At 38.8% G+C, this 57,671-nt stretch carries 50 protein-coding genes, 4 pseudogenes and 1 other annotated feature (1 of these 55 running past the window's edge); of the genes and pseudogenes, 37 read left to right on the top strand and 17 right to left on the bottom strand.

Annotated features, from left to right (window positions below):
* Positions 1–979 carry the 5' portion of a type IA DNA topoisomerase gene (locus AWV70_RS02175; RefSeq protein ID WP_060203899.1) on the bottom strand. 833 nt of this gene lie to the left of the window's left edge, so the window shows 979 of its 1,812 coding nt (coding positions 1–979); it begins with the start codon at positions 977–979; the stop codon falls past the left edge of the window.
* Positions 980–1,184: 205 nt separating this feature from the next.
* On the opposite strand from AWV70_RS02175, the gene AWV70_RS02170 reads away from it, so the two are divergent.
* From AWV70_RS02170 to AWV70_RS02150, 4 genes are all read left to right on the top strand, one after another.
* A complete protein-coding gene (locus AWV70_RS02170) occupies positions 1,185–2,408 on the top strand; it encodes a tyrosine-type recombinase/integrase (RefSeq protein WP_235588519.1) in 1,224 nt (407 codons plus the stop codon).
* A gap of 2 nt (positions 2,409–2,410) precedes the next feature.
* Complete coding sequence (locus tag AWV70_RS02165) at positions 2,411–4,948, top strand: helix-turn-helix domain-containing protein (protein WP_060203894.1); 2,538 nt, start codon at positions 2,411–2,413, stop codon at positions 4,946–4,948.
* 360 nt (positions 4,949–5,308) lie between these two features.
* Positions 5,309–6,949 (top strand): tyrosine-type recombinase/integrase, encoded by a 1,641-nt coding sequence (locus tag AWV70_RS02155; RefSeq protein ID WP_060203890.1) that lies wholly within the window; start codon positions 5,309–5,311, stop codon positions 6,947–6,949.
* Positions 6,933–7,637 carry a hypothetical protein gene (locus tag AWV70_RS02150; protein ID WP_060203888.1) on the top strand — a complete coding sequence of 235 codons (705 nt, stop codon included), beginning with the start codon at positions 6,933–6,935 and terminating at the stop codon, positions 7,635–7,637. The genes AWV70_RS02155 and AWV70_RS02150 overlap by 17 nt, the downstream gene beginning before the upstream one ends.
* Positions 7,638–7,702: 65 nt before the next feature.
* Here AWV70_RS02150 and AWV70_RS02145 read toward each other — a convergent pair whose 3' ends face one another.
* Positions 7,703–8,224: a hypothetical protein gene (locus AWV70_RS02145; RefSeq protein WP_153009877.1), complete on the bottom strand. Its 522-nt coding sequence runs from the start codon at positions 8,222–8,224 to the stop codon at positions 7,703–7,705.
* A gap of 143 nt (positions 8,225–8,367) precedes the next feature.
* Between AWV70_RS02145 and AWV70_RS02140 the strand changes: the two genes are divergently transcribed.
* From AWV70_RS02140 to AWV70_RS02110, 7 genes are all read left to right on the top strand, one after another.
* The gene (locus tag AWV70_RS02140; RefSeq protein WP_060203884.1) at positions 8,368–8,595 is read left to right on the top strand and encodes a helix-turn-helix domain-containing protein; all 228 of its coding nucleotides are present in this window, start codon (positions 8,368–8,370) and stop codon (positions 8,593–8,595) included.
* A gap of 29 nt (positions 8,596–8,624) precedes the next feature.
* Entirely contained in the window at positions 8,625–9,431 is an 807-nt protein-coding gene (locus AWV70_RS02135) for an HNH endonuclease (protein WP_060203882.1), read from the top strand.
* A 66-nt stretch (positions 9,432–9,497) separates the two neighbouring features.
* Positions 9,498–11,015 (top strand): hypothetical protein, encoded by a 1,518-nt coding sequence (locus tag AWV70_RS02130; RefSeq protein WP_060203880.1) that lies wholly within the window; start codon positions 9,498–9,500, stop codon positions 11,013–11,015.
* Between the two features lie 953 nt (positions 11,016–11,968).
* Complete coding sequence (locus AWV70_RS02125) at positions 11,969–12,607, top strand: hypothetical protein (protein WP_235588518.1); 639 nt, start codon at positions 11,969–11,971, stop codon at positions 12,605–12,607.
* A gap of 466 nt (positions 12,608–13,073) precedes the next feature.
* Positions 13,074–13,592, top strand: a complete 519-nt coding sequence (locus tag AWV70_RS02120) for a hypothetical protein (protein ID WP_060203878.1) — start codon at positions 13,074–13,076, stop codon at positions 13,590–13,592.
* Between the two features lie 30 nt (positions 13,593–13,622).
* Positions 13,623–14,198, top strand: a complete 576-nt coding sequence (locus AWV70_RS02115; RefSeq protein WP_060203876.1) for a hypothetical protein — start codon at positions 13,623–13,625, stop codon at positions 14,196–14,198.
* A 1,013-nt stretch (positions 14,199–15,211) separates the two neighbouring features.
* Entirely contained in the window at positions 15,212–15,673 is a 462-nt protein-coding gene (locus AWV70_RS02110; RefSeq protein WP_060203875.1) for a hypothetical protein, read from the top strand.
* 176 nt (positions 15,674–15,849) lie between these two features.
* Here AWV70_RS02110 and topB read toward each other — a convergent pair whose 3' ends face one another.
* Positions 15,850–18,003 (bottom strand): type IA DNA topoisomerase, encoded by a 2,154-nt coding sequence (topB, locus tag AWV70_RS02105; protein WP_060203930.1) that lies wholly within the window; start codon positions 18,001–18,003, stop codon positions 15,850–15,852.
* A gap of 230 nt (positions 18,004–18,233) precedes the next feature.
* Here topB and AWV70_RS02100 point away from each other — a divergent pair, with 230 nt between their 5' ends.
* Positions 18,234–20,141, top strand: a complete 1,908-nt coding sequence (locus AWV70_RS02100) for an ATP-dependent nuclease (protein ID WP_082713423.1) — start codon at positions 18,234–18,236, stop codon at positions 20,139–20,141.
* Positions 20,104–21,927 carry an ATP-dependent helicase gene (locus AWV70_RS02095; RefSeq protein ID WP_060203873.1) on the top strand — a complete coding sequence of 608 codons (1,824 nt, stop codon included), beginning with the start codon at positions 20,104–20,106 and terminating at the stop codon, positions 21,925–21,927. Before AWV70_RS02100 ends, AWV70_RS02095 begins: the two co-directional genes overlap by 38 nt.
* A gap of 170 nt (positions 21,928–22,097) precedes the next feature.
* On the opposite strand, the gene AWV70_RS02090 is transcribed toward AWV70_RS02095, so the two are convergent.
* Positions 22,098–22,439 carry a toprim domain-containing protein gene (locus AWV70_RS02090; RefSeq protein WP_060203871.1) on the bottom strand — a complete coding sequence of 114 codons (342 nt, stop codon included), beginning with the start codon at positions 22,437–22,439 and terminating at the stop codon, positions 22,098–22,100.
* Between the two features lie 306 nt (positions 22,440–22,745).
* Between AWV70_RS02090 and AWV70_RS02085 the strand changes: the two genes are divergently transcribed.
* On the top strand, positions 22,746–24,215 hold the full coding sequence (locus tag AWV70_RS02085; protein WP_060203870.1) for a PLP-dependent aminotransferase family protein: 1,470 nt from the start codon (positions 22,746–22,748) through the stop codon (positions 24,213–24,215).
* 88 nt (positions 24,216–24,303) lie between these two features.
* Here the strand turns inward: AWV70_RS02085 and AWV70_RS02080 are convergent, their stop codons facing one another.
* On the bottom strand, positions 24,304–24,504 hold the full coding sequence (locus AWV70_RS02080) for a hypothetical protein (RefSeq protein WP_060203868.1): 201 nt from the start codon (positions 24,502–24,504) through the stop codon (positions 24,304–24,306).
* A gap of 459 nt (positions 24,505–24,963) precedes the next feature.
* Positions 24,964–25,305, bottom strand: a complete 342-nt coding sequence (locus AWV70_RS02075; RefSeq protein WP_060203866.1) for a toprim domain-containing protein — start codon at positions 25,303–25,305, stop codon at positions 24,964–24,966.
* Positions 25,306–25,629: 324 nt separating this feature from the next.
* On the opposite strand from AWV70_RS02075, the gene AWV70_RS02070 reads away from it, so the two are divergent.
* The 4 genes and pseudogenes from AWV70_RS02070 (at position 25,630) to AWV70_RS02055 (ending at position 28,683) form a co-directional block, all read left to right on the top strand.
* The gene (locus AWV70_RS02070) at positions 25,630–26,019 is read left to right on the top strand and encodes a hypothetical protein (protein WP_060203864.1); all 390 of its coding nucleotides are present in this window, start codon (positions 25,630–25,632) and stop codon (positions 26,017–26,019) included.
* A gap of 21 nt (positions 26,020–26,040) precedes the next feature.
* The gene (locus AWV70_RS02065) at positions 26,041–26,517 is read left to right on the top strand and encodes a hypothetical protein (protein ID WP_060203862.1); all 477 of its coding nucleotides are present in this window, start codon (positions 26,041–26,043) and stop codon (positions 26,515–26,517) included.
* A gap of 213 nt (positions 26,518–26,730) precedes the next feature.
* Positions 26,731–27,456, top strand: a complete 726-nt coding sequence (locus AWV70_RS02060; RefSeq protein ID WP_060203860.1) for a hypothetical protein — start codon at positions 26,731–26,733, stop codon at positions 27,454–27,456.
* Between the two features lie 414 nt (positions 27,457–27,870).
* Positions 27,871–28,683: pseudogene (locus tag AWV70_RS02055) on the top strand (urea transporter).
* 95 nt (positions 28,684–28,778) lie between these two features.
* Here the strand turns inward: AWV70_RS02055 and AWV70_RS25255 are convergent.
* Entirely contained in the window at positions 28,779–29,123 is a 345-nt protein-coding gene (locus AWV70_RS25255; protein ID WP_414714810.1) for a methyl-accepting chemotaxis protein, read from the bottom strand.
* 84 nt (positions 29,124–29,207) lie between these two features.
* Positions 29,208–29,600, bottom strand: a pseudogene (locus AWV70_RS25250) (PAS domain S-box protein); the annotation flags it as partial.
* 605 nt (positions 29,601–30,205) lie between these two features.
* Here AWV70_RS25250 and AWV70_RS02045 point away from each other — a divergent pair.
* The gene (locus AWV70_RS02045) at positions 30,206–31,105 is read left to right on the top strand and encodes a glycine betaine ABC transporter substrate-binding protein (protein WP_276525627.1); all 900 of its coding nucleotides are present in this window, start codon (positions 30,206–30,208) and stop codon (positions 31,103–31,105) included.
* A 104-nt stretch (positions 31,106–31,209) separates the two neighbouring features.
* Here the strand turns inward: AWV70_RS02045 and AWV70_RS02040 are convergent, their stop codons facing one another.
* The 3 genes from AWV70_RS02040 to AWV70_RS02030 are packed head-to-tail and all read right to left on the bottom strand — an operon-like array spanning position 31,210 to position 35,010.
* Entirely contained in the window at positions 31,210–33,672 is a 2,463-nt protein-coding gene (locus AWV70_RS02040) for an ABC transporter permease (RefSeq protein WP_060203855.1), read from the bottom strand.
* Entirely contained in the window at positions 33,672–34,397 is a 726-nt protein-coding gene (locus AWV70_RS02035) for an ABC transporter ATP-binding protein (RefSeq protein WP_060203925.1), read from the bottom strand. Before AWV70_RS02035 ends, AWV70_RS02040 begins: the two co-directional genes overlap by 1 nt.
* A 52-nt stretch (positions 34,398–34,449) precedes the next feature.
* The gene (locus AWV70_RS02030; protein ID WP_060203853.1) at positions 34,450–35,010 is read right to left on the bottom strand and encodes a sigma-70 family RNA polymerase sigma factor; all 561 of its coding nucleotides are present in this window, start codon (positions 35,008–35,010) and stop codon (positions 34,450–34,452) included.
* Between the two features lie 201 nt (positions 35,011–35,211).
* Here AWV70_RS02030 and AWV70_RS02025 point away from each other — a divergent pair, with 201 nt between their 5' ends.
* The 12 genes from AWV70_RS02025 to AWV70_RS01970 all read left to right on the top strand — a co-directional run bounded on the left by AWV70_RS02025 (position 35,212) and on the right by AWV70_RS01970 (position 44,786).
* On the top strand, positions 35,212–35,505 hold the full coding sequence (locus AWV70_RS02025) for an RNA polymerase alpha subunit C-terminal domain-containing protein (RefSeq protein WP_060203851.1): 294 nt from the start codon (positions 35,212–35,214) through the stop codon (positions 35,503–35,505).
* 106 nt (positions 35,506–35,611) lie between these two features.
* Complete coding sequence (locus AWV70_RS02020) at positions 35,612–36,055, top strand: MarR family winged helix-turn-helix transcriptional regulator (RefSeq protein WP_060203849.1); 444 nt, start codon at positions 35,612–35,614, stop codon at positions 36,053–36,055.
* A gap of 54 nt (positions 36,056–36,109) precedes the next feature.
* On the top strand, positions 36,110–37,054 hold the full coding sequence (locus AWV70_RS02015; protein ID WP_060203847.1) for a ring-cleaving dioxygenase: 945 nt from the start codon (positions 36,110–36,112) through the stop codon (positions 37,052–37,054).
* A 2-nt stretch (positions 37,055–37,056) separates the two neighbouring features.
* Positions 37,057–38,115, top strand: a complete 1,059-nt coding sequence (locus tag AWV70_RS02010; protein WP_060203845.1) for an LLM class flavin-dependent oxidoreductase — start codon at positions 37,057–37,059, stop codon at positions 38,113–38,115.
* Positions 38,116–38,129: 14 nt separating this feature from the next.
* A complete protein-coding gene (locus tag AWV70_RS02005; RefSeq protein WP_060203843.1) occupies positions 38,130–38,696 on the top strand; it encodes an NADPH-dependent FMN reductase in 567 nt (188 codons plus the stop codon).
* A gap of 148 nt (positions 38,697–38,844) precedes the next feature.
* Positions 38,845–39,489 carry an FMN-dependent NADH-azoreductase gene (locus tag AWV70_RS02000; RefSeq protein WP_060203841.1) on the top strand — a complete coding sequence of 215 codons (645 nt, stop codon included), beginning with the start codon at positions 38,845–38,847 and terminating at the stop codon, positions 39,487–39,489.
* A gap of 114 nt (positions 39,490–39,603) precedes the next feature.
* Positions 39,604–40,446 carry a pirin family protein gene (locus tag AWV70_RS01995; protein WP_060203839.1) on the top strand — a complete coding sequence of 281 codons (843 nt, stop codon included), beginning with the start codon at positions 39,604–39,606 and terminating at the stop codon, positions 40,444–40,446.
* Positions 40,447–40,542: 96 nt separating this feature from the next.
* Positions 40,543–41,178 (top strand): helix-turn-helix transcriptional regulator, encoded by a 636-nt coding sequence (locus tag AWV70_RS01990; protein WP_060203837.1) that lies wholly within the window; start codon positions 40,543–40,545, stop codon positions 41,176–41,178.
* Positions 41,179–41,352: 174 nt separating this feature from the next.
* Positions 41,353–41,976 (top strand): superoxide dismutase, encoded by a 624-nt coding sequence (locus AWV70_RS01985; RefSeq protein WP_060203835.1) that lies wholly within the window; start codon positions 41,353–41,355, stop codon positions 41,974–41,976.
* Positions 41,977–42,056: 80 nt separating this feature from the next.
* Positions 42,057–42,557 (top strand): flavin reductase family protein, encoded by a 501-nt coding sequence (locus tag AWV70_RS01980; RefSeq protein WP_306464354.1) that lies wholly within the window; start codon positions 42,057–42,059, stop codon positions 42,555–42,557.
* Between the two features lie 238 nt (positions 42,558–42,795).
* Positions 42,796–43,371 carry a TetR/AcrR family transcriptional regulator gene (locus AWV70_RS01975; protein WP_060203833.1) on the top strand — a complete coding sequence of 192 codons (576 nt, stop codon included), beginning with the start codon at positions 42,796–42,798 and terminating at the stop codon, positions 43,369–43,371.
* 26 nt (positions 43,372–43,397) lie between these two features.
* Positions 43,398–44,786 (top strand): MDR family MFS transporter, encoded by a 1,389-nt coding sequence (locus tag AWV70_RS01970; protein WP_060203831.1) that lies wholly within the window; start codon positions 43,398–43,400, stop codon positions 44,784–44,786.
* Positions 44,787–44,858: 72 nt separating this feature from the next.
* Here the strand turns inward: AWV70_RS01970 and AWV70_RS01965 are convergent, their stop codons facing one another.
* The gene (locus tag AWV70_RS01965) at positions 44,859–46,364 is read right to left on the bottom strand and encodes a methyl-accepting chemotaxis protein (protein ID WP_060203829.1); all 1,506 of its coding nucleotides are present in this window, start codon (positions 46,362–46,364) and stop codon (positions 44,859–44,861) included.
* A gap of 175 nt (positions 46,365–46,539) precedes the next feature.
* Here AWV70_RS01965 and AWV70_RS01960 point away from each other — a divergent pair, with 175 nt between their 5' ends.
* Entirely contained in the window at positions 46,540–46,830 is a 291-nt protein-coding gene (locus AWV70_RS01960; protein ID WP_060203827.1) for a HesB/YadR/YfhF family protein, read from the top strand.
* 105 nt (positions 46,831–46,935) lie between these two features.
* Here AWV70_RS01960 and yiaA read toward each other — a convergent pair whose 3' ends face one another.
* The 4 genes and pseudogenes from yiaA to helD all read right to left on the bottom strand — a co-directional run bounded on the left by yiaA (position 46,936) and on the right by helD (position 51,530).
* Positions 46,936–47,406: an inner membrane protein YiaA gene (gene yiaA / locus AWV70_RS01955; RefSeq protein ID WP_060203825.1), complete on the bottom strand. Its 471-nt coding sequence runs from the start codon at positions 47,404–47,406 to the stop codon at positions 46,936–46,938.
* A 144-nt stretch (positions 47,407–47,550) separates the two neighbouring features.
* Positions 47,551–48,306 carry an ABC transporter permease gene (locus AWV70_RS01950; protein ID WP_060203823.1) on the bottom strand — a complete coding sequence of 252 codons (756 nt, stop codon included), beginning with the start codon at positions 48,304–48,306 and terminating at the stop codon, positions 47,551–47,553.
* Positions 48,303–49,033 (bottom strand): annotated as a pseudogene (locus tag AWV70_RS01945) (phosphate ABC transporter ATP-binding protein). The gene AWV70_RS01950 and the pseudogene AWV70_RS01945 overlap by 4 nt, the downstream one beginning before the upstream one ends.
* Before the next feature lie 160 nt (positions 49,034–49,193).
* Positions 49,194–51,530, bottom strand: coding sequence for an RNA polymerase recycling motor HelD (gene helD, locus AWV70_RS01940; protein WP_060203821.1), 2,337 nt, complete (start codon positions 51,528–51,530; stop codon positions 49,194–49,196).
* A 471-nt stretch (positions 51,531–52,001) separates the two neighbouring features.
* Between helD and AWV70_RS01935 the strand changes: the two genes are divergently transcribed.
* From AWV70_RS01935 to brnQ, 5 genes are all read left to right on the top strand, one after another.
* Positions 52,002–53,039: a metal ABC transporter solute-binding protein, Zn/Mn family gene (locus AWV70_RS01935; protein WP_060203819.1), complete on the top strand. Its 1,038-nt coding sequence runs from the start codon at positions 52,002–52,004 to the stop codon at positions 53,037–53,039.
* A 25-nt stretch (positions 53,040–53,064) separates the two neighbouring features.
* Complete coding sequence (locus AWV70_RS01930; protein ID WP_060203817.1) at positions 53,065–54,168, top strand: GTP-binding protein; 1,104 nt, start codon at positions 53,065–53,067, stop codon at positions 54,166–54,168.
* Between the two features lie 15 nt (positions 54,169–54,183).
* Positions 54,184–54,333, top strand: a complete 150-nt coding sequence (rpmG, locus tag AWV70_RS22765) for a 50S ribosomal protein L33 (protein WP_082713419.1) — start codon at positions 54,184–54,186, stop codon at positions 54,331–54,333.
* Positions 54,334–54,488: 155 nt separating this feature from the next.
* Positions 54,489–54,739, top strand: a binding site (T-box leader).
* 72 nt (positions 54,740–54,811) lie between these two features.
* Entirely contained in the window at positions 54,812–55,618 is an 807-nt protein-coding gene (locus tag AWV70_RS01925) for a YitT family protein (protein WP_060203815.1), read from the top strand.
* Positions 55,619–55,631: 13 nt separating this feature from the next.
* Positions 55,632–56,933 (top strand): branched-chain amino acid transport system II carrier protein, encoded by a 1,302-nt coding sequence (gene brnQ, locus AWV70_RS01920; protein ID WP_060203813.1) that lies wholly within the window; start codon positions 55,632–55,634, stop codon positions 56,931–56,933.
* 70 nt (positions 56,934–57,003) lie between these two features.
* Here brnQ and AWV70_RS22760 read toward each other — a convergent pair.
* Positions 57,004–57,189: pseudogene (locus tag AWV70_RS22760) on the bottom strand (ring-cleaving dioxygenase); the annotation flags it as partial.
* Between the last annotated feature and the right edge of the window lie 482 nt (positions 57,190–57,671).

Below are 57,671 nucleotides of genomic sequence, written 5' to 3'. Positions count from 1 at the left end.
TTTCCGTTTTGCCCGTAGTGAAAAACGGAAGGCCGTTCACATCCGTCGTCACTTTCGTTTCGGTAAATAAATAATCGGTATGGAACATCGCCAGCATTGTGCGGACGACTTCATCGTATAAATTGCGCTCGAGCGTCGACAAACGGCCAAGTACCGCTTGCGTCGGGATTTTCTTTGTCGGAATGATGGCGTAATGCTCTTGGACTTTCGAACTGTCGACATACCGTTTCTTCGGGGCAAGAGAAGCGACAGGGAAGGGATGGCCGATCAGCTGTTGGTAATCGCCGACTTGATCCTTTAAATACGCAAATTCATTCGGCGTAATATGACGCGCATCTGTCCTCGGATACGTGACAAGTTTCTTCTCATAGAGATCCTGCATCGTCTTTAACACGTTCGCAGGGCTCGTCTTCCACCGGCGATTTGCCGTCGCCTGCAACGTCGACAAGGAATGGAGCTGCGGTGGTGGTGTCCGTTTATCAGTATGCATGACAGAAGTGATGACGCCGGGAGAATTTGGCTGTATTTGATGCTTCGCAAGGAGTTCCTGGATGATTTCGCGTTTAGGCTCTTTGGCTTTTGCCTTTCCTTTGTACGTTCCGTGTTCAGCCTTGAACGTAGCCTCCACTTCGAAAAACGGCTCTGACACGAATGTCTCGATCTCCCGCTGACGCTGGTAGATCAAATAGACTGTCGGCGACTGCACTCGTCCAATCGGAAACACTTCCTGGACGCCCTTCGCCTTCAAAAGAAGGGTGTATAACCGAGAGCCGTTCATGCCGACGAGCCAATCACTGATTTGCCGCGCCTTCGCCTCTTCGTACAGCTGCAAGTCCTTGCGATTGTCCCGCAAATTCGCAAACCCTTTCCGCACTTCATCCACTTCAAGAGAGTTGATCCAAAGCCGCTTGATTGTCTGGTTGCGGGCGCCCGTTTGATAATAAATGCTATAGAAGATGTTTGACCCTTCACGATCCACTTATCTCTATAACATTGCACATAATAATTTTGTACATAAAGTTTATCTAATTAAGCTTTATAGTCCTTTAATAACAAGGATATATCTTAATTTCACAATAACTGATATTGCACTTAAAGTAAATACTTGGTATGTTAGAACAAATACAGATCTTCTATATTAGGAATCACTTAATAATGTACATAAATAGCGAGGAGGAATGTTCTTGGATAAGAATGTTATTCACCTTGATAAAAACCAACGTATAAAGTTTGTTACTGTTCCAGTGTGGATGGAATATATATTCCATAAGAAAGGTGAAATTGAAAAAAGACATTTGGCTGTTATTGGTCTAAAAAACACAGAGTTAGATGTTCATGTAATTCATCCAATTAGCCAGTTCATTATGGACAACTGGAAGAACAAAGAGTTCAACACTCAACGAAAGCATGCTAATAATATTGTTCAATTTCTGAATTACTTAGTAGAACACAGGAGAAGTATAAATATTTCATCCTTGACAGAACTGACGATTAATCTGGGAACAGACTATCTTAATCACTTAGCATTAAAAGGGGTAAAAACTTCAACTGTAAAAGATGCAGAAAGAACTTTAACACTTTTCTACTTTTGGCTTATGAAAATTGATGTAATTTCCTTAGTACCTGAACAAGTGCTTGAAAAAAAGGAAACCCACTTAGGCACTTATTTTGAGTCACCTTTTCATCCACTGTATCCGGCAAAAAAGCCAAAAGAAATTGAACACACTTTGCCAATTAATTATATACCTATGTTGTTAGAGGTAGCTATAGCAGTAGCCAAGCCAATAGCACTGGGTCTGTATTTTCAAATATTCGGTGGGCTGAGAGTATCAGAGGTTGTAAATTTAAAAAGAACACAAGTAGCTCGGAGGATGCAAGAAGGAGATTTTATCCTCCAGCTGCAGAACCAAAACTTTAGAACAGATTTGAAAGAGCATTCATCAGTAAAAAAGGTTCGTACGCAGAGAGTATTAGAGATAAATGACTGGGGACATAGTCTTTTGAGGGATCATATTCAGCTTTATAAACCGCTCGATGGAAGTAATGCCTTATTCATTAATAGGGACGGAAAAGCCTTGTCGCAAAGGAGTTACCGACAGTACTTTCAGAAAGTAAAGGACCATTTCATTGCTTTGCTTGAGAACCACGGGGACAGTGAACAAAAGATTTTGGCAAAGCATCTAAAGTACATGAAGTGGTCCACACATATTGGACGCGGAACATTTACCAATATGGTTGCAGAAGATGCAGAGAATCCTTATGAAATCGCCCATCTCAGAGGGGATTCTAATATTAACTCTTCGTTAACATATATGGTATCGACAGAAAGAATTCATAGAAAGATTGAAGAAAAGTTTTCAAGCATGCATGAAGTTTACATACCAAAATTAATTGCGAGGAATGAGTGATTTTGGATAACAATAAATTACGAGATGAAATAATGGTGTTGGATACGGCTGAAGTAGCAAGCAGATTAGGGATAAAACACAGAGAAAGTATTAATCAATTGATAAAGTCAAAAAAGTTTCCTAATGCCTTTAAAGAAAAAAAACAGTGGCGCATTCCCATTGAGGATGTACGGCAATATGAAAAATCACTTCCTTCACATGATACGAGTGGATGCTTAGATACTAGGCAAGCAGCGGAAAGGTTAGGATACAAAGCCCCATTTTCAATCATCCAGTTAATAGAAAAATCGATACTGCCAAACGCCTTTCAAATAAAGAAGAAATGGTGGATTCCATTGGCCGATATAGAGGCTGTAGAAAAAATGAGAGCTGAGAATTTAGACGTTAAAAAGGTAGCACAGATCTTAGGTGTTAATCCAGCGAAAGTTACGGAGATGATTCGTAACCATGTATTCTCCAATTCATTCAATGATGTTTTAGGAGTCTTACGTGTTCCGTACAAAGACATAGAAGAGTATCAAATAAAAAAAGAAGAAGAGCGAAAAGAGATGGAAAAAAGCATTGAAAGCTCTGTCAGCACTCTTGAAGCAGCAAAAATACTTGGTTACAAAACAACATCTACAGTTCTCCTTTATTTAAATAACGGTTACTTTCCCACTGCTTTTAAAGTAGGAACTGGATGGAGGATTCCCTTAACAGATCTCAAAAGACTCCAGATGAATTTATATGAAATAAAAAAAGAGTTATCGGAAAAAAAGTTTTCAATCAAAGAAAATCAGCAAATTCAAAATTGCTTAGACGTTAACCAACTATCGGAGATACTGCAATTAAGCCGCAAGAACATTCTGTCTCTAATTCAAAAAGGAGCGTTTGGCAACGCACTTAAATTTAAAAGGAAGTACTGGATTCACGAAGACATTTTGGATGAGTATCAAAGGGAAAAAGAGGAACAAAAGGGATTTAATCAAAATAACCTTACGACTCAAGATGCTGCTAAACGATTAAATTATAAGCATAATGGAACGGTAAGTTTATTAATAGGAGAGGGGAAATTTCCAAACGCTTTTAAAAAAGATGGATCATGGCGTATCCCTGTATCTGACATTCAAGAATTTGAGGAAGCAAGAGCAATTAAAAGTAAGAAAATTAGTTATACGCCTGAAATAGCATATAAGGAATTGAAAGAATCCCTAGAAAATATTGTGCATGACGAGAATTTACCGGAAACGAAGAAATTATATCTGCAATATTGCTTACTTCAAATAAATAATACAAATGGAAGCACTAGATACAAACGCGATCGGATTCTTCTCTATAAAAGGTTATATGAAAAGCTTGCTGCAACAATAAAGAACGAAATCTATGTTCTTCCTCAAGATGACATAGCTAATCTGTTAGGTGCAAAATCACCAATTCGGAAAGATGAAAAGAAAGTGTTGATTCGTTTTGTAAAGTATGTATATAACCAAATGGGAATTGAAGTTAATCAAGAGTTTAATGTAAATACTGTAAGAAAGAATAATCGAGAAAAAGAGGTGTATTCGCCGGAAGAATTTCATGGACTGTATAAGTATGTCAGAGGGCTGAATACTCACACAGCTAATGCTATAAAGGATCGGTTTTACTCCAATATGTGGGTCTATTCAATCCTGTTACTAACCGATTTCATACGAGGCCAAGATCTAATAATTAATACACCATCAATCGATTTAGAATCGGTCAATATCGATTCGCTTTATTGGTTTAATGAAAATAAAATATCGGAATTTCAAGGTCAATCAGTCATAAACCAGCTGTACACTCATTTTCGCTATAAGAGGACAAGTAAAACGGACGAATTGCTTACATTCATCGTTGCGCCCAATTTAGTCCTCCCTTTGGCAACGGCTTTATGCATTTCAGAATTACATCGAAGATATGAAGATAGCGATACGCTACTAGATACGTTTATGGAGGGTACATTTAACACAGTTCGAACAGCAGGGAAGAAACGCCACCAACAATTTTTTAACGGTTTAAATCGATTTGCTGATTTCCGATTTAGTTCACAAAAATTAAACCGTTCTGTTGCAACATATTTATTTTATTCCGTCACTGAAGAGGATGGGCAGGATAGTGACCTAGCTCTACATCTCACACAAGTATCAAGATCACATAAAAGCCCCGACACGACAAGCCAATATATCCAAGCCACTAATAAAGATGGATCGATCAACAGAGTATCCTACAACCTGTTTAAACGGGGTCATTTCGGTTGGCTATACAATTACCTTATTTTATACGTCTCGCGGTTCCAGGGCATGCAGGACACCTTAGAACAACGCAGCAATTTAATTGAACAGGTTAGAAATGAATTGTCACCATTCGAGTTAGAAAGTGTAGCTAAGTTCGTCAATAACAGTTTGAGCCCTATACCATCAAAGAAGCAATCATTCAACATTGAAGACTTTATCAAGGACATCTATAAGAAACGGCAATCGGTTATTTCCAAGTTAACAGATTTCTCTCAGAAGAAACAAAGGAGATTATATCCAAGCTAGCTAAAGGCGATCTTCCATCTAAAAATGAACACGCACAATGCCTAGTATCCCCAACCTGTAAAAATCCAAGGTTTAAAAGTTGTTTTTCATGTGAGTTTGTCATCCCAGGGAACTTAATGCTTATCCAATTAAATGAGGAAATAAATCGTCTTATAGATAGCATTGAACAAGAAACAAATGAGATTATCCTGCAAAGAGAATCGAAGTTCTTATTGCATGCACTATTTATATGGAAAGAGGCTCGCCTCGAATATGGGGATGAAAGGGTCAAGGCATACATTGAAATTGAAAAAACGTGGACAAGGATTGAGAATATAGCTCAAAAAGTCTTATTGGAATAGCAGAACAGAGGTGAATTCTTTGGAAATCAAGGTAACAATAGATTCTCTTAACTCAAACGAAGTGATAGAGAGAAAACAAAACGTGAAATTCGATACTTTTGATATAGAACAATATGAGAAAATGTTTGAACAGCTAATTGAAGGTAATTTCGTTTCAAGCGCATTTCGCGATACTAACTGGCAGTTGCCATGTAATATAGCGGATCATCCAATTACTATTTCGTTCGATATAGAAGTTTATAATAAGTACAATATAGCGCTTAAAGCGTATACCGTCGTCCGTCTATTATCAGGGAGAACACCTATTACGGCATATAATGAAGTCGCCCTAATTAAAAAGGCAATCTTAGAGAGCCAAGGATTCACTTTGTATTCCAAGTTGGAAGTATTGCTAGAAAATCAGAGCCAAAAATATTCATATCAGGGTTATCAAATGGCCAATGATATTAAGCGCTTCCTTACATTTTATAAAGCCTCCAACCACGAACGCATTATTGATTTATGTAATAGCCAAACATTGAATAGGACAGTGAGAGAGCTACCCAATTTTGAAAGCATAATGATTTTCGACGATATAATCAATGACTATTTTCACAGTCATCCCACCGAAGAAACATTAGAATTTTTTCCAATTATGCTTTGGTGGTTATTGACCAATATTTTACCTCTTCGTCCGTCGGAATTTTTAATGTTAGAAAAAGATTGCTTGGAATATGCTGAGAATAGTAATTCGCCTTATCGAATTAAAGTTCCTAGAATAAAAAATGAATCTACTTCACCTGGTTTTGAAGTTCGTATAGATTCAATAGAAATTGATGAAAAAGCATACACAGTCATTAAAGATGCTATTAACTTATTGAACACTATTGACTCACAATCAAAATTTTTATTTCCGGTTGAATTGCTATGGGCATATAGAAAAGCAAAGTTTTCGAAGAAGAATGAGCGAATTAACAGAAGAGATTTTGATCTGCTGAAGAAGCATTTTTATGAGAAAGTTGTGGAAGGTATTTACGGAAAGTATGATTTAGACAGAATTAAATCGGGCGATACAAGACATTTCGCTATTATTAATATGGCTCTTCAAGGATTTAACATGCTATCTATAGCAAGAATGGCTGGCCATGACGTGATCAAGAGTCAATTTAGTTACTATTCGCATGCTGAGCATTTTGCGCAGTCTTATGTTTATCGTTTAGCACAGAAAAAGGTAGAGCGTGAAATTAGTGATGAAATGACCAGCGGAATCTTTGGTTGGAAAAGGTATATTTATGACAAAGGCAAATTTACTGACATAGATCGTATGGATAATATTGTAGGGAAAGTACAATATGGATATTGCACTGAGCAAAAAGATAACTTTCCATTAACATGTATTGAGCAGTGCAAGTTTTGCTCCAATTATGCGTTTCAACCTGCTGTTAACGAACAGTCAGAAGCGATTGCTTGGCTTTCTGACACTTCAAAGGAACTTGAAGTGAAGATTCGTGAGTCAATTGATTTCATGAAAGATCTATCCAGTGGTTTGTCAAAAGCATTTAGGCAAGGGAACGACGATCTACTTAAATCAACTTCTAGAAACTTAATGACATACATGGATATGAAGGTATATATAGATTCAAAAATTATGGAGGCTGATGCGTTTGACACAGAGCAATGAAAGCCACAGCCGTGGAAGACCAAAAGAGTGGACAGACGAAGAATTGAAACAATTGGCGTTAGATACTAAATATAAGCTGCATGGAAAAAAGCTAACCCCTTCCCTTCTTGAAAAGGAAACTAAGGTGGGACGCAACACTTGGAGTCGTCGAATGAAGACGTATATTGAAGAGTTGAACGCTCCCATCATTTCGGACATATCGCTAGATGGAAAGAATGAAACATTGTTGCCGAGTATTGATCTGATTTTCAAGAAATATGATAATGACAAGCGTGCTTTGAAAAATGAATTGCTTGATTTAGAGATCTTGCTATATGACTTGTATAAAGAACTTCAGGATTACAAAGAGAAAGAAGAACGATTTAAAAGTGGACTAGCTGAAATCCAGTCGTTGAAGGATGAAGTAGAGAAACAAAGAAAGCGTGCTGAACACTATGAGCAGCTCTACAATAACATTGTCGTATCAAGTGTATATCCGCATTTGCAAGGCATACAAGACTCGCAAATAGGACAATTAAATATTACTGAGAAACTGATTGATATGGAAAAATATAAGATGAAAAATGCCGATCTGGATGACTTATCTGTTTACTTTCCGGACAACCCAGTTAATGTAGAATCGAAAGAAAGTAAGAGTGAGAAGAAAAACAAAAATATGGAAAGATTGTTGAATCGATTCGACTTATAGTTACAGATTATTTCGATAATTTTATAGGGACGATTCTTTTGCCAAACGAATAACTCTAATTGCTGCTATTCGTTTGGCTTTGTATACTTCTCGAGAACATTCTTGCCACTATCAAGTATCTTTTTATGATATGGATTTTTAAATAGATCATAAATCAATTCCATTTTCCCCAGGCTTTTGTAAGTAGCATTTAGGTCAATATCTTTGTCGTTTTTATACACTTTATCGACTAATAAACAGAATTCCTTAATAGAATTCTCGAATTTAAATGGTATAGACTTCTTGTTTGATACTTGATCTTTTCTTTTATTGTCTTTGGTTTCAAGTTCTAGATTTGTATCAATCACTTTTTTCAGATAATAATAAAATGCATCCAAGTCTTTGCATTTTTGTAATGAGGTAATTGTGTAAGCACTAAATTCGGATGTGTCAAAGATGTACAAGGAATCATAAAAAATGTACAAGTCCTCGATTTCCAAAATTGTTTCTATGCTAATTATTTCTTTGATCCGTGAGCTGCTCTTAAGATATTCCTTTAATTGATCAGGTAGTTTTGATTCCAAAATTAAAGAAATCACTTCATCCAACTTCTTCATCCCTTTCTTCAAATATGGGCTACTTGATATTATTGATATTGTAGCACATCTAGGCCTTTCTTGCAGACTATAGTCCGTGGACTGAATACCACATTTCTTCGAGTATGAAGAAAAAGAGTGTGGTGGAGTGTCTCGTGGAAATAGAAGAAGCCTTTGGAAAAGTACTGAGGAAAATTAGGGTGGAAAAGTCAATATCACAGGAAGAGCTTGCTCATCTTTGTGGATTGGATCGAACTTATATAAGCCTTATGGAGAGAGGAAAAAGAAAGCCGACAATAAATACAATATTTGCGTTGGCAAAGGGGCTAAATGAAAGTCCGGGTGATTTGGTAATTGAAACAGAAAACTTATTACATTTATAAGTCTAATAATAGCAAGGGTGGTTGGGGCAATGGCTTCAAAAGATGAGCATCTTGCATTAAGTTCTGGCATTGGTTTAGCAGGAATTGCTGTTTCAAATTTTGAAGATTGTTCTTATGAGGCTTTTTGGGTCTTCAAAGAGGAAATAATCGGATGTATTGTTAAGCCTACTAGAATGACCGCTATTCACTATTATTTATATTTCTATCAAGACATTGAAGATGAATTACATAAGTTGTGTGATGCTTTCGATGCTGAATGGATATACAACTTTATCATTAGAACACTTGATGAGTTAAATATCCATCCGGAACTTGGTGAGCCGGATTTTGAAAATTGCAGCAGCGCCTATGGGCACAATGATTGCGAATGTAATAAAGCTATAGAAAAATGGAAAGGATTCATCATTGATAATCAAGAAGAAATAAACAAGTTAATTATACATGCAGCATTTCAATTTATTTTTCAAAACAGAAAGTTTTTGTTTGATTTTCATCTTGAATTAGCCAGGTTTATCGAGGAACATATGGGCGAAATAGAGAGGAAATATCCGGACTATATATCACAAAAGAAAAGGGTTAAACGTCAGTATTTTCCTGAGTGGTTAAAATTAGCGGTATTCTATAGAGATAAAGGTACTTGTTCTCAATGTAGGTGTGATTTATCTCATTTAATTAGGGTTCAAAATACTAAGCATATTGATCATATTATCCCGTTGAACATGTTTGGAAGTAATGATGCATCCAATTTTCAGTTATTGTGCGAGTCCTGTAATACTTCAAAGGGGGCAAAAATTATTTCCACTAGCTCCGTAAATGCACCGTTTTGGAATCTGTAAGAATTTATTCTTTTCATGAAACTATAGGGCCTATTACCATTCAATAAGGAAGGAGCAGTTATACAAGTGGAAATTCGAGAAATTTTAAATATACTAAAGTCTTATAGTTTTCATTCGAGAGCTGGGATATGTAATAAGGTTTCTAGTCGTTTTGTACATCCTTATCAAATAAGCTTGAAAGATGTTCATAACGAGTCGTTTCTTCTTCCGACAGAACTTGAAACATTTGCATTATTTTGTATACTAGCTGAGGATGAAGGAAATCAAGTGCTTGAGGGAGAACAAGGGAAAGCAATTTACGAGAATATAATTTCTGCCATTCGTAAAAATGATGTTCCGACTGCCACACTCTTTAAAAGCGAAGTGCCTCATGAACATGATAGTGATATACGAATGATGGGGATGGCGTTAAACCAGTTTCCGATACAACGAAACCATTTGATTAAATTCTATCGTTACAATTACTTTTTTCACTATCAAAGCGAAAAACTTGATATGCCTAGCCTTTTTCAAGAAAAGTTTGGAGTGTCATACGAAGACGTGAAGACATTTGGTTTCGTGTATGCGTTTATGATTTATCTCATAAGTATCGACAAGATGAACAAAGACCAATTTACTTTCCTTTTAAGGAAATATCAACATGTAACTGAGTTGCTGACAATTAGTCGAGAAGCTTTTAAATCGGTTCAACGGAAATTTACCAATGATATAGAGCAATATGTATATGGTTTTAAGTTTTTCTATCAATATCCCTTTATTCATCACGATGGACAAGCCTATATTATGTTACCTCACTTAGTAACAGAAAGTACCACAACCTCTATGTATTTCCGCTTTACTGAAGGCCAGAGTAATGAATTACGGAATATGTGTGGAAAAGAAGTGGTTGAGGACTATATTTACCATATTTCAAAGCAATCGAAACATTTCCATGAAGTAGTAGGAGAGTTTGATTATAGGCTAGGGAAAAAGAAAGAAGCAACTGCGGATGTTATGATTCTACAAGGCGATAGTGCAATACTGATTGAAAGTAAAAGCATGTCTCCACGATTAAGTATCCGTAACTTTAAAATAAAGGATATAGAGCATACTGTGAAGCGCACCGTAGAAATGGTCTTACAATCATATGATCATGTGAAAAATCGTTTCCAACACGATTACTTTCCGTTCGGTAAAGATGTTCAGATTAAACAAGAAAATGTATATGGAATTGTTCTGACTATTGAGGACAGTCACGTAAGTCGTGAACAAGTTTTGCCTAGAGTAGCGAAAGAACTAAGTATTGATCTTGAAAGTGAAGAATATAAATATATCTGTTCAAATATTCACTTTATGGGCCTGTATAATTATGAAGAAGCGTTATTAAATAACGTGGATATTTTAGCACATCTACAACAACGTAAAGCTAATCAAGAAGCGTGGTTTCATTACGATGCCACAATGTTTTCGGGAGCATTTACGGGGGAAGTGAAGGATTGTGTGGAGGATTTACAAGCTTTCAATAAAGAGATGCAAGAAAGGTTCGTCACAGTCATGCAAAACTACTCTGTGTATCCCAACCCGTCCAAGTCGAATTTATGTTAACAACTAAGTAGATAAATAGTGGAAATGCTATTGGTCAATAGAACCAACAGCATTTTTCATTATTTCTAATTTACCAGATGCTAAAAATATCATTGAATCCATATAATGTAGCTGTCATTGCCTGTGCAAATAAGCTTTTACATTGGATTTATGCCCTGTTAAGAACCAATTCTACTTTTGTAGATAACGCATAAGAAGCGATAACCAAATAAAACAAAACCTTCCAATAGACTAAGAGGAAGGTTATTTCTCATGTTGATGAATGGAAAAACTACTGGATATCTGAAGGGCACGATCCTGACGTAAACATGTTCCTTGCAGGAGAGCAGTTTGTCATTCGATTGAAAACTTCCCCGGCAAATAGGGTAGAGGGTAAATTTCAGTGGTCAAGTAGGAACAGTACAAATTCCAAGTTCAGAGTTTAGATTGATCAGAACAAGCACATATGAATATGAGTGGGAAGCTATTCTATGGCGATCGGATTTTGAACGCATACCAAAAGGGCAATACACTTTTGAATTCAAGGGCTATCACCCGGCAAATAATCCGACTGTTGAATCACAAGGTTTCTACCTAATTGATATTGTGGGAGGAATATATGACATTCTACAGTTCCACCAAAAGTTCTAAAGTTAAAAGAGGACAGGGCATAATAGCTCTGTCCTTTTCTTTTTCAGCATAAGTGCTAATCAAAATTTCAATTCTTCTTTTTCTTCTTTTTCAATGGAATGTTGTATTTTTCGGCATTCTTCTTCATTTGTTGGGCCATCTTTTCAGCTACATCTTTCTTCATTTTTTCACTTCCTTGCAATCTTTTAATCACATTTTCTCTATCATTCACAGAATTGAAATATTCTATACATCACTACTTCCCCATTGACATATACATCATTTAAGTCCTGTACACAGGTACACAGTACATGGAGTTGATTTAAACAAATGGGGGGATTGTGGTGGGGAAGACAGGTGTGTTGGCAGAAAGAAAAGTGAGAAGTGATAAGAAAATTGATGTTAAACCAACAGTATCCATTGAATTAAAAGATTGTATTGCAAGGCTTTCCTTTGTTACAGATACACCAATGCAGCATGTTATGGAATACATTTGCGATCATGGAGTAGTTTCAAGGAAAGTCCTTTCTTATTTGAATGTGCATTTTCAGAGGACGGTCCGATTGAATAACTCGCTTTTTATAGGTGGACCGGATCGGCCAGCCGTTTTAAAGAGGGATTCGGACAAAGCTACAGATCGTGTACATACACGTGTTTCCCTAGCAACACATGAAAATATTTGTACACTCGCCTATGCACTTAACGTTACACCGACAAGAGCTGCTGCAATCTTGTTAGATACAACCATTAAACAGACGGATATTGCTAATATTTTTGTTCGTACCTACCTTTCAAAAGAATTGAATGATAGCCGAATGTCTGAATTGAAGAAACTATTACGTTATGTGAATACCAATAACTCGTCCGAGGAACATTATTCCTGGTTTGTTTTCCTTTCAAATTTCCTTGAAAATATAAAGGACACGACAAGTACCGTGACTGATTCGATTCAAGATTTACTTAACAAGTGGAAATTCATGTGATCAGGGCCCTGTACTCTTCTTTTTGCTATGGAAATACTAATTACAGAGGTTGATAAGCGGTGAAAGATTACGTAAGAGAAAGTATTTTTGCGGAGCCTGTAAACAAAATTCACAGTGATAAAGTAATCAATTGAAGCTCAATTTTGGGCTTCTATTTTTATGGTCAAACATCGCATTTTTACCAAGAGGGAACTACATTTCATTACTTTGCGAGTAATTTTCCCAACATAGAATGTTGATATATCAAGACTTTAACGACATGGATTGTTTAAAACATGTGAAAATAGGCTTGTTTCTGGTTAAATTTTCCCAACAATTCTGTTCGTTCTAAGTACATGGAATTCATTTACAATTCGGATATGGTAATGTATCGTATATTCAATACGATAAAGGAAGGAGGGCAATGGTAACCGCAATGTTTTAACGGTAAACAAAATTGTACAGAAATCGGAGAGGGGATAAAAAAATGAAATACTTAAAGTTATTGGTTTTCACTGGTTCATTTATTGTTTCGTTTATACTAATCAGTAATCATGCTCTTGCAAACAATTTTTATGGATTTTGTAATGTTTCGAGTAGCCTTGCGACATTCTGCAATGCGAATGGTAGTGCAAGTGACCATTATACAACTTTTGATATTACACATTCAGACTCAGTAAGGAAAGTTGATCCTTATAACTTACATCTTTCATATAATACTATTTCCGGCACAATGAAAAAAGGTGCACCTATGCTTCAAGACTTTATAGTTTATGACAATAAAAACGCTAAATATTACACATATTCCGCTCGTAATGGTAAAATTTTACAAGACGTCTCACCGCATTCAATAAGTGTAGCAAGACAATTAGGTTATTATCCTTCTGGTTATGAAAGACCTGTCACACTACAAAAATTCCGAAGTGGAAATGCATTAGATTGTGCAAGTTCTGCAGGGTTTCTATGCCAAGATTACACAATTGGAATTCAATATGACCTTAAATAAAAATGGAGTGAAACGGAGTGGAAAAATAATATGAGAAAAATAATATTAATTTGTTTTGCAACTGCATTTTTTGGTGGAGTAAGCGGATTTGTAGCTACGTTAGTAATGAACGATAAAGCACAAGCTTCCAGTGAAACTCAAAGTCTAAATGTAATTTCCCAAGGAATTACAGCAGAAGGTGAATCATTAAGTAAAGTTGATTTTAAAAATAAAATAAAAGACATAGATAAAACTTCACTTCCCTTTAAAAATGAAATTACAAGTGAGCAAATTACAAGTTTAGTTAAAAATGAACAAGTTTTTCATAAGTTTTATATGAACAAATCATCAGGCAACTTATTAGAACTCCAAGTTACTGATGCCGACATTGTTCCTATGGGAGATGGGGCGAATGGAGAAGGATTAATAGCTGTGAAATTGAATGGTAAAGATGCACAGTATTACACAAATGGAGCTGTTGAAATTTTATTTTGGAAAGATGATGGTCTATCTTACTCCTTAACATCTTCAACTCATAATACAAAAGATCAAAAAATTAATACACTCGCTGACGATAAAAGCCTTGGTGCTGAAGAAATGGTGAAAATTGCAAGTAGTATGAAGTGAAATGATTTTCAAATCCCAATGATGTAAGCTATACAGATCCAAATGGTAGAGTGGGGAGTAATTTTAAAAATTCCCTTCTCTACTTTTCTTGTTAATTTTTTAAAAATTTTGTATGCTTATATAGCCTTATTAAAGATAGGGTTTGTCAAATTTTCTAACCATCTATGTTTTTGTATGTTTTAAAAGAACGAAAAATGGAGGTGCAGTAACTTGTATCACGACTATTATAGTAGTATTAGTTCAGCTATTTTTTCTCTATTAATATGGTGGATCATTCTTCTTGCGTTCCAAAGAATAGCCAATTCGAAACTCGAAGGAAACACATGGAAGAAAGATATAACTTTATCTTTTATCCAAAGTCTTCTTATCATATTATTGCTTCCTGTTTTAGCTCATTATTTTCGATAGTAATTTTTAAATTTAAACGATATAAGATCAATTGAGAAGTTCTTTTAAGAGCTTCTTTTTTTATTGAACAACTAATATTGCTTTACGGGCGTCAGCACGACAGACCGTAAAAAGGCACAGAACGCCTTCTAACGGTCTGTAACGTGTCGCTGACAGCACTAAACGGCTCGATAACATACGGACTGTACGGAGCAAGCTCCTACACCCGTAAGTTCCTGATCCGTTTGCCCAAGGGCCGTACTGCACGAGACGAAGACCACAAAAGAATGAAAAGAAGATAACAGGCCAAATGCGGCCTGTTTTTTTATTTAGTGATTTTCCCCCTTTCTCTCGCGAATCGTACAATCTTTCATAAGTTGACTAAGCCCTAAACATGTAGGGACCCGAACCCTTTCCTGTTTAGGGCAAAGTCAACGAGCAGTACGTCAAGGGGCGAAAAACTTTTTCAAACCTTTCAGCAAAAAACGCTTCAATGAAAAACTTTTCCGGCTGAAACCCTTGACGTGCTGCTAATTCATATTGTTCGAACTGCTCATAGAAACGGAGAAAATCATCCCCTTCGGAGACAGATTCGTTTCGCTCGAAACCAAAAGGAGGAGATTCAATTGACTACAACCCAAACAACTACCGATTTTCATGAAATTACACTTGTAAAAGAAACAGCCTGCTTAATGCTGAAAAACGGAAATGAATTAGTTGATACCACCTTCATTAACCAAATCGAATTCCTTTCAATCACTCATGAAGAATTAATGAATGAAGTAAAAGCACTTGCAGCAAAAAACAATATAAATTCATATGCAATCAATTTGAATGGGGGACTTCAGATGACCACAGCAACCGGAGAAAAACTTTACAAACGCTACGACACACTGGATGAAACAGATTTCTCATTTGAAACAATCAATGAAATGAAAGAATGGCTTGCCGGATTTTGGCATGATAATTCGGACGAAAATATAACAGAAGAAGAACATGACGAGTTAATCGCAGGAATTATGGCTTCTGATGAAGGTGAGCTTCAGGACAGATTGGGCGGTGTCGGTTACGCCTTCGATGAACAATAAAAAGCAGTAGGGGCGTTGCCCCTACTATCAGTTTGGTGATCAAAAAGGACTACTCCATGAATCATTTTAATTCACGGAGTAGTCCTTTTACAGTCAACGAACGAGGATAGGTGCTTCGTCTGTAATATTTTGTTGCGACCTAGAATAAAACTTATTACAATAGTTTTATCCCACTGTTATTTTTTATTGCTCGCAAATTCGAATGTGATGTTTTGATTTTCGAACTTTAATGCTGCACTAAACTTCTTCCCTGCTTTTGATTTCATACCTTTAATCACACGCGTTCGTCCTTTAGTACATAAATCCTTGATATCCTTTTCTGAGAGTTTCTTTCCTAACATTTGCCCTGGAAAGGTTTGTTTGCAGCCGTTTTCATGTTCGGAGCATCTGTAGTACGTTTTTCTTTGAACAATATTACCTTTCTTACAAGTGGGGCAAGGTGCAATGACGCTGACTTTCTGGATAGCTGTGATATTTTGTTCTAAAGCTTGGACTTGTAATTGAAGAGGGACTTCTTGAATTAATTTGTTGATGAATCTTGTAACCGTAGCTATAAAATGTTCTGGTGAACCTTCCCCATTACCGATTTTCTTTAAGTATGCTTCCCATTTTGCCGTCATGGATGGACTAGAAAGAAGATTACCTTCTATGGATTGACAAAGAATCACACCTTTAGGAGTGACACTAACAATATTCTTATTCACTGTGATATATCCATGTCTTTTAATCGTTTCGATAATTCCACTCCGGGTTGCTTCAGTACCAAGACCCTCAACTTCTTTTAAAATCTCCATTTCCTCTTCATTTTCAACAGTTTTACCACAAGTCTTCATCATCCCGATTAATTGACCTTCCGTGTATGGTTTAGGAGGCGTTGTCATACCTTCAGTCATTTTTACGACACCTAATACCTTTTCACCCTTTGAAAGCAATGGGATTGCTTGCATAGCCTCTTTTTTTCTATCAACAGTTTCCTGTTTTATGTCTGTGAAGAGTTCTTTCCATCCCTTGCTTATCTCCGTATTCCCAGTAGTTTCAAATTCTAGTCTATTCACATCGGTGATGACTTTTGTTTCTTCATAGATATAATCTGAATGAAACATGGCCAATGTTGTTTTTAGAATTTCAAAATATAGGTTACGTTCTTCAATGGATAATCCTTGTAGCTTCCTTTCGGTTGGTATGCTTTTTGTCGGAACGATTGCGTAGTGCTCTTGGACCTTGGAACTGTCTACATACCGTTTGTTTGGTCGTTTTGAAGCGATTGGGAACGAGATACCCGCAATTTGTTGATAGCGTTCCACGTTATCTACGAGATAAGCAAACTCATTGTCGGTAATGAATTGTGTATCAGTTCGTGGATAGGTGACAAGTTTCTTCTCGTAGAGCCCCTGTACAAGCTTTAGTACATTTGCAGGGCTATATCTCCATTTCTTATTTGCGGCAGCTTGTAGCGTTGATAGGGCATGTAATTTTGGAGATTTGGCACGCTTCTCTTTCTTTGTTGCGAATTTTACAAATCCCTCATTTTGCTCCAAGATGTTATGCTGTTGCAAAATTTGTAGGCCTTCTTCTTTTTTATCGCTCTTAATCTTGGCCTTTCCTTTATATGTTCCATTTTCAGCAGTGAAATTTCCCTCGATTTCATAGAATGGCGTAGAAACAAAGCTTTCTATTTCTTTTTGCCGTTGGTAAATGAGATATACCGTTGGAGATTGTACTCGTCCAATCGAAAGACTTTCATTGAATCCTTTTTGCTGTAACAGAAGGGTGTATAGTCGACTTCCGTTCATTCCAACAAGCCAGTCGCTAACTTGTCGTGTTTTAGCTTCATAATAAAGCAATAAGTCTTTTTTATTATCTTGGAGGTTATTAAATCCTTTTCGGACTTCATCAACTTCCAATGAATTTATCCATAGGCGCTTAATTGTCTTATTCCTCGCACCTGTCATGTAGTAGATGGAATAGAAAATATTAGATCCTTCACGATCGCAATCGCAGCAGTTCAAAATCGTTGAAACGGCAGGATCATTGAATAAATCCTTTATGAAGTTGAACTGAACCCTCTTTCCGTAGGAAACCTTATACTCGTACCTATTTGGAAGGATGGGTAAAGACGAAAGACTCCAAGACGACCACTCTTTTCGGTATTCTTTAGGCTCTTTTAACTCTACCAAATGTCCAATTCCCCATGTAATGATCGCGCCATTAGGAAACGTGCTGCATGGATTTAATTCAATATGCGTTTTGTGACGAGCTTTTACTAAGAAAGCATCTGCATAGGCTTTCGCTTGGGATGGTTTTTCGGCTAGGATGGCTATTTTGCTTATTGTACTCACTTCTTTATAAATTTTTTTTTGACTTTCCTCGATAACTAGGAGTGTTTGTTCTTATGATAGCATTTTTGTTATCAGTATTCATAACTTGAAATTTAAATAGGTGCTATGATTTAACGTTTAAAGAAGCTTCAATAAAAATATTTCAGAACTATGTTAAAATATAGAAAAGGTTCTATACATGTCTGCACTAATCCAAGTTACTATTTAAGGGAGAGAGAAATATGGGTGTTTTTATTGAAGAATTGAGGATTAGAAATTACAAATGTTATGAAAGTGCTGATGTTAAATTACAAAATTCAACCTTACTTCTAGGAGCAAATAATGTTGGGAAAACATCATTATTAGAGGCGCTGGAACTATGTTTTACACCATATAAAAAGATTAGTGAGGAATTAATCTTTTTAAAAAAAGATGAGGTCTTAAGTAGAGAAAAAAGTATATTATTAGATGTCTTGATATCTCCAATCGGAGATAGTTTCGATGATACTTGGCACGAATTTTTCGGTGATTTTGTCGTGGAGGGTGAAAGCAAAGACTTTGTGGCCTTGAGAACTATAATTAAATATAGTGCAGCTAAAGGAGAATATGAATTAGATAGAAAGGCATTAAACGCTTGGCCAGAATCTGATGATGTTGTTTCCTTTACTGATTTCAATAGTCACTCCGTAAAAAGGGAAGTTATAGAGGCAATTCCGGTTTTTTATTTGGATGCAAAGAGGGATATTGTATCTGAAATGAATGATCGTTTTTCATATTGGGGAAAGTTGGTCAAAGATATAAAGTTGTCAGATGACGATTTGAAAGACATGGAAATACTTCTAAATGATATAAATGACCAGATAATAGGCAATAGTGACGTTTTAAAGCATTTACGTGATAAATTGAACGATATTAGTAAAGTAGTAAACTCTAGTAATAATCGGGTTGAAATAAATCCGGTTTCTAGAAAAATAAAAGATTTAGATAAAGGAATGGAAGTAAGATTTAGTGATAGTCATTCAGAATCGTTTGCTATATCTAATCAGGGAATGGGTACGAGAAGTTGGACTGCATTTTTAACACTTTCAGCTTATATAGAATGGAAAATAATAGATATGGAGCGAGAAGGAAGACCCTATCATCCTCTATTATTGCTTGAAGAGCCTGAGGCACATCTTCATCCCCAGGCCCAAAGAAAAATCTATAGACAAATGCAAGAACTGACAGGTCAAAAAGTTATTAGCACACACTCCCCTATTATTGCGGCGCAAGTAAATTTAGATGAAATTGTTCATATTTATAAAAAAGGAGAATCTTCAAGTATAAACTACATTAATTTAGAAGGTTTAGGTGATACTGACGTCAGAAAAATAAAGGAGGAGGTTATAAAGACAAGAGGAGATATTTTGTTTGCAGATACACTTATTCTTTGCGAAGGAGAAACAGAAGATCAAGTTTTACCAGAGTTTTTTAAAGAATATTACGGACTAGAACCTTTTGAGCTTGGAACAAATATTTTAGGTGTTGGTGGAGCTGGAAAGTATAAGCCATTTATGAGGGTGGCCAAAGCCTTAGATATTGAATTATTTATATTTAGCGATGGAGAGAGTAGGATAGTAAGTGATGTAAAAAAACATTATAAGCAAGTGTATGGTGATGTAAGCGATGCAAAGATAGCTGATTATATTACTTTCTTGCCAGATCACGGTGATTTTGAAAAGTATTTAGTGCAGTCTGGGTATAAGAATGAATTATTAAAGGTAATAGATGAAGTTAAAGGAAAAGAATCTTTTATTGAGGATTACATAGAAAGAAATAATGGTCAATCTGGAAAACCCCAACGTACAGAAGAAGTATGTCCTAGGTGTACTCAAAATATTTTCAAAAGTGAAATCAAAGATTACGAAGGAGAGGAAGGCTTCAATACAGCATTGATAGAATGTCTTGGTAGTATTAAGACGGAGTATTCTTCTCAGATAGGGCAACTAATTTTGCAAAGGGACAACATAGATAAGATACCTCAAGTAATTAGGAACTTTTTCTTTAAAATAGCAAAAATAAAGAAATATCCCATAAATGCAGCCTTCGGGGAAATAAAAGATGGAGGGATTTATGTTGAATTTGACACCGAAACAACAAGAGATAGTTGAGTATTTAGATGGATCGTTACTTGTTACTGCAGGCCCAGGAAGCGGAAAGACTCGTGTTCTTACTCAACGTATAGCTAATATTATAGAGAAACGAAAAGGAAAAGTATTAGCTTTGACGTTTAGCAATAAAGCAGCAGAAGAAATATCAGAGAGAGTCAAAGAACAAATAGCGGAAGAGGATTTTGAGCGAGTAGAAGTCGGTACAATACACAGCTTTTGCTTAGATGTTGTCACAAATAAAGGGAATCAAATAGGCCTGCCTAGTGGATTAGCATTAATTGAGAATGAAAAAGACAAATTAGAATTACTTAAAAGATCGTGTGATAGTTTAAATCTTTCTCTTAAAGAAAGGGAACTGAGAGAGTATTATTTACAAATACAAAATTTCAAACAGAATTTTATTACACCCGACTTGGCAAGAAAAGAGCAGCATAACATAGATGTTATAAATCTATATGAAAGCTACAACAATCTTTTAATATCCAACAGGGTTATAGACTTTGATGATATTTTATTTTACGCTTATAAAGTCTTTGTTGATCGACCAAGAGTCGCTAAGAACTATACCAGATTATATAGGTATATTCTAATAGACGAAGCACAAGATTTAAATGAAACGCAGTACAAAATAATTCAAGCCTTAACTAGAGACTTTTACAATCTTATGATGGTTGGTGATTCAGCCCAATCAATATATGGTTTTAATGGATCAGATAGTGATATTATGACAAAGAAGTTTGTTAAAGATTTTGAACCGAAAGAGTTCATACTAAAAGAAAATTTCCGATCAACATATAAAATAATTGATGCAGCCAATCGTATTCAGCCACATTCTAAGTCTCAGTCTGTATATCCATTAGAAGGTGTATTGGAAGTACATTCATTTGCAGACGAGGAAGAAGAAGCTAATTGGATTACGAGTCAAATTGAGTATTTAATTGAAAATGGAAGTCCTTGGGTTGAAAATGAAATTGAACTTGAAGATATAGCAATCATCGGAAGAAACAGATACCTCTTTGATAGTTTAGAAAAGTGCCTTCAAAAAAAGAAGCTTTCCTATTCATTTGGTGGTTCTAATGTTCATTTAGAGTGTGAAACAATCGAGATGAAAATATTCGAAACAGGTTTGCGTGTCTTGGTAAATCCTCATGACGATTTAAACTATAGTAAAGTTAATTCTTATCTATCTAGAGAGAATCAAACAGAGAATTTCTTACAAGACTTATTAAGTAACAGGGAAATCAATAACCTTGAATTGAATGACGAAATTGTGAATGCAATAATTAACGCTTGGAATATTCTGGATAAAGATGGAAGTGATTTCATGGTGGCATTAAATGAAATTGAAAAGACTTATCTATCTTTATGTCAGTTAGAGGAAAACTTTCAATTTCTTATTCAAAATGATCTTGAGCTTTGGAAGGAAAGATGGAGTAAATATTGTAAACAGTCAGTACCTGGAGGTAGAAGTTTACCTTATTTTAGAAATCAAGTATCACTTGGGAAGTTTAGAGAAGATAATAATGAGGGTGTCTCGTTATTAACTGTTCATACGTCTAAGGGGTTAGAATACGAAATCGTCTTTGTTCTCGGGTTGACACAAGGAACATTTCCTGACTATCGTGCTAAAACGCATTCGCAAAAAATAGAAGAAAAAAATAATATGTTTGTTGCTATAACGCGTGCTAAAAGAGAGTGTTATTTGACATACCCTTTAATAAAAGTGATGCCATGGGGAGATGTGAAAAGGCAGCAACCTTCAGAATATTTACTTTTTATTGATTGAATAGTTACGATACTTACTGTCTAGCGAGAATGCAATATAAAAAATGCACATAATTACAGATGCTTTATCTGGTTATGTGCGTTTTTATATTTTTGTTCAAAGGAATTTGTAGTCGGATATATATGAAGAGCACTAATAAGGATAAATGTAGTTATTATGTGCTTGGATTTTTATGGAGATATGTCCACGTCACAAGCATTAATAACCGTATTTGTCCCACGAATGAGTTTCTTCACAACTTGAAATTGCTTGAATTTCCCCTTCGCCACTTGGAACTCATACCGTTCCGGCAAGATCGGTAGACTCCCGAGCGACCAACGTTTCCAAGCGGGATTGTAAGCATGCGGTTCCTTCAATTCAACGAGATGGCCGACCCCCCATGTGATGAATGCTCCGGCAGGAAAAATTGGACATGGATTGATCTCAAGAAATCCTTCATGCTTCCGCACGGAAAAAGCGTCTGCATACGCTTTCGCTTGGGATGGTTTTTCGGCTAGGATGACTGGCTTCACACTAGCCCCTCCTTTCATTATATGATGAAACGTTCGTTCTGTTATTATTGCATAAATGGAAGAAGTTTACGAGTTGGGAGCAAGGATCTAAAGTGAGATTAATCTTCATGAAAGGTTGAACAAGTGGGGGAATTCACGTTTGTTTCATTTGTTTGAGTGACTGACATCCGATTCATGGCCAAGGTCATCTTTAACACTACTTCAGGATACTGATGTCAGGAGATGCTATAATAGCATTTACTGTATCATTATGAGCATAATACATAATTTGTTATATGAAAACTTATAAATAAAGGGTGGAGTATAATGCAATTTATGCTAGACCGTTCAATAAAAAAACCTATGTATAGGCAACTTGTAGAACAAATAGAGAATGCAATTATATCGGGAGATTTATCTCAGGACCAGCCATTACCATCTGAACGTGAGTTGGCAAAAAACTTACAGGTTAATAGAAGTACGGTAGTGACTGCTTATGATGAGCTAGAGGCAGTCGGATTAATTGTCAGAAAGATAGGAAGCGGCACGTATATAAATACGGATATATGGGGGCTAACTCATAAAAGGGTTCCCAATTGGGGGAGATATGTAGAGGATGGCTCATTTCTTCCGAATCTTCCGTTGGTACAAAAACTTCGTAATGAAACTGAGCAAAAAGGAGTGATTAACCTATCAAGCGGGGAACTTGCAACAGATTTACTACCTAACGTCCAATTCGCTAGGATTCTTAAGGAGCATGCATTTGATGAGCATTTAGGTTACGATCATCCTTTAGGCGATGCGGGATTACGGGAGACCATTTGTAAACATATGAAAACTTATAAAAGTATGGTAGTTGAGCCGGACTCCATATTGATTACATCGGGTGCCCAGCAAGCAATACACCTAATCGTTCAATGCTTGTTAAAACCAGGGGATACAGTAGCGATTGAAGACCCATCCTATGCATTCTCTTTACCGATCTTTCAATCATTTGGTGTTAAAACGCTCTTACTCCCAGTTGATCAACATGGTGTAAATCCTGATGATATTGAAGCTTTACAAAGAAAACATCGAATTCGTATGCTCTTCTTAAATCCTGATTATCAAAATCCTACTGGCACGAAAATGTCGCTGGAACGCCGAAAGAGAATATTGGAATTATCATCAAAGCACGGTTTCCCCATAATAGAGGATGATCCTTATAATTTGACGTCATTCGACGGGTGCATTGGACCTACGTTAAAGTCAATGGACGATAATGATAATGTTTTATACATTAGTTCGTTATCAAAAGTGGTTGCATCAGGACTGCGCATTGGTTGGATTATTGGTCCGGAAAAAGTGATTAAACGCTTGTCAGACGGCAAACAGCAAATTGACTTTGGCCATAGTGTTTTTCCGCAATGGATAGCAAATCAATTTCTAGATTCCCCCCAATTTGACAAACACGTTTCAGATTTAAGGATTCAACTGAGAGAGCGAAGGAATGCGTTAATTTTGGCATTGGACAGCTTATCTAAAGATGAGGTTACATATTTAGTGCCACAAGGCGGAATTCATTTATGGTGTAAAATAAATCACGAAATTGATGAATATAAGTTACTTGAAGAATCCATGAAAAAAGGCGTTTCATTTGTACCTGGGAGAATAATGGGCTCGAAAAATGGATACATTCGATTTACTTATGGCAAAGGGAACGAAGCTTCAATAAAAGAAGGCATTTCTAGGTTTGTCTACGCGCTAAGAAATAATGGGGGAATGTTTGAAAATGTAAATTCTAGAGAACTCCAATAACTTTTTAGTTCCCCCAGCAATCTTAGACGGTTACTGAGACACGAGAACGACATGTACTATTTCACTGGTTCCGAACCGTCCTCTGTTGTTAATAAATTATAAATATACCTACAAGAACTACTATAATAATAAATGGGATTGCTAGAACATAAGCCCATAGCAAAGAAGAAAAACTGTTTTCACCCTTGTAACCTTTATTCATAGAATTAGCTGCGGATATGGTCATAATTAGTCCGACAGCTAAAACAATAACTACAAAAATGAATGAAACGATGAGTGCTACCGTCATGACTTACTCCTTCTTATAAATATTTTTTATTCTATCGTTATAATTTTATAATATAAAACATTTTCGAGAACCATCCAATTAAGGGTTATTTAAACCAACCACTTTTTGAGGGAATTGAACAGTTACTAAAACTATCTATAAGCATACCATTCATCCGTTTGAAAGTACTGGAACGTTTCGATTTTGATATTGTTAAATCTACTTATATAAATACTTGTACAATTAATAAAAACATAAAGGATAAGGTTTGGGGCAACTAACCGGAAATGGTTAAGCAGTCGTGCAAATTAAATGGCAACAATTTAGGGAATTAAAGATAAAAGAAACTTGAAAATGCACATAAATCTAGATGTTAAATCTGATTATGCGCATTTTTTATTTATGTACAAATGAAAAAATAGCGAGATATCTATGTAGTATTTAAATAAGGATAAGATTGTTTATTATGTACACATGATTTTATGAAGATAAATCCACGTCGCAAGCATTAATGACCGTATCCGTCCCGCGAATGAGCTTCTTCACAATCTGAAACTGCTTGAACTTCCCTTTCGCTACTTGAAACTCATATCGGTCGGGTAGGATTGGCAGACTTCCGAGCGACCAACGTTTCCAAGCAGGGTTGTATGCATGCGGCTCCTTCAACTCGACCAAGTGACCGACGCCCCATGTGATATAGGCACCTTCCGGAAAGATCGGACACGGGTTGATCTCCAGGAACCCTTCGTGCCTCCGCACAGAAAAAGCGTCCGCATACGCTTTCGCTTGAGATGGTTTTTCAGCTAGGATGACGGGTTTCATGAGTACACCTCTTTTACTCGATAATAGAAACGCTAGTTCTATTATTATCGCATAAATGGCGGAGTTTTACTAATTCATAGTTAGGGTGGAGATTAGTGTTAGTTGACGTGAAAGTTTAAACAAACGAGAAATTCATGTTTGTTTAGGCGGCTGGCCCCCTACACGTCAAAGCCGCCGTTATGGAATTCCCTGTGCAGTCATAAAAAGAAGAGAATCAGAAAATGAGAGCGTTAATGAACAATCAAGGTATAACTTCAAAATATTGTGTGATAACCGATAGAAGTATTAATTGGAAAGTTTGATGAATAGAAGGAGGCAGTTACAGTGAAGATTCAATCTAGTAATGTTGCTGCAATGGGTTATATCAAAACGCTGAAAAACAAAGAAGCTAAAGAGCAAAATCTTTCACACTTGATGTTGGATGAGGATGAATTACAGAACAATAAACCCAAATTTGTAGTTAGAAATGAAGGCGGATATATCCGCAAATATGTTGTAAAAGCCAATGGGGATGAAATTCTTGTTATGGAGACAAAACAAAAGGAGAATCCTGATGGAACAGTGGAAAATGAATCGGGAAATTTAGTCGATATTGCTCATGATAAGCTGATGAAACAACTTGAACTATCATCTAATCCACAAATGCGTGAGAGAGAGACCAAGGCAACTTGGGAGAAGGAAAGCGGGATTACAAAGTATAAAACAGGTATCTAAAAAGGTAGGAGGAATACTTACATGAATATTAGTACTGTCGCACCTTATCAAACAACATCTTTGTATACAAAAAGTACAGCAATGAAAATGGAGACTACTGGGGAACAAGTATTTAAAGTACCAGAAGCAGTAGTAATTACACAAAAGGACTCATCCATTGTTTATGAAGAACTTTCTAGTAGATACGATGTTCGAAATGCTACTTTTGGGGAACTTGTTGAACTATCCAGTGCATTATATGAAGCTGGAGAAATATCTTTAAAGGAACATGCTCTTATAACATTTGATTATGAGCGTGCTACTAACTATTTAAAACGAAATGCGCCAGGTGTTCCGTCCAATTTTAATATGTATGAAACATCTGCTGATAGTAATGGACGAAGAGATTGGATTGCGGAATTTGGGGCAAGGGCATCGAAGAATTTTAAGTTTGGTAACTTAATTGGTTATCAAAGTAATATGAAAGCTGTTGAGATATTGGAGCGATTATCACGTTGACATACTTTTTTCCACGGAATGACAACGAACTTACCAGTAAATAACGGATGATTTGAAGAAAAGTGCTATTCGAATGCTGGACTTTCGAATAACTTTTTTTCGTTTCAGGAGTTAAAACAAACATGTTTGTCTGGTTGGCTGGCACATTGTTAAATAAAACCCAATATATGTCGATATAAAGAGATAAGAAGCTTAAAAGGGCGGTGTTGGGAAATGAAAGTGTTTAGTGGAGTAAAAGTAAGTCTAGTCGCGAAAACTTATTCACCACAGGTTACCCAAAAAGCAAATGATGAGGACGCGGGGAAATCTGGCAAAAGAGATACGATTATGATTAGCGACGAAGCACGAGCACAGCTAGGGAATTGGCAAGAAAGGTCTGCCAACATGATTGAAAGCTTAATGGAAAAACGCCAAAAAGTTCAAGAGGCGAAAAGTAAATTAATAGAACGTACATTAGAGGCTGGGGAAGAACTTTCGACGATTAAAGAGCAACTGGGAGCATTCGATGAACAAATTGCTGAAATCGAAGGACAAATGGCAGCAATAGAAGCGCAGAAACGAGAAAGAGAACAGCGTGAACAAGAAGAAAAGCAAAAAGCAGCTGCTAAAATACAGGAACAAAACGGAAGTGAACAATTGACATCTCTTCTTCAATCAGTTCAATCGCTTGAACAAGTTAATGCGTTAAAACAAGTGAAAGTACCGATTGAAAATGCGCATCGCCGACTCAAAACGGAAATGAAAAATGACCTGGGGCGCGGGACATTTGTGGAGAGTAAGGCCAAGAAAATTAACGAACTTGCCGAGCGTATGAGAAGCCTCGATAATGAGGTGAACAACCAAATTAGGAAAGCGGCGGAATCTTCTAACGACATGAATGAGAAGGTTTCTGCTGAGGAAGAGAAGGAAGAGGTAGTAAGTGAATCGCTTGAGAGTTAGATCATATTGTAATGGTACCAGCTGTGTTTACGCGACTGGCGCCTTTTTTTTATTATTGAATTTAAAAAGCCATGAGTTTCAAATAGGAGATGTAATCTAAGATTAGATAAAGTAAGTTTGCCCCAAATGATTGAACTTCAATTGCATTTCAAGCCTCTCTAGCTTACAATAAATTTGCAGACTATTCCCTTATTTGGCGTATGCAAAATTGTAGTCTGTCGTTTTGATCCAAGACGAAGTGATGATTACTTTCCATGAAATCGAACGCGAAACGACATGACGATTGGGGGAACATACGTTGAAAAATAATTTATCCGTCAACCGGTTTCGTTTTTTGACAGTATCACTGAAAGGGATTTCTCAAGTTATTTTGATAGAAAATGCTGTACTGGAGCTATCATTCTACTTGCCATTATGGTATCTTCCTTTTCTTTAGGAGTCATTGCTTTGCTATCTACAATGATTGGCACATTAGTAGGAAGATTGGGAGGTGCTGATGAAAAGCTCGTTAATCAAGGCCTATTTGGTTTTAACTCTTTACTTACAGGCATGGCCTTGTACTTATTTCTAACGGGTCCATACCATTGGATCCTCAGTCTAATCGGTGCCTTTCTTGCTGCCATCGTGACTGCCGCATTGATGCATGTGATGAAAAATACGGGCTTGCCGGTTCTAACATTCCCTTTTGTTAGATTAACTTTGTTTACGTTGCTAATCTCTTATCGTCTAAGTGCAGTACATATTAGTAACGCACTCGTTCCTCAAAGTTTGTGGCAATGGAAATTGGATATTACCGGGCCGTTTAATTTGAAAGAAGGCATCTTTACCGGAATCGGACAAGTATTTTTTCTCGATTATACAATATCCGGAATTTTGCTTTTCGTTGCCGTTTTTTGGGCTGGTTGGTGATATGGTCTTTATGCTTTATTGGGAAATGCAGTAGCGTTAGTAACAGCTTTAGTACTAGGGGCGGAACGTTCATTAATATTTGTAGGCTTGTACGGCTACAATGGTATTTTAACTGCCATCGCGGTAGCGGTCGTATTCAATACAAGCAAACGGCCACTCTCTTATGTTACAGGGATTTTCGCTGCGTGTTTGACTGTTCCAATCACAGCGAGTCTTCACTCATGGCTTCTCCCTTTTGGGCTTCCTCCATTAACCATGCCCTTTGTATTAAGCACATGGATAGTTCTTAGCGTTAGGAAAGTATTGCCGAGGTTATAAATTTGTTTTTGCTTTATAGAACCTCATCTAAAGTCAGTTCTTACACAATTGCTGCTGAAGGCGTTTTGGATGCATCTGCTTTCGGTATCTTTTATCTAAGCATTTAGTTCTCTAAAGTCGTCCATTGCCTTATTAATTTTCGCTCGCGTTTCTTCAACTGTCATTTGTAGGTTTTCCGTAATTTCGCTCACTTTAGATACTTCGCTCGTTATATTTTCCACATTATGATTGACGTCCTTAATTGCATTCTCTGCATTCGTAGCCAACTTACGAACCTCATCAGCTACAACTGCAAATCCACGGCCAAATTCACCAGCTCTAGCGGCTTTAATAGCTGCATTTAACGCTAATAAATTCGTCTGGGAAGAGATATATCGGATAGTCTTTGATATTTCGCTAACACGTTTAGTTTGTTCCCTCAATGCCTCAAGGGCTTGCATATTTTCCTTGGAGCGAGAAACGACGATATCCCCTAATTCAATTGACATATTATTGAGTCCGGAAACAATTTCTTCACCTTTATGCTCGCGTTCCGTAATATCAGTAGCCATTTTAAGAACGGCATTTACTTTGCTATCCTTATCTAGGATTGGAATATAGGTAGCTTCAAGCCACAGAAGATTCCCCTTTTTTCCGATCCCCTGGATTTTCTCTTGGAATTTCATCCCCCGTTGGAGATTTCCCCATAGGTTTGCATAGTCTTTACTATTTCTATATTCTTTTGTGCAAAATTGTTCATGATTAAGGTTCTTCATTTCACGTACCTTATATCCTAAAGTATGTGCAAAAGTTTCATTAACCCAAATGACATTCCCGTGTAGGTTAAATTCAATCATTGCTAAATTGGATTCCAGTGCAGATAAAACTGCGGCTTGATCTAAAACTTGCGAACTGGAGTAAATGCGAGTAGCTGACACTAGCTGACACTAGCGACCCTCCCAAACTGTTTAGTAATAATGCAGTTACGATGAAAGTAAGCAGAACGAGTTGACAGAATACCGGTTTAATTAGGAGTGGCAAATACTACTATCCTATTCGATAGTTCAGCAACTAATTGTCTACATTGTAATACATACTAATAATAGTATATTATCCCACTCGCTCGTTTATATGATTGGACAAAGGTACCAATAAATTCTTTTACCAACCATATCATAAAGTGAATCTCTAAATCTAGGGTCTTGCGGTAGAAGGGGGGAGAGTAGAATATGCTATAGCCCTAAAGCCTTAATCTTCCATAGAGCGCCCAGCTCCTCCCTTATCTATGTTACGGTTGTTATGTCGCCATACACTAAAAACTCGTCATTTTCAGTACGCGGGACGAGGTAGATGGGAGTGGTCGAAACAGATGCATTGCACTAAAAACACCCCAAGTTTCAAATACCATTAGCTGAACTTTCGTGTCAGTCCTCACTTACTACTCGAATTTTTCTTTTCTACTGACTCACGCTTATCTCACTGAGTCAATTCTTTAGAAACCCGTTTTAAGAAACTTGTAACTAACATAGGGGGAAACGTATTCATGACATTGTTGAAAAAATTCACAGGGCTTGGAGCTGCCGCATTTTTAGCAGTAGGCCTAGCAGCTTGTGGTTCAACGAGTGCAGAACAAGAAAAAGGGGATCAAACTGTCGGTGATTCAGTTGGCTATGAAATTGTCGGAATAGATCCGGGATCAGGCCATATGCAAGCTACGGAAAGGGTAATGACCGAGTACGATTTATCAGATTGGAAAGTTACTTCAAGTAACGGTGCTGCAATGACCGCTGCTTTGAAAAGAGCGTATGACAACAAAGAACCGATTATTGTCACGGGTTGGAACCCGCATTGGAAGTTCTTGACGTATGATTTAAAGTTTTTAGATGATCCAAAACAGATTTACGGGGATGAGGAGCAAATTCACACATACGCACGCCTCGGTTTGAAAGAGGATATGCCTGAAGCGTATACGATTTTGGACCGTTTCCATTGGGAAGCAGAAGACATGGGGGAGATCATGATTGAGATTGAAGATGGCGTTGAACCAGAAGAAGCTGCCCGTCATTGGGTCGAAGCGAATCCTGAAAAAATCGCGGAATGGACAGATGGCGTAGATCCTGTCGATGGCGATGAGATTACGCTCGTCTTTGCACCATGGGACAGTGAACTTGCCAGCCATAACATGATGAAACTTGTGCTGGAAGACATGGGGTATACTGTTACATTGTCTTCAGTTGAACCCGGCCCGCTATTTTCTTCGCTCGCAAGCGGCGGAGCTGATGCATCAGTCGCCCCTTGGCTGCCCTATACCCACAAAGTATATGTGGAAAAATACGAAGGGCAATTTGACGATCTTGGTCCGAATATGACCGGTGTCAGACAAGGACTCGTGGTTCCGGCTTATATGGAAGACGTTAATTCAATAGAAGATTTGAAGAGCTGACGATGAAATCCAAGTCGCATACCGACGCATGCAATACCAGCGTCGTATGCGACTTTTTTAGCGCCAAAAATTATGCTGTTATCATTAGAACGTGAATGTGCTAGCTAGTCACTTAACTCGGCAGTCAATGTCTTGCGGCTAATGAAGTATCCTTGCACACTGAAAATGAGGTATGTCAAAAACAAAAAGAAGCCAATGACAAAAAGAAGCGTTGTATGATCAAAAACGACAACCGTATCCGCGTCAATAGAGGCAAGCAGCTGCGTTAAAAGATAGCCTATCATTGTTCCGACAGTTAGACCGAATAAGACAAACGATAATACTTGCGTCAAAATCAGTTTAATAAGTCCGTTCGGCGTAAGGCCGACGAGTCGTTGGATCGCATAGTCACTACGCTTTCCGTAAATCGTATGCAGTAACGTTTGAATGACTTCGAGACAAGTTGCGGCTATAAGAATAATTATAATGCCCACGAACAAACTCCAACGCTGATAAAACATCCGATTATTTTCATCCGAAAAGGTTTCATAATCCGAAAAAGTAAGTGCTGGCCATTGCTCATGTAAAAACTGTAAATCCATCATTGTTTGTTGAATATTTGATGTTTCTACCATGATCTCATTCACGATTGCGTAAGAATTACTCACAAAGGGTGAGGACCAATCAAACAAAATAGGTGTTTTCCCATACTGATCTGTAATGGATATAACTTGAACCGGTTCAACTTCTTCGACGTACTGCAAGTCAACATTGAACTTCCCGGTGTTGAGCCAATCCCCGATAGTTAGCGAATGCTCCTTCGCGAATTGTGTTGAAACAATGACGCCATTTTCAACTTTTCCATGTAGTTCTGGTAATTTCCCGACTTCAGTGAATTTCTTCATGTCAATGGATGTGTAGTTCACACTCTGCCACCTATCATGTAAATAGAAGTCCACAATTGGATAATCGCTTTTCGCATAGGCGTAATCAACGGTGGGAAGGGCCTCAATCTCCCGGATTATATCAATTGTCAAAGTAGGATCTTGCAAGTCATTGTGAATGACTATGGGCGTTTCGTATAAAAATTGAATATAGGCTTTCTCATTCTCCTGAACAGTTTTAAATAATGTTGTTCCAAATATCAATATGACCATTAAGCCTATAACACTTAGCACGATGGGCATGTTTTTCCGAACTTGCGACATAAGTTGCTGACACGCCAAATAAGCTTCCTTCCCGAATATCCTTCTGATCGGCTGAAGGACAAACTTCAGGAGCAGGCTAAAAAGATACGGGATCGTAGTTAGGATGGTGGTGCAAATAAGCAGGCTGCCGATGACGGTTTGCAATGCTCGTCGGCTATCGTTTTGCTCAAACGCCGCAGAAAAAAGACAAATCAATGCGATTGCAATGAAAAGGCCCGCCACATATAACTTCGTTTTTGTCATACGAGGCGATGATTCGTGATTATCTGATGCGATTTGCAGTGGCAAAAGCCGCATGCTTTTTTTCACTTGCCATTGCATAACACCCTGGAGGAGCATGAAAGTAAATGCACATATACTTATCGCAAGCCACAATGGGAAGTCCGTCTTCGCTTCTGGCAGTTGCATTTTTTCTATTAGTAGCGGCAACCACTGCGTAATGATGATTACACTACATATAGTGCCGAAGATAACGCCTGATGTAATGATTGTTACTAGTTGTATTTGAACAATTTTCCCGACTTGGTTTTTGGTCGCACCGAGTGCACGCAACACCATTAATTGTTCCCTTAATTTGTAGAATACAAGCTGGAATGTAGACGTCAATAGCATTGTAGTAATTATCAAAATGAATATAGAGAGCACAACCATAAAAATAGCGAGTGATTGGAAATTAGCTTTCACAAAATCATACTCGTTTGTAATATCAATGCGCAATGTCTCGTCTAGTTCAGTTACTTTATTTGCAATCAATGAAGGTGCCGCATTTTCTTTTAGCTTCATTAATGTGAAAAGGCCAACAGCATTGTCATTTGTAATATCTAGCCATTGTCTTACAGTAGTATTTGACAAAATAATAATCTTAACATCTGAAGCTCCAGGGAGAGGCGTTAGAATTTCTTTAATCACATAAGGATCGGATTCAATTTCGATTGTATCACCAATCGATTTATCGAATAGAGAGGCGATCTTTTGTGATAAAATCACTTCGTTTTCGTCTAGATTTTCTTCGAAATGATACCGGCTTTTTACAAGCGCATCGTTATTGACGCCTATTGTATAAACGGTAGGCAAAACATTTTCAACATTTGTCGCCGTCAGTAAAACGGGGGAAACCTCCGCTACACCTTCCATCGTCGCGATGGAGTTGAATTGTTCTGATGTTATCCATTTCTGCTGTTCCGGATTATAGCCAACTGTCATATCCGCATTGCCGAATAGATGATAAATTTCTGATTCCATCTGCGCTTTGGCGTTCCACATATACACGCCCATCGTCATGATTAAACAAATTGAAATGGTAATAATACTGATGCTCGTCAACACTTGGGTCTTAGCTGCGCGGAATAATTTAATGGCAATCGATTTTAGGTCGAACATTATCCCTCACCTCGTGTGACGGTCTTAAACTTGGTAAGAATGTTATCTAAGTCGGCATCTGTTTTTTTATTTTGATAAGAATCTGCAATCGATCCATCGTGGAAAAACAGAACCCGGTTTGCAAATGTTGCAACGTACGGATCATGTGTTACAAGCAGAATGGTTTGTCCACTGTGTTGTAGATCTACAAGCAATTGTAGAATCTCATCTGTTGTTTTCACATCGAGGGCACCGGTCGGTTCATCGGCTAACAAAATTGGAGGCTTCGTAATAATGGCACGGGCAATGGCAACGCGTTGTTTTTGCCCACCCGACAGCTCATGTGGACGATGCTTTCTCCAGTTCGCGATTCCCAATTGTTTCATCATCATATGTACACGAGATTCAATCTCTTTGGACGGTACATCCTGTAAAATAAGGGGGAGCGCTATATTATCTTCAACCGTCAAATCTTTTAATAAATGAAACGACTGGAAGATGAACCCGATATTTTCTTTGCGGAAATTCGATGCTTTTGGTTCTTTATAAATGGCATTCGCCTCTTTCCCGAATAGAAAAATAGTGCCCGAAGTTGGTTCGTCAATGGCACTGATCATATTGAGCAAGGTGCTTTTCCCCGATCCGCTTGTCCCCATGATGGCCACCATTTCCCCTTGAAATATGGTGCAGTGAATATTTTGTAATGCATTCACCCGGTGTTCTTTTTGTTTGAAAACTTTTGACATGCCTTCAATACGTAACACTTCTGTTAATCTCGATTGCGGAACAGGGATCTTTTCAATCACTTCTTTCAATGGATTGAACCCACTCATCTATATACGCTCCTTTCAACTGTTGGCGCAAAGCTTGCAAACCTCGCCGAATATTTGTTTTTACAGTCCCTTCTGGGCAGTCTAAAATAAGAGCAATTTCCTTTACGACAAGATCTTGATAAAAACGCAGCAGTAAAACTGTTTTATATTTTTCCTCTAACCGGCTTAATGCCTGCCATAAGTCCAATTGTTCATCTATATTAGTAGTGCTTTTCGATTCATAATCATCAAACTTGAGCGGATCGGTAAGTTTGACCTGATTATTTTTTTCTATGTATGATTTACTGCAATTGATAACAATACGTGTTAACCAAGTAGAGAAGTACTTTGGCTCTTTTAATTTAGGTAGTCCTTCAAATGCACGAACAACAGATTGTTGAAAAATATCAACAGCATCATCTTCGTTCCGAACATATACAAATGCAATTCGATATAATTGTGTCTGTAATGGTTCAAGCAGTTCATAGAAGGCTTTTTCATCCCCCGATTGAGCCTTTTCCACAAGTGTATTTTGAGTTGTTAACATCTCGCACCCCCCTTCACTCTATTAGACCCTACAAAAGTCCATTTCGATTCAAAATTATTTAAAAGTTTACTTCTTACTAAGGATAACGTATTTGGGATAGGGGGTAGTGTGGGAGGGAGAAAATGTGTAGAATAGCCAAAGTAACATATGCTATGCCGGAAGTTGAAAACTGTATTTTGTTTTGTTTAAGGAGGATTACCAATGACAACTTCAAAGAAAACTATACGGACTTGTAGCAAAGGACATAGCTACTATAAAAGCAGCGATTGCCCGACATGTCCGACTTGTGAGCAAGAACGTAAACCTGAAAATGGATTTCTTTCGATACTTTCAGCACCGGCAAGAAGGGCGTTGGAAAGCAACGGTATCACTTCTTTGCAACAGCTATCGACTTGTAGTGAAAACGAGATTTTGCAATTTCACGGTATGGGACCCGCTTCTTTACCGAAGCTTAGAGATGCTTTGAAAGCCAATGGGTTATCATTTAAGAAGTAAACCAAGTTTCCAGGAATTTATTCAAATCTTTAATTCGAGATATTTCGCTTGCATCTCCGTCAGTTGAGTGGTAAAGTGATAGTAGAGAAAGGGAGTGATGAGCAATATGCAAAAGAATACACGCGGATCGTTAATTTGGCTGCGGCTCACTCGATTCACTCATCAAAGCAATCTACTTTCAAATGAGTTTTTAAAACAATATGATTTGACGACTGCGCAATTTGATGTGTTAATGCAAATCTCGACATATGAACCGTTAACACAAAGTGAATTAGCTGAGAAAGTGACTGTGACACAAGGCGGTATTTCGCGCATGCTCACTCGCCTGGAAAAGGAAGGGCTCATTGTACGAAAGCAGGAATGGAAGACGAAAACAATCTCGTTAACGGATAAAGGTCGTCAAAAATTGGACAATGCATTTGAAGCCCAGCTTGCGTTCCAGTCTTCGTTTTTTGAGGAATGTTTATCAGAAGAAGAAATGAAAACCTTATATACACTCATGTCACGTGTACAAAGAAACAGTGAAAAAAAGGAGTTGCCGAATAGGTAATTTTTTTTACCCATTCACTTGACTAATCAAATGAATGAAGAGGAGGAACAATACATGTATACAATTCCAGGGCATCACCATATTTCGATGATCACAAAAAATGCAAGTCAAAACAATCATTTCTATAAAGAAGTACTTGGTTTGCGCCGCGTGAAAATGACAGTCAATCAGGACTCTCCGTCCATGTATCACTTGTTTTATGGCGACAGAACAGGGAGCGCGGGAACGGAACTCTCATTTTTTGAAATTCCGGTTGTAGGCAGTACCCACCGTGGGACAAATGCTATCACACGAATCGGGTTGCTCGTCCCTTCGGAAGCTAGCTTAACTTACTGGAAAGCACGTTTTGAGGAATTCGGTGTACAGCACGGTGACATCATTTCATACGCAAACCGTCCCGCTTTGCACTTTGAAGATGCAGAAGGCTTGCGCATGGTTCTCCTTGTATCTAATGGGGAGAAGGTTGCACATTGGGAAACGTGGGAAAAGTCAACGGTACCGGAAGAGCATCAAATTCAAGGAATGGGTTCAGTAGAGATGACTGTTCGCAGAATCGATAAACTTGCAAATACTCTTACGGAAATGTTCGGTTATACGGAGGTGTCACGTACGGAAGAAGAGGCGATTTTCCAATCGGTTCAAGGCGAAGTGTTCGGTGAGATCGTAGTGAAATTTTTAGACGGTCCATCCGAAAAACCGGGACGTGGCAGCATTCACCATTTGGCGATCCGTGTCAAAGATGAAAAAGAGTTGGCGTACTGGGATGGAAAAGTGCGGGAGCGTGGCTTCCAGTCATCTGGTATTGTGGACCGCTTCTACTTTAAAAGCTTATACTTCCGGGAGTCAAACGGAATACTATTTGAAATTGCGACAGATGGCCCGGGCTTTACAATCGATGGTGATATTGAAACGCTTGGTGAAAAATTAGACTTGCCGCCATTTTTAGAGGAACGCCGTAAGGAAATTGAAGAAAAACTACAACCAATTGAGGAGGAGTAATTATGGAAAAATATCGCATTGAACCTTCAAAAGGCATGGAATTTGGGCTTTATTCACTAGGCGACCACATTCCCAATCCGCTGACAGGAGAGCGTGTTTCCGCCGAACAGCGCATCAAAGAATTGATTGAAGCAAGCAAATTGGCCGAACAAGCCGGAATTGATGTCTTCGGCGTCGGGGAGAGTCATCAAACGTACTTTACAACTCAAGCCCACACTGTCGTACTTGGGGCTATCGCACAGGCGACGAGCAAGATTAAAATTACAAGCTCCGCTACGGTGCTAAGCGTCTCGGACCCTGTACGTGTGTATGAGGATTTCTCGACAATTGATCTGATTTCTGGAGGCCGTGCGGAAATCGTTGCCGGTCGTGGTTCACGGGTAGGCGCATATCAATTACTTGGTGTTGACTTACAGGATTATGAAGAAATATTCGAAGAGAAATTAGAGCTTCTCATGAAAATAAACGAAGAAGAAAGCGTGACTTGGCAAGGAGAATTCCGTGCCCCGTTACAAAATGCCCAAATCCTGCCGCAACCTAAAAATGGCTCTTTGCCTATTTGGCGAGCTGTGGGAGGACCACCTGCGAGTGCCATTAAAGCTGGTTATATGGGGATTCCAATGATGTTGACTACATTGGGAGGGCCGGCAATCAATTTTAAGCCTTCTGTCGATGCTTATCGTGAAGCCGCTGAACGAAGCGGCTTTGATCCCGCAACATTACCCATTGCGACAACAAGCTTGTTTTATGTAGGGGATACAACAAAAGAGGCATTACAAGGCATGTATCCACATATCAATGGAGGATTTCAAGCGATTCGTGGCGGGGGGTATCCAAAGCAGCAATTCGCCCAAGCGCCTGATACGCGTGATGCATTAATGGTTGGCAGCACTCAGGAAATTATTGAAAAGATGCTTTATCAATATGAGCTTTACGGAATGCAGCGGTTCATGGCTCAGGTCGACTTTGGCGGCGTTCCATTCGAAAAGATCATGAAAAACATTGAAATCATCGGGAATGACATCATCCCGGCAATTAAAAAATATACAGCCAAATCATGATGGGAGTGAACAGCATGAAAATTGTAGCGCTAGCCGGCTCGAACGTCGGTTCGAAAACTAAAACAGCCATGTTAAAAGTGACTGACATTCTTGAACATAAATACCCGCAACATGAAGTGACACTACTTGACCTAGCCGACTATTCATTGGAATTTAGCGATGGGCGCAATTACTTTGAATATGACGGAGATACAAAATACGTTACAGAGACGATTATGGCAGCTGATGCAATCATCATTGGGACACCAACTTTCCAAGCATCCATTCCTGCAACGCTGAAAAACATCTTCGATTTGCTTCCGGTCAACGCTTTTCGGGACAAAGTCGTAAGCAATGTTGTGACAGCCGGTACAGCAAAGCATTATTTAATGGTAGAGCAACAACTAAAGCCAATCTTAGCTTATATGAAAGCCCATATCGTTCCGACGTACGTTTTTATTGAGGAAAAGGATTTTTTGCGTAAAGAAATTGTGAATGATGATATCCATTTCCGTTTAGACCGACTGGTTGAAGATACCGTATTGACAGTGGAAGCCTTCGAAGCAATTCGTAAGAAAAAAGATGAAGAATATGATTTCTGAGGAATATATTGAATACAGATAGGATAGTTGTCTGTTTACTTTTTATTACTATGTTACAATTAAATACGTACTTACAAAAAGAGTGCAAGTGATTTATAATGGAAGATGCAGTACAGTAAATAGATATAAGAGGAGAGTTTTTTCAAGCATGAATATTTTAGTAGTGAAAGCAAATAATCGCCCCGCGACAGAAGCAGTTTCAAGTAAAATGTATGAAACGTTTATGGCTGAAGTAGAAGGTAAAGATGTAAACGTAACGACTTACGATCTTTTTAAAGAAGACACACCTTATTTTGGTCAAGAACTCTTTGACGCTTTTGGCAAAGTTCAAAACGGAGGAGAGTTAACAGATATTGAATCACGCCTATTAGCTGCAAAACAAAAAGCGATGGATGCCATCTCAGCTGCTGATGTAGTCGTCATTGCATTCCCGCTATGGAACTTGACAATCCCAGCTAAATTGCAAACATTTATCGATTATATATATGCTGCAGGCTTTTCATTCAAATACGACGCTGAAGGCAACTTGGTCAGCCTATTGACGGATAAAAAGGCGATCTTCTTGAATGCGCGCGGCGGTATTTACTCTGCTCCAGAAGCAGCACCGATGGAAATGGCTGTCAACTATATGCGCAATGTATTCGGTGGGGTCTTCGGTATGCAAATCCTTGATGAAGTAATTATTGAAGGTCACAATGCAATGCCCCATAAAGCACAAGAAATTATAGAAACAGGCATGGATGAAGTAAAAGCTTCTGCCCAACGATTACTAGAAATGACTGTTTACGCTTAATGTGAAACGTTCTATATGGATATGGCCTATGCAGGGCTGCAGAGAGAGCCAATCGAAAATCATCGATTGGCTCTACTTTCAAAGAACAATCTCATTAGAAGGAGGAACTGAAAAATGAGCAACGATCATATTGTGTCGAGAGGAATTAGAAGTGTCAGGGATGTACTTGTCGAAGAGAGATCGCCAGGACACAAAGCGGGATTGGTTATAGAACCGAATAATTGGGAGGATGTAGACCCATTTTTATTGATGGCTGAAGATTTTTTTGTCCGTGGCACATTTGGCATGCACCCGCACCGCGGCATTGAAACAGTTACGTATGTGATTGACGGGAAGCTTGAACATGTGGACAATAAAGCGGGTGAAGGTGTACTAGAACCGGGCGACGTTCAATGGATGACAGCTGGTAAAGGCATTATTCATACTGAGGATCCAGTTGCTGGTGAAACGGTTCACTCTCTGCAGCTGTGGGTTAATCTTCCGAGCGACAAAAAGATGACGGAACCTCGTTATCAAAATATGCGTGCACAGGATATGCCTGTTCGCCTTGAGGAAGGGGCAGCAATACGGGTGTTTTCTGGTTCTTCGATGGGCGTATCGGCGAATACGAAAAATCATGTCCCTGTTACAATGGTTGAATGTAATGTGGATGCAGGTGCGTCGGTTACACAAGATCTGCCTGGAAGTTATAATGGATTCCTCTATATTGTTGATGGAAAAGGAACGTTTGGTAAGGACAGTACGGAAGGAAAACAAGGGCAAGTACTGTGGCTTGAGCGCACGGGGGATGAACAACAAACGGAAGTGGCCATTCATGCAACAGAAAAACTGCGTGTCCTTTTATACGCAGGACAACCAATCGGAGAAAAAGTTGTCGCTCGTGGTCCGTTTGTGATGAATTCGGAGGAAGAGATTATACAGGCTTACAAAGATTATAGAGAGGGCAAATTTGAATGATTTGAAAAAGCCTCCACCCAGGTATATCAAGGCTATCTTGTAATTAGTGAAGTATTCATGCTATGATAGGCTACTGGCAACGGAGGTGGCAAAACGATGAACACTCGTTTAACAACAAAAGAAAAATTACTAAATTTATTAAAAAAAGAAACGAAAATGACCGTAAATCAATTGGCTGAAGGATTGCAAATTACAGAGATGGCAGTCAGAAAACATCTTAATACACTTGAAAGAGATTCTTTCATCCATGTGTCTGAAATAAGGCAACCTGTTGGTAGACCCGTTCAAGTTTTTTCATTGACACCCCAGGCAGATGTGTTATTTCCTAAAAACTACGACAACCTTACTGTTGACTTTTTGAATGACCTGCAGGAAATTCAAGGAGATGAAATCATTAATCACCTTTTTGAAAAGAGAAGTGAACGGCTGGCGAGTAAATACTCATCATACATGCAATCCAACTTTTCAAATGAAGAGATGGTTGAGAAGTTGAAGGATATTCAAATTGAAAAAGGGTATATGGCTGATGTCATTAAAATAGACGACAATGAGTTTGAGTTAATCGAACATAATTGTCCAATCTTTGAGGTGTCTAAAAACTTTAAGCAAGCTTGTAATTGCGAGACAAATATGTTCAAAGAAATATTAAATACGAAAAGTGTAAAACGAACAAGTTGCAAAGCTGACGGCGATCACCATTGTCATTTTCTCATCAATTTCAATGAAGATTGAAAAGCTGATTAAAAGGGACTGAGTTGCCAACAACTTTCCATCGTAAAAGGGAAGCGTGTTGGAGACAACTCCATTGACTTCAGCTGAATACTTGGTCTATCATTACGATGAACACTTTTTATACTAAAGGGTTTATAAAGTATAAAAAGAAAATGGAGAAACGGGGGAATATTAATGACTAGTTTTACTTTACCAGCATTACGTTATGGATTTGATGCATTGGAACCGGTTATTGATCAACAGACGATGGAGATTCATCATGGGAAACATCACCAAACCTATGTAAATAATCTCAATGCTGCACTTGAAGGACATGAAACGCTACGCAACAAGACATTGGAAGATCTGCTGACTAATTTGGATACGCTGCCTGCGGCGATCCAAGGAGCTGTTCGAAACAATGGCGGGGGACATATGAACCACTCGTTATTCTGGGAAACCCTCACGGCACCATCTGAAAACAATTTACCGACTGGAGAGTTAGCGGCGGCGCTAGACAAGGAATTTGGCAACTTCGAAAAATTCCAAGACGTTTTTACGAAAGCGGCAACAGGAAGATTCGGGTCTGGATGGGCTTGGTTAGTCGTCAATAAAGAAAAACAAATCGAGGTAACAAGCACGCCAAATCAGGACAATCCAATTATGGAAGGCGACACAGCAATTTTAGGATTGGACGTTTGGGAGCATGCTTACTACTTGTCTTATCAAAACAGAAGACCTGATTATATTTCAAACTTTTTCAAAATCATTAATTGGGATGTTGTAAGCGAAAAATATGAAGATGCATTGAAGAAATAATAGATGCCTACAAGATAAGGTGCCTTCCGGGCTCTTATCTTGTGCATTTCAAAACCAACCACATATAGGGAAGTGACGAATTGAAAAGCAGTCTTGATAAAGTCAATTCTTTTAAAGAAGCAATGGCAAATTACCCCACTGGTGTAACGGTCGTTACAACAATTGATGAAAAAGATAATCCGATTGGCTTAACAGTCAATTCATTCGCATCCGTATCGCTAGATCCATTGCTTATTTTATGGTCAATTGATAAAAGGGTTTCTACATACGAATCATTTCTTAAGGTAGATAAGTTCGCAGTTAATATTTTGGCAGACAATCAAGCAGACATTGCTGCTTTATTTGCAAGTAGGAACACAGATCGCTTTGCGAATTGTAAGTGGAATCTTTCGGCTAATCATCTGCCGATTATTCATGGGGCAGCTGCCACGTTGCAATGTAACGTATTTAAGAGAATTGAAGCTGGAGACCACACGATTTTTATTGGAGAGATATCGGAAATCACTGTTGAAAAGAAATCACCCCTTGTTTATCACGGAAGAAAGATGGGTGCATTACCGTCAAGCTTCCATGAGAACTAAAATCTCCTTCTTATAGCAGCTGAGTATAACAGTAGAAAACTTCATTTTTGAAAAGATACATTTTGGGGAGCGTCAAATAATGCAACTGTAAAAGATTTGACGCTTTCAGTGGTTTTAATAGTCGTAGGGGATTTCGTCTGACATGAGGATTTTTATGCCAATTGTTTTCGATTATTTTTTTGCTTCCGATGTTAGTTATGGCTAACTCACATCGGAAAAAATTATTGGAGGGGATAAGATGCAAAATACTTCGGATAAAATATTGCAGGCAGCATTGACGTTAATGGAAGACAAAGGATACCAAAAGGTTTCAATAAAGGAAATTGCGCAACAGGCCGAAGTTAGTGAGATGACGATTTTTCGACACTTTAAGACGAAAATGGGAGTTTTCGAATCAGCGGTAGATAAATTTTCTTATATCCCATGTTTCGAAGAAATATTCGGTAAACGTATTGTTTGGGATTTGAAAAAGGATTTGACCTTACTTGCTAAGTCTTATTTACAATTGATGAATAAAAATAAGCCGATCTTTTTAATTGCTGTTCAAGAAAGAAGTGATTTTCCGGAGTTAAATGAAGCCATCGCTAAAAAAACGAATGAACTTAAAGACTTAATCATTGATTATTTCACTTCCATGCAAGAAAAAAATCGAATAAAGGAGACAGATGCAGAAGCGCAGGCAATTATTTTTTTAACGACTTTGTATGGATATTTTTCATCGACGTCTTTATGGAAAGAGCATTTCCTACATGAATGGGAGGAGTCGTTTGTAACGAATACGATTCAATTATTTTGTGAGGCATTAAAAAAATAAGTTTAATGGACAGGAGTATAAAATAGATGATATCTGAAAAGCAGTCATTTAATCGAAATCTTATTGTTGGAATTTTGTTAGCGGCGTCGTTTGTTACCCTATTGAATCAAACATTAATTATTATAGCCATTCCGCCTATCATGAACGATTTTCAAATTGATCCGAGTCAAGCGCAATGGTTAACAACAGCGTTTATGTTAACGAACGGAATATTAATACCTGTCACAGCATTTCTCATTGAAAGGTTTTCGAGTAAACATCTTTTAATTGCAGCGTTAAGTGTTTTTTCAATTGGAACGCTTATAGGAGCAATCGCACCTAGTTTTTCCTACTTGCTTGTAGCGAGAATTGTTCAAGGGATGGGCGCTGGAATTATGATGCCGTTAATGCAGACGGTTATCCTTACGCTTTTTCCACCTGAAAAAAGGGGATCTGCAATGGGGATGGTAGGTCTCGTTACAGGGTTCGCTCCTGCAATCGGTCCGACATTAGCAGGATTGCTCATTGTGCAGTTTTCATGGCGTTCTCTATTTTACACTGTACTTCCAGTTGCTTTGATTGTGCTCGTTTTAGCGTTCTTCTTAATGAAAAATGTAACGCAACAAAAGCAAGTGAAAATAGATATTGCATCTGTTATTTTCTCAACATTTGGATGGGGAGGACTACTGTACGGATTTAGTATTGCGGGTACAGCTGGTTGGACGAGTGCACAAACTCTTGGGGCAATTGGTGTAGGGGTGGTAGCGCTGGCTATCTTTATTACAAGACAGCTAAAACTTACTCAACCTATGTTGGAATTCAGTGTATTCAACTCACCTATGTTTTTGATTACAACGATTTTGTCTGTCTTTGTCTTTGCGATCATGGTAGGAACACAAACATTACTACCGATTTTTGCGCAAGATGTAGCTGACTTTACTGCTCTTGAATCAGGATTAATGCTTCTTCCCGGGGCGCTAATTATGGGCTTTATGTCTCCAATAACCGGTAAAGCGTTCGATAAATTTGGCGGTAAATGGCTTTCTGTCATTGGGTTTTCCTTAATTACGATGGCGTTAATTCTATATGCAAACTTGTCGCTTAACGCATCTCTTATATGGATTGCGACGATATTTACCATTATGATGATTGGTGTATCTATGATGATGATGCCGTTAATGACGGCGGGCATTAATGCGCTACCTCCGCACCTTATTCCACATGGTACGGCGATGAATAATACAATTCGTATGGTTGGCGGATCAATTGGAACTGCAACACTCATTTCTGTGATGAGTTATGCATCTTTGAACACATCACTTCAACAACCGAAACAAGCGGCGATGGAAGGGATTCAAAACGCATTTATGCTTGCATCTGTATTGGCAGTTTTAGGTATATTATTGGCATTTAAATTAAAAAGTAAAAAGCAATAATATGATCTCTTATTGTTTACAACGTAAGCATCAAAAAACGCCTGCCTATTATAGCGGGCGTTACATGATTTTCTAATTTATTTGTTGTATCAATTCCAATAATCTTCCAGACATCCCATGAATAGCTTCCGTCGAGCTATTAATCTCTTCGGTCGCGGTCGCCTGCGATTGAATCTTATCACTCATATGATTAACACTTGTAGCGATGCTTTGTACAGATGAGTTGATTTGATCTAATATCTCTTCTATTTGCCCAACCGCTTCAGATGTATTGGAAGATAATTTTTGGACTTCTGCAGCAACTACGCTAAATCCTTTTCCGTGTTCACCTGCGCGTGCTGCTTCGATAGACGCATTTAGTCCAAGTAAATTTGTTTGAGTCGAAATGTTTCTAATTAGTTCCGTTATGGATTTTGTCAATTCAATGCATTCGATTGCCTCATCGGAGGATTTTGCCGTTATTTTATGCTCATAGGCGATTTCTGTAGCGTTATTTGATATATCTTTAATATTCTCCGCGATGTCTTGTAGGGAGTGTGTAAAGTCGCTCATTTCTCTTTCAATTTTCAGGTCGTATTCTCTTCGAGTTATTTCATGATTGATATCACGTAGAACACCTGAAATGAGTGTCGGATTTCCCTTGTCGTCACGAAGTATGTTTACCATCATGGTAAACCATCTTTCATCACCATTTTTTATTATCAGCTGGAATTTCATCTCAAACTCTGTCTGATTTGTATCATAAAGTTGGGACATAAAGTTTCTTCGTACATTTTCTCTGTTTTCTGCAATAACCAGATTCAACCATGATTCTATTTTTGGTTCAAATTCACTATCTTCAAATCCTAGTAATCGCTTGAATTGTGGAGAAAACCATCCCTCTTGAGTATCCAAGTTGTTTTTCAAGTCCATGCCCCAGGCACCTTCAAGAGTTGTCACACTGAAGCCCAGTGACTTTTCGATCAACTCCAGGCGGGATAATAAACTTTGGATTCTTATTGTGTTCGTTTTGTTTTCATGGATGTTCAGTAACGTTCCGACGTTGCGATAGGGTACGCCCAATTCATTTCGTAATGTTTCTGCTTTTGCTTGGAACCATTCAATGGATCCATCTTTTTTTATACTTTGATATTCTATGTCATATGGTTCTCTTGTCTGTCCTGAAAAATGTTCCTGATACACGTTTGTTACGGTTTCGACTTCATCTGGAGCGATTGTGTTATACCAGCTATCGAAAACATTCGGAAAATCATTTTCATTCTGATATCCTAATGACTTTCTGAAAATATCATTATAAACATTATTACCAGCGGGAATGCCGTCTTCTATTTCCAAATCCCATGTTCCGATGCCGTTTAGTTCTGTAACGATCTGATGTTTTATATAAAGCTTTTCATATTTTGTCTGTAAAGCGTCTAGTAATTTATTCATGGATTCGACTACTCTTTGTAAATCACGATTATTTGTCTGAACGGATAGTTGAGTAGAAGTAGGTTTTTCCTGTTTGGATTCTTTCCTAAGCCGATCAATTTCAGTAAGTAATGTCTCGAAATGAGTATCCGTTTTTTTCTTAAACATGTTCCATCCTCCATTATATTCCCTTGATACTTATCACTTTACCAATCAATTGATAGTGGTGCAAGAAGAAAGTCTTGAATTGAAGATAATTTCGCGATCTTTATGTACAATTAAGAAGAAATGAGCAGTGCAAAGATTCTATTACTGAGTAAAAACAGAAAAGGGTGGTTAGAAGATGAAATTTGAAGTGAGTCTGGAAGCGGCTAATTGGTATAAAAAAGAGATGGATGTGAAGCAGGGGGATTATGTTCAATATTACGTTCAACTTTACGGCGGCATCCCTACTGCGCATCCGAATTATTCCTTGGGCATGTCTATTGGGAAAGAAGGGGACATTGCTGTAAAAGATGTGGTGGAAGGAATCACATTTTACTTTAATAAGAATAATTCTTGGTTTTTGAATGAGTTTGATATGAAAGTGGTTGTAGAAGGAGAAGAGTTAGCATTTGTTTTTCATGAAAAGTAACGGTTAATTTTTAGTTATGCTTGAGAAGGTTTGGTGGATGAAAGCCAGCCGTGCAAAACCCCGCTCTAAGTCTAGAACGGGGTTAAACGCTAGTAAAGAAATGGTTCAATCCATCTCCCTTGCCTTCTGTGTATCTCTGACGTTTTTCTGAACTGTAATTGCTGCAAATATACTTAGAACAAAGGCCATGGCATAAAACCCTTTTTCACTTAAAACAATACTTCCGGCATTGTACAAACCGATGCCCATTAACAATATCGATATAAGAAGTGCGAACCAGCTAAGGCCATAGTAAATATTTGTAACCGGAATGTTTTCATCTTTATCCCTTACCGCTTTTTGCAAAGACACGGATGAATAGAGCCCGAATATTAATATCGCAAAGTAATATCCTTTTTCATTCAGTTCCATTCCTGCGTTAAACAATCCTATCAGATAAGCCGAAACCCCAATGAATAACGCTGCCCAGGAAGCCCCTTTGAAAGCTGCAGTCGGTTCCCCATCTTTTCTTTCCACTTTCATCTTTGGCTCATTTCGCTTTTCTCTGTCAAATAAATCTTCAATATCATTTTTCATTGAAAATTCACCATCCCTTTTGATTATCATATCCAAAGGGATTTACATCGGCAACATATTTTTCCATGTCCCGTCTTTCTTACTAATCTGCCGTACGGTGTATAGGTGTAAATGGCTGTAAAAGTTCAGTCGTATTGACGTAACTTATTGTTTTTCTTGCAGAAGTTGCATACGTTTATTGAATAGACTACGATACGATAAAAGGCCGAGTAGGATGCTTGTCACTGCGGCAGTCGTTAGCAACAGGAAGATGATCAACAATTGAAATTGAACGGCTTGCATCGGGTCGGCACCAGCGATGATTTGTCCACTCATCATGCCAGGCAATTGCACAAGGCCGATTGTTTTTTGGCTTTCGATTGTTGGAATCATGCTTGCCTTGATTGATTGGATCAATTGTCTTTGGATTGCTTGTTTTGGTGTACCGCCAAGCGAAAGGATCAATTCTGTTTCATCGCGATGCGCGTCGATCTCCGCCGTAAATCGATTGAGGAATAGAATGGAGAGTACCATGGAATTGCCAATAATCATGCCGCTTATAGAAATGATATATTGTGCGGTAGGGGGTACAATTCGGAAGCCTAGTAAAATACTTTGCGTCAAAAGTTCGACAGTCACTAATGTTACAGCAACTTTCCATGTGATCCCGCCAATCGCTTTCCCTTTTTTGCGCACATTTTGTGTCGCTGCCCCAATCATCAATGTCACCATGAGAATGATGTACACAACATCATCCGAATCGAAAACGAATTTCAGTATATAGCCAACTGCAAGCAATTGGAGGATTGACCGGATCGTCGCAGTAATTGTATCTTTTTCCAACCCTAGACGAAGCGTCCTTGACAGCAGTAAAGGAATGACGATAAAAACGAGTGCGATAGCCAAGGTTGTGTAACTCATCGATGGTCCCCCTGTACAAATTGCTTCACCAATGCATGAGTCGGTGATTTTAATAAATCACTGTCACCAGTTTCGATAAGTTTGCCATCAATTAGCACCCATGTGAAATGGCCAATGGAAATGGCTTGCTCTAAATTATGGGTGATCCATACGATTGTCGAATCGTATTTACGGTTGATGTTGACGATCATTGCTCGATTTCATGCAACGAATTCCTATCTAGAGCAGATGTGATTTCATCCAGCAATAAGATTTCCGATCGGTTAAGCAATGTGCGTGCGATTGAAACTTTTTGCTGCTGCCCGCCTGATAAGTCGCTCGTCTTTCGGTGCAACACATCGCTCTTCAAGCCAACATCTTCCAGGATTTCGAAGGCATCTTGCTCGGCAAGTTCCTTACCTTGAAGTTCGAAAGGAAGTGCTAAGTTTTGAAAAACGGTGCCTTTCACCATTGGAGCACTTTGTAAAGCGATTCCGACGTGGCGACGCAGCGCGATTGGATCGTATGTAGAAATATGTTTGGCATCTATATATATGTCACCTGAAGTAGGGGTTAACAAGCTGTTGCAAAGTTTAAGTAATGTCGACTTTCCAGAGCCGGAAGGACCGACAAGTGTTGTAATCGTTCCCTTTGGAAAAGAACCTGTAATATCATGTAAAATCGAAACGCCATTAACGCTATAATCGACGTTTCGAAACTGAAGGGCAGGTTCATCTAAATTGGTCATACAATCCGCTCCTAGTTTTTATTCCGCTAGAGAAAATTATAGCTGATTTTTTACTGTAGCAGTTATCGTCTGTAAATAAATTAATCCTTATATCGACCGTCAATGCATCGACGGTCGATATAAGGACAGAAGTAGGTCGAAACGGAATCCCTTGCTTTAGTTAAGCTAAGATGAAACAATCCCGCGGAACGGTTTCTAACAGCGGGGTAGCCTCCCCGACGCTATACAATTGCAAATCGTGCATTGCCCTCGTGCACGCGGTATAAAAAATTCTGCGAAGGCTCTCGTCTCCATAAATATGCTCGGATGCATCGTAAATGGTGACCGCATCAAACTCAATGCCTTTTGCCAAATATGCTGGCACGACGACAACTCCTTGCTCATATTCCATGGAACCCTTTCGCAACAATTTTATGTCTTCAATCGTAGACAGTGATTCATATGCATGTCTGCTCTCCTCTGCTGATTTGCATATGATTGCGATGGTGTTGTAGCCGACGCTTTGAAAATGAGCAACTTTTTCAGCGATGCTGCGGCGCAGTTCTTCATGATCGATCACCCGTTTGAGTTCAGGCAACTCTCCTTCACGATAAAATGGGATAATCTGGTCGCCTTTCGGCATTAATTTACGTGTGAATTCAATAATCGGTTTTGTAGATCGGTAGCTTCTTGTCATAGTGATTACTTCTGTTTCATCGGGGCCAAATAGATTCGTGAGTACGTGGAAATCGACTGTTTCGCTTGCATGCGCGAATATTGCCTGATTGAAATCCCCCAACACAGTCATCTTTGCAGATGGAAATAAACGTCTCAAAAACTCAAATTGGAAAGGGGAATAATCCTGCGCCTCGTCAACGACGATATGTTTAATCGTACGATTTGCCTGAAAGCCTTTAATGAGCTCATTCAGCAGTAGAAAGGGAGTTGCATCCTCGTAGCGAAGTTGGTCTTCATCTAATATTTGTGCCGTTTCTTCGCAAATAGATGGCCATTCCGCAGGTGTGTCCCCGTTCATCCATTGTTTTATTGCCAAAGGGTCGGCAAACAGCTGCTTGTAGATGCCTTTCATATCGATGAACTCAAATGCCCGAACTCGTCTTTGCAACGGCCTCAATCTCTGTTGTACGATCAATTGAGCCAGTTCTTTTGTGTCCACCTCATAATCAGCGATTGAGTCTCTTTTAAAACCGTGCTTTTTCGCTAAGTACGCATGCGCTTTATTGTATTCCTCGTCGCTAAGTAGCTCGATTCGCTCTAGCACCCATGGTTGATGCCGTTCAACTTTTAGCGCTTCTTTCAGTTTGTTCAGCAACCAATCCTGCAGCTTTTCGAGACGGTTGTGGAAGCGTAATGAGGTGTCTTTTCGATAAAATCGTTCCGCTATTTGCTCTTTGGATACAATCGGCTTTCCTCTGAAAATCAAGTCTTTGAATTGCATGCCGGAAATCTCTAATGACTCCCTATATGATTCGATCGCATCGAAGAAAAGTGGTGATGCTTTGAATCGTATACTTGCCACTCTTGAATGATAGGAAGGGGAATCCGTTGCGGTTAACACATATTCCAACTGATCGTAAGGATTCTCGACTTGATAGTTCTTGCTTAATCGATGATTCAAGTATTCTTGGAAGGTGACTTGCTGCATATTTTCTTCGCCGAGCTCCGGCAGAACATTGGACACATAACTGTTGAACAATGTGTTCGGTGAAAAAAGAATAATTTGGTCGGCCTTCAAGCAATCTCGGTATTTGTATAGCAAATAGGCAATCCGTTGGAGGGCGGCTGACGTCTTTCCGCTTCCTGCCGCACCGTGGACGATGAGAAGTTTTCCTTGATCGTGGCGGATAATCCGGTTCTGTTCCTGCTGAATGGTGGCGACGATGCTGTGCATATGTTTATCAGTGCCTTTACCTAGCACTTGCTGCAAAATTTCGTCCCCAATCGTGAGACTCGTGTCGAACATCGATTGAAGAACACCGCCGCGAATAAGATATTGCCACTTTTTCACCAATTTTCCTTCGATAACTCCACCGGGGGTTACATAGGAAGCGTCTCCCGGCTGATAATCATAGTAAACACTTGAAATTGGCGCCCGCCAGTCGTATATAAGGAAATCTTCACCGCTGTCATCAGATAGCGTAGCAATTCCAATATAAATTTGTTCTTCAGTTGAAACACCATCTTCAATGAAATCAATTCGGCCAAAGTAAGGAGCTTCCTTCATTCGACGCAGTGTGGACAATCGTTTGGATGCATGGCGATGAGTGGTTTGACTGACAGCGAGTGCTTGCGCTTCCTGTCTTAGACCGATGATCGTCTCAAGATAGTCGTCAAACGTATCGACATTGACTTTGACTTCATCCCAGAAATGCTTGCGGATTTGTACGACCTCGTTCCGTTGTCGGGTCGTATCTTCCTCCAGTTTGTGAATCCGTTCTGTAATGACTTCCAGCGCATTGTCTACGCGTTGCTGCTCCTGCTGAAAAGTTGACTTCATAGCTAACACTCCTTTAAAAAAATGAGTAAAAGGGTTGACTGATGAATAGATTGTGTTGTATAATTAAAGTTGGGATAATATATTCATCTTAACAATACAAAGTCTATCTTAATAAATTTACCATAAGACTTCATTTTGTTCAATGGGTGGATTGTCGTATACATAATAATGTTGTCCGTTTTCCTATGATGAAATGAAAACTGAAAGCCCCTTTCCAATATGAATTGGAAAGGGGCTTTTGTCGTGAAATTGGAACCATTGCCTTCCGATATCAATTGGGCTTACAAATCGCATGTAACCAAGTTTTACAAAAAAAGCTTGTGGGCGTATGACTTTTAGAACCGAAATCAATGTCAGACAAATGGTATGAATTTAAAAAAACAGTTGCATAGTAGAAACCTTTCTTGTAAGATAAATAAACCGACAAATCGTAACGATTACGATTTGGCGATCGAAAGGAGGATTTACGAAATGAACAAAAAGTTTCTTTCCGCATTGTCAGTGATTTTCTTAGTACTACTCACTGCATGCAGCAATAACGAGCCTGTACATGTGAAAGAAAAAACGGGAGGTGGTGATGAAGTCTTATCTGTATATACGACTGTTTATCCACTTCAATACTTCACGGAGCGAATTGGCGGGGAAGCGGTTAAAGTCCAATCAATTTATCCGCCCGGAGCCGATGAGCATACATTCGAGCCAACTCAAAAAGATATGATGACGCTTGCTGACTCGGATGTCTTCTTTTATGTCGGGCTTGGGCTTGAAGGCTTCGTAGAAAACGCCGAAAAAACAATGAAAGGCGAGCATGTCAAAATTGTAGCGGTAGCGGACAGTATTCCTAAAGAATCGTTAGGTGAAGGGCATCATCACGATCATGACCATGATCACGGTCATGATGGGGAAGGCGAAGAGTCGCATGACCATGAAGAAGCGAGTGAAGATACACATAATCATAAGGAGCACAATCATGAACATGGGGAGTACGACCCGCATGTATGGATTTCTCCATTATTGAGCATTGAGCTAGCAACGACGATTAAAGATTCACTTATTGAAGCTATGCCTGAGAAAAAGGATGTATTTGAACAAAACTTTGAAAGCTTGAAAAGTGATTTAGTAGAATTGGACCAAAAATTTAAAGAGATGGCAGTCCATGCACCTACGAAAACATTCTTTGTCTCGCATGCAGCATTTGGCTATATCGCTAATGCGTATGGATTAGAACAAGTGGCGGTAGCTGGACTGAATTCACAAAGTGAACCTTCACAAAAACAACTGGCATCCCTCGTTGAATATGCGAAAGAAAATCATATTAAGTATGTGTTATTTGAACAAAACGTTTCTTCTAAACTAACGGATGTCATTAGAAAAGAAATCGGAGCAGAATCATTGATGCTTCATAATCTGGGTGTTTTAACTGCGGACGATGTGAAAAACAATGAAGATTATTTATCCTTAATGGAGCACAACATCGAAACGTTGAAGAAAGCATTGAGCAACGAATAATTTCTGTTAAAAGGAGGAGTGAAGGGTGAAAAAAATACCTGTTACAGTGCTAAGTGGTTATTTAGGCGCAGGGAAGACGACGTTGTTGAACCATATTTTACACAACCGGGATGAGTTGAAAGTTGCTGTCATTGTCAATGATATGAGTGAAGTGAATATTGATGCTTCTTTATTAAAACAAGGCGGCTTTTCACGGACAGAAGAAAAATTGGTAGAGCTGCAAAATGGCTGTATTTGCTGTACACTTCGTGAGGATTTAATGCTTGAAGTGGAAAAATTGGCGGCTCTTGGGGATATTGACTACATTGTAATCGAATCTTCGGGAATTAGTGAACCGATTCCGGTTGCGCAGACGTTTACCTATGTAGACGAAGCGCTTGGCATTGATCTATCGAGACTATGTCGATTGGATACAATGGTGACCGTTGTAGATGTGAATGCTTTTTGGAACGACTTTACATCTGGCGATACTTTGCTGGAACGACGGGAAGCTGTTTCGGAAGTCGATGAACGAGAGGTTGCTGATTTGCTTATTGAGCAGATTGAATTTGCCAATGTCCTGCTATTGAACAAGACGGATTTACTATCTCCAGAAAATGTTGGCGAGTTAAAAGGTATGCTGCAAGCGTTAAATCCTGATGCGAACATCATTGAGACAGTGCGTTCCCAAGTACCGATAAGCGAAGTGTTGGATACGGGATTGTTTGATTTTGAGGCTGCCAGTCAAAGTGCTGGATGGATTAAGGAATTGAACGAGGAGCATGTTCCTGAGACGGAAGAGTACGGAATTGCGTCGTTTGTGTATAGGGATAAAATTCCATTTCACCCAGTGCGCCTGGAGAATTGGCTTTTAGAATGGCCGGCTGAGATCGTTCGGGCAAAAGGGTTTCTATGGTTGGCTACCCGTGACGATAGCATGGTTTTACTATCCCAAGCAGGTCCATCTATAACGTTTGAAATAGCGGGAATGTGGGATGAGGAGTCCGGGGAAAAAATGAATGAGCTTGTCTTCATTGGAATCGATATGGATCAGCAAGAGATTATCCAAGGTTTGAACAAATGTCTGCTTACAGATGAAGAGCGTAAGCAAGATTGGTCCAATGTTGAAGATCTGCTAACAAGGTTGTAAAGGGGAGGTGTAGAGATGAGAGTAACAATCACACTAGTCTGTACGGAAACGGGAGATCGAAATTATATTACGACGAAAAATAAACGTAATAAGCCAGAGCGCATCGAATTAAAGAAGTATTGCCCACGTTTGAGGAGAGTGACTCTTCATCGAGAAACGAAGTGAAATTTTTTTGTTGTTTTTTAAATCGTAATGATTACCGTTTGTGCGCGGTGAACAGTGATCTACCAGAAAGTAAAAATGAATGGTCGAAAAGTTATGAAATAATCAATGCTTATTGACTTTGACAATCACCCTCTGTAAAGTTGTATTGTATAAAATGAAAATCGGTGACGAGAAACAGTAAGAGAAGAACCCTGTTCTTTAGAGAGTCGACGCTTGGTGGAAGTCGATGGACAGATCTATTCCGAAAATCATTCTCCGAGATGCAATGCTGAAAACAGTAAGCTTTGCCGGATTTCCTCCGTTATTAGGAACGCGTATGATCGTACGTTGACTGAGCGCCGCACGGTTTCTTTTTGAGGGACTTGCGGAATATGGGTGGTATCGCGAGCACAAACTCGTCCCTGTTTAGGGGCGAGTTTTTTTATGGGGAAAATAACGGTGAGTTGCATCATTTTTACTTTAGGGAGGTTCGATTGTTATGAAAAATCTGATCGTCGTTGCAGGTTCATTGATTGTTGCGTTTGCCTTTAACTGTTTTCTCGTCCCCTATGGAATTTTGAGCAGTGGAATTAGTGGGATTGCTATTTTGATTGGATTGATTACACCATTTGATATTGGTTTGATGAACCTCTTGCTGAATCTGCCTTTGTTGATTTTGGGATACGTTAAACTTGGGAAGGTGATTACGGTTAATACACTGATTTGTGTGTTGTCGCTTTCCGCATTTTTATATTTGGTGCCGGTTGTCGCAGTGACAGACAATATTTTGTTGTCGACGATCTTTGGAGGGGTCATAGGAGGCATTGGAGTCGGACTGATCTTAAAATTTTCCGGAACTTCGGGCGGCTTGGATATTATTGCGATTATACTTTCCCGAACGAGTAATATTAGTATCGGTCTTCTCCTAACGGGCATGAATGGCATCATCGTTCTTATTTCCGGTGCTGCTTTCGATTGGAATATCGCCTTATATACGCTTTTGTCCATCTATTTGACAGGCAAGATGATTGATAGCATTCATACAAACCATATCAAGTTAACGATGCAAATTGTCACTTCGCAAGGGGAGGCAATCCGGGAAGATTTATTGAAGTCCATCTATCGGGGCATTACGATCACGGAAGGGTACGGCGGCTACACGCAAGAGAAAAAACACATTTTAATGACGGTCGTGACACGGTATGAAATGTTGCAGGTGAAAAAGGTTGTCCGCAGCTATGACGAGAAAGCATTTATTAATATATTTGAGACTGTTGAAGTAGATGGTGTTTTCGCTAAGAATTAGGAGGCTTCACAAAATGAGTAGAAAAAATGTGCTGTTTTTAGGCTTGATGCTATTTTCTTTATTTTTCGGAGCGGGCAATCTTATTTTTCCGCCCCTCCTAGGGTTGGAATCAGGGAATAACTTCGGGTCGGCGATTACCGGGTTTCTGATTACTGGTGTGCTGTTGCCATTCATGGCAATTATGGCAATCTCTTTGTCTGAGAACGGACTCGTCTCCATTGGCAGCCGGGTGCATAAGCTGTTCGGCCTGATATTTGCGATTATCATCTATATGTCAATCGGGGCTTTATATGGGATACCGAGAGCTTCGAATGTCGCTTACGAGTTGGGGTTCAAGCAAATCGTAAACGTTAACGGCTGGCTCGCGCTGTTTGTATTCTCCTTGCTGTTTTTCGGAGCGACCTACTTCATTAGTTTAAATCCAAAGAAAATCGTGGATCGCATTGGACAACTTTTAACACCTATTTTATTAGTAGTGTTAGCTATTCTCGTCATTCAGGCTTTCGTCAAATTTGAGGACATTGCTTCTCCGGCGAAGGGAAGCTATGCTTCGTCTCCATTTGTCAAAGGTTTCGTGGAAGGGTATTTCACGATGGATGCCGTGGCGGCGCTGGCATTCGGGATTGTCGTCATCAACGCTCTGAAAGATAAAGGCGCAAACTCCAAGTCGGCACTGGTGAAAGGTACGTTGGGAGCCGGTGTCATAGCCGGGCTTGGATTGGCCGTTGTCTATGTATCCTTAGGATGGATCGGCAGGGTCATCCCCGGGGAGAACGACTTTGCGAATGGCGCAGAGATACTGACTGTTGCATCGGATTTATTGTTCGCCAGTGGTGGCGGACTTCTGTTCGGATCAATCGTGACGTTGGCATGTCTGACCACTTGTGTCGGCTTGACCAATGCCTGTGCGAGATTTTTTAATGAAATTTATCCGAAAATTCAATACCGTTCGTATGTCGCTATTTTTGTATTGATAGGCTTGTTGGTGTCTAATTTGGGGTTGAACGCGATTCTTAGTTTTGCAACGCCTCTGTTGGTGTTCATTTATCCGATTTCCATTGTGTTGATCATCCTGTCCTTGTTCCAGCATTTTGCTGGCGGAGGGAAGATGATGTATCGGCTTGCGGTTTGCGTTGCGTCAATTTTTGCATTGTACGAAGCGTTGACGAGTATCGGGTATGAAGTCGAAGGCGTAACCGGATGGCTAGATGTGATCCCATTCTTTGAGCATGGACTGGGCTGGGTCTTGCCTGCATTTGTTGCTGCAATGGTTGGTTACGGGATGGATAAGTGTAATAATGAAGTGATTGAATAGGAAAAGAGTAACCTTCCTACTTGCGGTATATTCGCAAGGGATGGTTACTCTTTATTATTAAATCCTATTCTCACAAGTACTCTTTTTCAAAGTTCTTTGTGCTGCGGACAGTGTCGATCGATCGTACAAGACCTTCGATTGTCTCGCGTTTGTTTTCATAGAATGGGGGCAAGGAAAGTTTTTCGCCAAGCGTTTCATATGGCTCATCACCCATGAATCCAGGACCATCTGTTGCTAATTCGAACAGAATCGTGGGATTTCTGGAGATCTAAAAAAAGAGGCCACAAAATATTTAAAAATGATCCTTGATTTTGGCGAATCAACCTTCCCAAGAAGGAGCTGGGGTCATTTGGATAAATACTTTAACGCACATTAATCTTACCATGTTTTGAGAACGTAAAGTCGCTGCGAAGACGATGAAGGTGTGGCTACTGAATTACCGTCGCATTGGATTTAAAGCGCTGAAACCGAAAAGGCGCGGAGATCGTGGAGGTTCCAGAAGGCTTTCGCCGGAAGATAAGGATCACATTCTGGAAGAACAAAAAAAGTTCTCCACATGCCTGTCAGCGTCTTCTACGAGCAACTGATCAAGAGTGGAGAAATCAAAGAATTGGTTTACATTATTGATTGCAGCTGTCATCGTGACTTTTGTTTTCGCTTGTTGTCGATCGTTCATTCTTCTTTCGATTGATGGGGATTGTGGCGACGCCAGTGGCGGTTTGGCGAGTATATATCATG

This window comes from Sporosarcina koreensis (assembly GCF_001531445.1).
Classification (GTDB): domain Bacteria; phylum Bacillota; class Bacilli; order Bacillales_A; family Planococcaceae; genus Sporosarcina; species Sporosarcina koreensis_C.
This window is presented reverse-complemented; position numbering and strand designations above follow the sequence as displayed.

Excerpts from the sequence above, each read along its gene's own strand:
- AWV70_RS01960 (WP_060203827.1), top strand. The coding sequence starts at position 46,540 with ATGAAATTTGAAGTGAGTCTGGAAGCGGCTAATTGGTATAAAAAAGAG.
- AWV70_RS02015 (WP_060203847.1), top strand. The coding sequence starts at position 36,110 with ATGTATACAATTCCAGGGCATCACCATATTTCGATGATCACAAAAAAT.
- AWV70_RS02045 (WP_276525627.1), top strand. The coding sequence starts at position 30,206 with ATGACATTGTTGAAAAAATTCACAGGGCTTGGAGCTGCCGCATTTTTA.
- AWV70_RS02035 (WP_060203925.1), bottom strand. The coding sequence starts at position 34,397 with ATGTCAAAAGTTTTCAAACAAAAAGAACACCGGGTGAATGCATTACAA.
- AWV70_RS02100 (WP_082713423.1), top strand. The coding sequence starts at position 18,234 with ATGGGTGTTTTTATTGAAGAATTGAGGATTAGAAATTACAAATGTTAT.
- AWV70_RS01925 (WP_060203815.1), top strand. The coding sequence starts at position 54,812 with ATGAAAAATCTGATCGTCGTTGCAGGTTCATTGATTGTTGCGTTTGCC.
- AWV70_RS25255 (WP_414714810.1), bottom strand. The coding sequence starts at position 29,123 with ATGCAAGCCCTTGAGGCATTGAGGGAACAAACTAAACGTGTTAGCGAA.
- AWV70_RS02060 (WP_060203860.1), top strand. The coding sequence starts at position 26,731 with ATGAAAGTGTTTAGTGGAGTAAAAGTAAGTCTAGTCGCGAAAACTTAT.
- AWV70_RS02080 (WP_060203868.1), bottom strand. The coding sequence starts at position 24,504 with ATGACGGTAGCACTCATCGTTTCATTCATTTTTGTAGTTATTGTTTTA.
- AWV70_RS02120 (WP_060203878.1), top strand. The coding sequence starts at position 13,074 with ATGAAATACTTAAAGTTATTGGTTTTCACTGGTTCATTTATTGTTTCG.
- AWV70_RS01935 (WP_060203819.1), top strand. The coding sequence starts at position 52,002 with ATGAACAAAAAGTTTCTTTCCGCATTGTCAGTGATTTTCTTAGTACTA.
- yiaA (WP_060203825.1), bottom strand. The coding sequence starts at position 47,406 with ATGAAAAATGATATTGAAGATTTATTTGACAGAGAAAAGCGAAATGAG.
- AWV70_RS02040 (WP_060203855.1), bottom strand. The coding sequence starts at position 33,672 with ATGTTCGACCTAAAATCGATTGCCATTAAATTATTCCGCGCAGCTAAG.
- AWV70_RS02095 (WP_060203873.1), top strand. The coding sequence starts at position 20,104 with ATGTTGAATTTGACACCGAAACAACAAGAGATAGTTGAGTATTTAGAT.
- AWV70_RS01970 (WP_060203831.1), top strand. The coding sequence starts at position 43,398 with ATGATATCTGAAAAGCAGTCATTTAATCGAAATCTTATTGTTGGAATT.
- AWV70_RS02020 (WP_060203849.1), top strand. The coding sequence starts at position 35,612 with ATGCAAAAGAATACACGCGGATCGTTAATTTGGCTGCGGCTCACTCGA.
- AWV70_RS01965 (WP_060203829.1), bottom strand. The coding sequence starts at position 46,364 with ATGTTTAAGAAAAAAACGGATACTCATTTCGAGACATTACTTACTGAA.
- AWV70_RS02135 (WP_060203882.1), top strand. The coding sequence starts at position 8,625 with ATGGCTTCAAAAGATGAGCATCTTGCATTAAGTTCTGGCATTGGTTTA.
- AWV70_RS02005 (WP_060203843.1), top strand. The coding sequence starts at position 38,130 with ATGAAAATTGTAGCGCTAGCCGGCTCGAACGTCGGTTCGAAAACTAAA.
- AWV70_RS02065 (WP_060203862.1), top strand. The coding sequence starts at position 26,041 with ATGAATATTAGTACTGTCGCACCTTATCAAACAACATCTTTGTATACA.
- AWV70_RS01990 (WP_060203837.1), top strand. The coding sequence starts at position 40,543 with ATGAACACTCGTTTAACAACAAAAGAAAAATTACTAAATTTATTAAAA.
- AWV70_RS01950 (WP_060203823.1), bottom strand. The coding sequence starts at position 48,306 with ATGAGTTACACAACCTTGGCTATCGCACTCGTTTTTATCGTCATTCCT.
- AWV70_RS02010 (WP_060203845.1), top strand. The coding sequence starts at position 37,057 with ATGGAAAAATATCGCATTGAACCTTCAAAAGGCATGGAATTTGGGCTT.
- AWV70_RS01975 (WP_060203833.1), top strand. The coding sequence starts at position 42,796 with ATGCAAAATACTTCGGATAAAATATTGCAGGCAGCATTGACGTTAATG.
- AWV70_RS02115 (WP_060203876.1), top strand. The coding sequence starts at position 13,623 with ATGAGAAAAATAATATTAATTTGTTTTGCAACTGCATTTTTTGGTGGA.
- AWV70_RS02075 (WP_060203866.1), bottom strand. The coding sequence starts at position 25,305 with ATGAAACCCGTCATCCTAGCTGAAAAACCATCTCAAGCGAAAGCGTAT.
- AWV70_RS01985 (WP_060203835.1), top strand. The coding sequence starts at position 41,353 with ATGACTAGTTTTACTTTACCAGCATTACGTTATGGATTTGATGCATTG.
- brnQ (WP_060203813.1), top strand. The coding sequence starts at position 55,632 with ATGAGTAGAAAAAATGTGCTGTTTTTAGGCTTGATGCTATTTTCTTTA.
- rpmG (WP_082713419.1), top strand. The coding sequence starts at position 54,184 with ATGAGAGTAACAATCACACTAGTCTGTACGGAAACGGGAGATCGAAAT.
- AWV70_RS02030 (WP_060203853.1), bottom strand. The coding sequence starts at position 35,010 with ATGTTAACAACTCAAAATACACTTGTGGAAAAGGCTCAATCGGGGGAT.
- helD (WP_060203821.1), bottom strand. The coding sequence starts at position 51,530 with ATGAAGTCAACTTTTCAGCAGGAGCAGCAACGCGTAGACAATGCGCTG.
- AWV70_RS02085 (WP_060203870.1), top strand. The coding sequence starts at position 22,746 with ATGCAATTTATGCTAGACCGTTCAATAAAAAAACCTATGTATAGGCAA.
- AWV70_RS01995 (WP_060203839.1), top strand. The coding sequence starts at position 39,604 with ATGAGCAACGATCATATTGTGTCGAGAGGAATTAGAAGTGTCAGGGAT.
- AWV70_RS02025 (WP_060203851.1), top strand. The coding sequence starts at position 35,212 with ATGACAACTTCAAAGAAAACTATACGGACTTGTAGCAAAGGACATAGC.
- AWV70_RS02000 (WP_060203841.1), top strand. The coding sequence starts at position 38,845 with ATGAATATTTTAGTAGTGAAAGCAAATAATCGCCCCGCGACAGAAGCA.